The following is a 56,598-nucleotide window of genomic DNA, read 5'->3' on the forward strand; positions in this document are numbered from 1 at the left end:
TGAACAGGGTCAGCCCGGCCGCCAGGTTGCGCCGCCAGCCCAGGCGCGCCAACAGACGGCGTTGCAGCGGGGCGAAGACGATACCGAGGATCACCGCCCAGAACACGGCGCCATAGAACGGCAGGAGAATCCAGACAAAGGCGATGGTCACCAGCACCAGCAGCGCCAGTAACGCCTTGTGTTGCATGACGGTTTCGTTCATGTGCGCTCCTTGTGCGTTCTATTCGTTAGTGCGCCGGGCAGTGGTAAAAGTGCCATTGATGCAGATCAATAAAAAATCGCCACAAGCGGCGTAGCATCCGCGCCTTTTGCCGCGACCCGATCATGACCCTTCTCGCCAAACCCGAACTGCTCGCCCCCGCCGGCTCGCTGAAGAACATGCGCTACGCCTTCGCCTACGGTGCCGATGCCGTGTATGCCGGGCAGCCGCGCTACAGCCTGCGCGTGCGCAACAATGAATTCGATCACGCCAACCTCGCGCTGGGCATCAAGGAAGCCCAGGCGCAGGGCAAGCGCTTCTACGTGGTGGTCAACATTGCCCCGCACAACGCCAAGCTCAAGACCTTCTTGAAGGACCTGGCGCCGGTGATCGACATGGCCCCGGACGCGTTGATCATGTCCGACCCGGGCCTGATCATGCTGGTGCGCCAGCACTTCCCGCACATGCCGATCCACCTGTCGGTGCAGGCCAACACGGTGAACTGGGCCAGCGTCGAGTTCTGGCGCAGCCAGGGCCTGACCCGGGTGATCCTGTCGCGCGAGCTGTCGCTGGAAGAAATCGAGGAGATTCGCCAGCAAGTGCCGCAGATGGAGCTCGAGGTGTTCGTCCACGGCGCCCTGTGCATGGCCTACTCCGGCCGCTGCCTGTTATCGGGCTACCTCAACCGCCGCGATGCCAACCAGGGCAGCTGCACCAACGCCTGCCGCTGGCAGTACAAGGCCACTGCGGCCCGCGAGAATGTCACCGGCGAAATCGTTCGCGAAGTAGAACCGACCCTGGGGCTCGGCGCCCCCACCGAGCAGGTGTTCGTGCTGCAGGAAAGCAACCGCCCCGATGAAGACATGCCAGCCTTCGAAGACGAGCACGGCACCTACATCATGAACGCCAAGGACCTGCGGGCGGTGCAGCATGTCGAGCGGCTGACGCACATGGGCGTGCATTCGCTGAAGATCGAGGGCCGGACCAAGTCGCACTTCTACTGTGCACGCACCGCCCAGGTGTATCGCCAGGCCATCGACGATGCCGTGGCCGGGCGCGCGTTCGACCGCAACCTGATGCTCAACCTCGAATCACTGGCCCAGCGTGGTTATACCGAGGGTTTCTTGCGCCGGCATGTGCATGACGAGTATCAGAACTACCAGCGCGGCAACTCGGTGTCCGAGCGCCAGCAATTCGTTGGCGAGCTGAGTGGCGAGCGGGTCAACGGCCTGGCTGAAGTGCGGGTGAAGAACCGCTTTGCGGTCGGTGATCATCTGGAACTGATGACGCCGAAAGGTAACTACCACTTCGACCTGCATCAGTTGCGTGATCGCCAGGGCGGCGCGATCGAGGTGGCGCCGGGGGATGGGCATACGGTGTACCTGCCAATCCCTGAGCAGGTCGACTTGGCCTTCGGCTTGCTGCTCAGGGATTTGATTCATTGAATCAAGGCGCAGACTTCGCCAGCGCCGCCCCCTCAACCTCGTGAATCACCTGCAAGCGATACTGCGGATCGGCCTTGATCTGCGCCTCGGTGAACGGAATCACCTGCCACTGCTTGGCCGAAAACGCCCGGGTCTGGTCGCCGGCATGGGCCGAACCTGCTTCACTGGACTCCGAGAACGCCAATATCCCCTGGGCATGCGGGCCCTGGTCATCGAAGGTCACCAGTTGCAGGTAGCTGGTGCCGCTGACCACCAGGCGCTTGCCCGCCGCCACCGGCACGCTCTGGATGGCGTTGTATACACCAAGGCTGGCCGGCCCGCCATGAATCGGCGTGCCATCAGCCGCTTGCTGGATCTGCCCCCAGCGCACGTCCTCGGCGACACCGGCTTTGCTCACCTCGGCGATTGAAGCCAGGGCGGCCTCACGCAGGGCGTTGGCCACTTCAGGTTGATCGATGGCCAGGCCCCGCGGGGTGTGCTGCGGGTCGGCCGGATCGAAGCCGACCCGCCAGATGTCCTTGCGTCCCTGCAACGCCTGCATGATGCGTTGAAAGTGCACCAGGCCAAGACCACTGTCGAGGTTGGCGCGTTGGTCCCAGGCCTTGAGGCTGGCGCACAGCACACTGAGCTGGGCATCGGCCGCTTGACCGGCGCACCACTTGAGCAGGTCGGGCATGACCAGTTCGGCGAGATAAACCTGGTTATCCATGACCATCTGCTGCAGGTCCGCCTGGCTGATCTTGCCCTTCTCGCTCAGGCTCGCCAGGCGCTGCAAGGCAAAGCGGCTGCGCGGGCCCAGGGGCTGCCCCTCGCGGCTGATCAACGGCGAGTAGCCCTGCAACGGTTTGGCCGGGTTGACCATCCAGGCCGAGTCGTTGGAGTGCTGGACGAAGTCGCTACGGCTCAGGCTCGGCTGCAGTTGCGCAGGGAAGATACCCGCCTGCGCGGCACGCGGGTCGATCTTCCAGTTGCAGGCACTGCGCGAGCCGTCGAGCACGATCATTTCCTGGCCGGCAGCCGGGTCGCTGCACTGGGTCAGCAGAGCAGCGTCGACGTACGGTACCACCGACTGGTTCAGGTACAACGCCTGGCCCTTGGCGTCCACCGCCAGGGTGTTGACCCAAGGGATGCCCTGCAGGCGCTGCACCGAAGCCTGCAGGCCTTTCAGGCTGTCGGCGCGGTTCAGCGCATCCCACTGTTCCAGCACCCGGGTGTTGTCGAGGTTGGCGTCACGCAGGCTGAAGGCGTACTGCCTGTTCCAGTCCAGGCGCCCCGGCCACTGTACGATCGGGCCGAACACCGAGCTGTAAACGTCGCGGATCACCGGCGTGAGCTGGCCGTCCTCGCCCTTGACCGTCACGCTCAGGCGCTGGTGGGTCAAGGCGAGCGACTTGCCGTCGAGCAGGTAGCGGGTCGGGTCCTTGGGGTCCAGCTCCAGCCGGTACAGGGTGAAATGCTTGGAGGTGTCGACCGTGTGGGTCCAGGCCAGATGGCGGTTGAACCCGATATTGATCAGCGGCAACCCAGGCAAGGCTGCGCCCATGACATCGAGCGTGCCCGGCAGGGTCAGCTGCATCTGATAAAAACGCATGCCGCCAGCCCAGGGAAAGTGCGGGTTGGCCAGCAGCATGCCGCGGCCATTGAACGAGCGCTCGGCACCGATGGCCAGCGCGTTGCTGCCGCGCTCGACGGCAAATTGTTCCTGGCGTGCCTGGGCAACGCTGAGGTCGGGGCGCAGCTGGGCGACGACATTCGGCGGCGTTGCCCCGGCCAGGGCTTCGGCAAACTGGCCGACGCCGCCTTCGACCAGCAAGCGACGGGTCAGCTTGACCAGATCGAGGGTGGTGATCGGCCGCAGCCACTCAGCCTGCAGGCATTGCGCGCCCTGCCCCTGGGCCTTGAGCTCGGCCAGCGCGCGGTTGTAACCCTTGGCATAGCCTTCCAGCCGTGCGCGCATGGCCGCCGGTTGCGCCTGCCAGAAGCCGAACACGGCGGTTGGCGTGTTCAGCCAATTGAAGAACAGGTCGCTGGGCAGGTTTTCGCGCTGCTCGAAGGTGCGCTGCCTGGGGCCGAAGTAACGCGAACGCTCGCCGTTGACGGTGACCACTTCGTTCGCCAGCAGGCACAGGTTGTCCTGCGCATAGGCATAGCCAATGCCGTAGCCCAGGCCCTGTTCGTCCTTGGCCAGAATATGCGGCACACCAAAACTGGTCCGGCGGATCTGGGCAGACGCATCGCCCGCTGCTACGCGCGCCTGGGCGGGAAGGCTGAGGCCGGCGAGCAGCCCGACCACACAGAGGGTTGCAAAAGGACGAGGCTTGATCACGCGTACTCCGGCTCAATCAGGGGAAAGGTCACTCTGACTGAACGAATTTCTGCGGAAAAATTTACTGGATTGGCCCGGTCAAAACGTCATTTGAGGGTGAGCTTGCAGTTTTTTTTTGTCAGGTACTGCAGTTTTGCCGCGCTCATTCGTCTTATAGGTATAGGCAAACACTTTTGCTTATCTGGACAGACCATGAAATGGAGCATTCACATGTACAACCAGCAACATTCAGCGGCAATAGCTGAGCCTGGACGCACAAATAACCAACCTGTGACTGAAAATACCGAAGCCGGCGAAAATGAGCGCCCCGGCAATGAGCACATCCGCGAATTGCTCAAGGCCTTTGGCCTGCGCACCAGCCTGATTCGCCTGAAAGTCATCGATGCCTTGCACATGGCCGATCGCAACGGTCGCAGCATTGGTGTACGCGGCGTGCACAGCCAGCTCGAACAGTTGGATATCCCCCTGTCATTCCTCAGCGTTCGCGAAGTACTCAAGCGTTTGTGCGCCGAAGGCGTCATCAGCCTTGGCAGCGACAAGTGCTACAGCCTCAATCCCCAGGCCCGTGCCGTGCTGGAGCAAGCCAGCTCACGTTGAGCGACCGGCCGGCCCATAGCCGGCCGCGCTTAAGCCCTCAGGGTTTGACCTTGCGGCGCATGACGCCATTGATCACCACCACTGCCACCGCCACACCGATGGCGATGTACTGGAACACCTGCTCGCTGATCGTCCCCTGTTTTTGCAGGTAGGACAGTCCGAGCATGATCCCCAGCACCAGCAGGGAGATCAGGATGGAGTATTTCAGGCGTTGACCTTGCGTCATTGGTAGTTCCTTGCGACATCGGCAAAAAGCCCCGAAGCGGGCCGTGCGCATGATACAACGTCCCCCGCCGGTCAGCGGACAATTTCCCACTTCTGTCGACATCACTGCCTTGCCAACATGGTCTCCCGGGCTGACGCCCAGACAACCGGAAGACAACCATGCTCCTGCGCACCCTGATGGCCAGCGTGATACTGCTTGGCACCTTCAAGGCTCATGCCTTGTCGACCGAGTCGCAACCTCCCAGCGTATTGCTGGAACTGGGTACACAGCTGGCGAACAGTGCCGGCAGCAGCCAATGGCAACAGCTCTGGCAACGTACCCGACAGACCGGGTATCTGAATTCAGGTGCACAAGGTGTGCATTTCGATGTACCCCAGGCAGAGATCCCGGCACTGGTTGCCGCCACCCTGGCCGCAGCCGATGAGGCCCTCGCACTGAAGCAGACGCACGTACTGTATCGCCGCGACTTTCACCCCAGGGTCGTAGGCAAGGTTGCAGCAAAGGATGTGACCGCTTTGTGCCTGTGGGTTGATTGGCGCAGTTTCCCCGAGCACGGCATCCATCGTCCGGCCGACTATCTGGGCCAGGTCAGCCTGTTGCTGACACGCCCTTGCGAGTAATCATGGGTTTGCCAAGCAGACGGCGGAGATATTGCCCTAGCAACGGGCAATCAAGGCTTAGCGCCTGAGATGACGCTCCTTTCCCAACCCAAAGCGATGCCAGTCCTACAGAAAGCGTGCAAAAAGGCCACCCCTCCTGCCCCTCTTGCTGCCTAGCCTCCTTTCTGCCCGGTAACCGAGAATCCAGCTCAAGCCATGACAGACAGACGCGATGTACCGCGTTGACGCTGCCTGCAATGGCCACAGCCGCATGGCACGGATCATCTAGGTGCCGAACTATCGCCCACAAGGAAGTCACCATGGAACTGAGCGACCTGAACCGAATCGACGTAGAGCAACTGCCCCACTCGCTGCAGATGCTGATCGAATGCCTTGGCATTGAACATGCCTACAACCTGACGAACACCTATGGCGGACGCCCCAAGTACATTCCCAAACACCGCGAGCGCACGGCCCTGGCGGAAATTCTGCCAGCGCCCGCACTGGATGCGCTGATCAAGCGATTTGCCGGCATGGCACTGGAGATCCCCAAGGTTGACCATTTCCTGCGCCAACTGCGCAACCAGCAGATTCAACAGGAAAGCGCCGATGGCCTGTCGCGCAGCATGCTGGCCAACAAGTACGGCTTAAGCCTGCGTCAAATCGGCAATATTCGCCGCCAGGACGCCTGCCCGCGCTGATTACAGCAGGCAACTACCCTGAATCCCCAACCCGCGCACAAGGTGTGCACCCACGATAAGGAAATCACCCATGGCAACAGTCGACAACGATATGATCGGTTCGGTCATGAACGCCCTGCCCCTGGACCGGATGATCGCCGGACCGCTGCAGGCAATGGTCCAGGCCCAAGTCGCCGCAAGCCAGACCTACGCCGACTTTCTCATGGGCGTCTGTGTCGAGAATGGCAAAGCGGTCGCCATCGAATTCAACTACGACGAAACCATTACCGATGAACAGGGGGCAGCCAAGGGAATCGTCTCCAAAACCATGCGCATCCCGCTCATGGCGGCGATCGCTCACCCCAACATCGCCATCGAGGAAGGGAATGTCGAGTTCGAAGTGACCATTAGCCAACAGGCCGAATCCAGTAGCGAAACCGCGGGTGAAGTGAGCACTGCCGCGTCCTTTGGCTTCGGTAAGTTCAAGATGGAGCTCAAAGGCCAGGTCAGCCACAAGTCGACACAAACCCGCAAGACCGATACCCGTGCCCGCTACGCCTTCAACACCAAAGTACGTCGTCAGGAACCACCTGAAGCGCTGATGCGGGTCATCGATGCCCTCACTGAAGCCGCCAGCAAACCGGTTACAAGCTCCAGCTGACAGCCACCGCCCTTGCGTAGGGTACCTCAGCGTAACCCTTCGCCAATGGCCCTCTCCACTGGAGGGGGCCTCAGCTGTAGATTTCCAGGAGTGCACACAGCTTGGACCCTCGCTCGCCGAACAACGCGCCCATCATCGCCAGCGACCTGTGCGATATCACTCGCGGCCTGCAGGAAGCCGCCGCGGCCACCAACAACCTGATTGCCCAGCAGTACATCAAGCTGTTCGACCAGTTTTTCGACTATGACGCCGAGGCACTGGGCACGCCGATGAAAGCCAAGATGGTCGCAGTGGCGATGGACGATCAGCACACGATGCAGATCCCGCTGATCGCACTGGTGTCACCGCGGGGGCTGGCACTGGAGCGTATGCAGGTAGACCTCTCTGTGCGGATTCAGAACACCGAAACCACCGAAGCTGGCGAGAACCTGCAACGCGAGCGCTTCTATGTGACGGTCGGTGGCCAGAGCAAACGCAACGACGATGCAGCACGCGACCCCGAAGAAGTACAGATCCGCATGCAGTTCCAGGCCTGTGAACCACCGGAAGCGCTGAACCGGCTGATCGAGGAGTACACCAAACTGATTACCCCGCTTCGCTTGTCCACCCCCGTCCAGCCCACGGACGACAGCAACGAGTTCATCGAAGCGGCGACCGTGCGCTGACACTACCGGCCTCTAGAAGTCGCGCTTGTAGAAGATATCCAGGGAGCTGGCCAGACCACTGGCCGCCTCCAGGTAAACCTTCTTGCTGAGCTTGTAACGCAGGGCAATGGTGTTGGCCGGCTCGAACACCCCAACGCCGTAACGCAGGCTCAAACGCTCGGTCAGGTTACCGCTGGCGACTACCGCGGTGTTGTTGCCGCTGCCCTGGGTGTCGAGCTGGAAGTCGTCGATACCCAGGCTCGAGGCCAAGCTGCCGGTGATCCCGGCGCTGCCTGCCAGGCCCAGGCCGAGCGCGGCTTCAGCGAGCATGTTGTTGTCTTCCCCGGTAGTACCCAATGGCCGCCCGAGCACCAGGTAGGACAACGCCTGCTCCTGGCTCATGGCCGGCTCCGAGAACACCTGGGTGGTGGGCTGTTCGGCGCTGCCGCTCAAGCGGATACCGGCAATCACATCATCGGTCTTGCGAATCGCCTCGATGTCCAGGTACGGCTGGTCGATGGGGCCGGCAAACAGCAAGCGCGCGCGGCGGATGGTCAGGCGTTGGCCATAGGCGCGGTAGCGGCCGTCGGCCAGGCTCAGTTCGCCGCGGGTATCGAGGTTGTCACCGATGTGCACGTGCCCCAGCAGGTTGGCGGTCAGGCCAAAGCCGCTGAACGAGAGTTTTTCCTGACCGACCTGGACGTCGATATCCATGGCCATGGCCATCGGCGGTTTGCCCTCCTCGGTCTGATGACCAAGGATCACCGTATCGTCGGAAACCTTGACCGTGGACGGCGGTAACTCACGCACGGTGATTTTGCCCTTGGGCACCAGCACCTTGCCGGTCACCGCGAGCTTGTCGTCAATCAGGCTGATTTTCAGGTCCGGAGCGACTTCCAGTGCCGCATAGGGCTCAACGTTGACCGGCAGCTGCTGGCCCTGCAGCGCCAGGTTGACAGTCAGTGCCTGGCCCCAGCCAATCTGCCCGTTCAGGCTGCCCTGGCCAGCGTCACCGCTTTTCCAGCGGCCGTTGAGCTGGACCTGTTCACCAGCGATCAGCGCCTGCAATTGCAGATCCTCAAGGCTGATCGGCAGCTCCGAGCCGCTGATTTCGCCACGCGCAAGGTTCAGGCTGCCATTGACCTGGGGCGCCAGCAAGGTGCCGGACAGGCGCCCGCTGCCGTTGAGCTGGCCATTCAAACGTTCGACCATCGGCGCGAACGGGCGGCCAATGGCCAGATCCAGGCCACTGAGGCGGAAGTCACCGCTCAGGGGTTTGTTTTTGGCCAGCGGATCAAGCCGGGTGTTGACCGCCAGCTCGCCGAGCTTGTCGCCCAGGAAATCCAGGCGGGTGTCGATGCGTCGCGGGCCCAGGGTGCTTTGCAGGCGCAGGGTCTGGTAGGGGAAGTCCAGCCAGCGGTCCTTTTCGCGCACCCGCAGGGTACCGCCGCTGGCATCGATGAGGACAGTGCCCTTGGGCCCGCTGGCCGGAACATCGAGGTTGATGTCGGCATTGAGCAGGCCCTGCCAGGCAAAGTCCTTGGGCAGCCACTGCGCCAGGCTTTGCAACGGGAACTGCTTGAGGTGGTAGCGCAGGCGCGGCTCGGGCGCCAGACGCTGGTCTTCGCCACACAGGCTGGCCTGGCCGGAACGCCAGCAATGGGCGCTGAAATCCACTTGCCCACTGGCCAGGCGCTGCAGTTTCGCCGGGGCCTGCAGGCGCCAGTCCTGGCCGCCGGCCTGGATTTCACCACTGGCCAGGCGACCGCGCCAGTTGCCCTTGTCCAGTTGCCCGTCCAGGCCCAGGTCCAGCTTGAGCTGCGGCCCGTCCAGGGCCAGTTGCAGCTTTTGCTGGCGAATGTCACCTGCCCCCTTGGCGGTGAGCATGCCAAGGGGGGTATCACCCAGGCGAATGCCACCGGCCTGCAGGTCGATAAGCGCGCGTTGCGCGTTGTCCAGACGCGCATCCAGATTCAGGCGCTGTACACGGTTGTCGGCCTGGGCCAATTGCTGGCCCTGCAGAACGAAGCTGCCCTGGGGCGCCTGCAAGGTTCCGGCAACCTCCAGTCGCCCCTTGACCTGGCCTTGCAACTGCGGCCAGAGTTGGCCCAGGCGCGGCAGGTTGAGATCGATCTGCCCGGCCAGGCGCTGTTGCAGGCTGCCGCTGCCATTGATCTGGTTGTCGCCCAGGCGGATGTCCAGGGTGCCCAGGGTCCATTGCTGCCCTGCCCCTTGTGCCACCGCTTTGAGTACGGCGGGCTGGCCGCGCAGGCGGCCCTTGAGGTCAAGGTCGGCATCCAGGCGCAACTCGCCGTTTTTCATCTCGCCCTTGCTGCGTAACGGGCCCGCCAGGGTGCCGGGCAATTCGGCCAGCCAGTACGCCGGGTTCAGCGCCGACAGTTCCAGCGCCGCATCCCAGGCCAGGCCATCGGCAAACTGCACGCCGACACTGCCGGCGGCCTTGCCCTGGCCGGCACTGAGCAGCAATTGCGGCAAGCTGACCTGCTTGAGGTCGCCCTTGAACGGGCTGCTCAGGCTGAAGGCGCCGGCCGGACCGTCCAGGTCACCTTTGAACTCGCCCTGGTAGTTGCCATCACGGTACTGCACCTGGCCGTTGAAGCGGCGCAGAGTAACGTCGGGCGCTTGCTCCAGCGGATACAGGCGCAACCAGGGGAAATCCAGCCAGTCGATGCTGGCTTCAGCGCTCAGGCCTTGCTGCCAGTCGGCCTTGGCCTTGAGCTTGAGCGCCTGTTCGGCGCTGGCGCTGAGGTCCAGGGTGCTGAGCTCGGCACCTTTGGCATCGACCCGGCCTTGCAGATTGAGCGCCACCGGCCCCTGCTCGGCGGGCAGGCTGGCTGAACCCTGCAGCTGATAACCGCTTTGCAGGTTGCCCTTGGCGCTCAGTTGCAGCGTGTTCAGCTGCAGGGTGTCGGGCAGCTCGGCCGAGGGCTTGAAGGCCTCGCTGCTGATCTGCAGGTGCGCCGGCAGGTTGTCGGCCAGGGCTTGCAGCTCGCCGGTCAGGCGCGCGTGCAGGTAACCGCTGCTGTCAGCCTTGAGCCTGAGGGTTTTCTGCAGGTCGCCGTCCACCTGCAATGCCAGTTGCCAGGGCTGCCCGTCGACACTCGGCAACTGCAGTTGCCCCTTGGCCTGCAACGGCCAATCGGCTTCGGGCTTGAGCAACCCCTGCAGGTTCAGCTTGAGCTCATCGCGCTGCAGTTGCAGGCTGTCGATCTGCAGCCCGGCCGTGGTCCAGTGCGCGGCCAGTTGCAGTTGGCTGAGCTGTTCATTGCCGTCCAGGCGCAGATGACCGATACGCACCTGGCCCAACTCGATGGCCACGGGTAGCTTGAGTGCCGGCAGTTGCAACGGCCCGCTATCAGGCTTCGGCTCGCCGGGTGCGAAGGCCAGGTTGACCTGATCGGCTTGCAACTGATCGATGCACAGGGTCATGCGCAGCAAGCAGGCCGGCGACCAGGCCAGTACCGGCGCCACCAACTCGACCCGATCGCCGCCTTGTGCCCACAGCAAGCGCTCGGCTTGCCACTGCCCGGCCAGACGCCCCTGGAAGTTATCCAGCTGCAGCCCCGGCACCTGCTCCAGGGCCCAGCGGCTGCCGGCCTGGGTACCGAGCACCAGGCCCACACCCAGCACCACCAGCATGAGCAAGGCCAGCAGGCCAAGAACGATGAATTTGATAGCGCGACTCACAGTTCCGGCCCCATGGAGAAGTGCAGACGCAAACCGCCGTCGTCATCCAGCGCGCGGGCCAGATCCAGACGCAGCGGCCCGACCGGAGACACCCAGCGCACACCGATACCGACACCGGTCTTGAGGCTGGGCAGTTCCAGATTATTGAATGAATTGCCCTGGTCGATGAAGGTCGCCACCCGCCACTTTTCTGCAACCGAATACTGGTACTCGGCACTGCCGGCTACCAGGTAACGGCCGCCAATACGATCGCCGTCGGAGTTTTTCGGTGACAGGGTCTGGTAGTCGTAGCCTCGCACGCTCTGGTCGCCACCGGCAAAGAAGCGCAACGAGGGCGGAACCGAATTCTTGTAGCTGTTGGTGGCGCTGCCGCCGAACTGCACACGGCCGAGAAAGCGATGATTCTGGCCCAGGGTGGTCAGGCCCTTGAGCAGCACATTGGCATGCAGCAGGTTGGTGTCGGAGACCAGTCCCTGCTTGGCCGCCTGCACATCGAACTGCAGGCGATAGCCATTGTGCGGGTCGATGCGATTGTCGCTGCGCAGGTAGGAATAGCTGATGCCGGGCATCAGCAGGTTGCTCAGGCCCGAGTCGTCACCGAGCTTGTACTCTTCGCGCTGGTACTTGAGCGAAATGACCCGCTGCCAGCCGCTGGGCAGCTTGCTGTGCCATTCCGGGCCGACCGTGAGCAGCTTGCTCAAGGTATCGGTGCCGGCGATTTCTTCGTTCTGGTAACCACCGGCAAAACGCAGTTTGTCGGTCAGCGGCGGGTCGAGCGGGATGTCGTACCACAGGCCGACGTTCTGCCGTGGCGCCGACAGTTCGGTCTCCCAGCCGTAGCTGTGACCTTGCGGGTTGACCCAGTGGCGAGTCCAGTTGGCCTTGCCGCGCGGCCCGACGTCGGTCGAAAAACCCAGGCCCAGGCCCATGGTCCGCGGTTTGCGGGTGTCGAGCTGAACGGCCACCGGGATGCTCTGCTCGATAGCCGCGGTAGGCGCGGCATCGACCCGTACGCCTTCGAAGTAGCCGCTCGATTGCAGGGCATTGTTGAGTTCGGCGATCAGCTCGGAATCGTAGGGCGTGTCAGCCTTGAACGGCACCATGCGGTGCAGCAGGTCTTCATCGAGCGGCGTATCGCCAGCAAAGCTGACCTTGCCCAGGCGGTAGCGCGGACCACTGTCGTAGATCAGCTCGATATCGGCAACGCCAGCCTGGGGGTCGACCGCCAGGCGCTGGAGGACGAAGCGGCCACTGAAAAACCCGTAGCGCGAGGCCTGGTTCTGGATCAGGCGCTTGGCGTCTTCGTAGTGGCCATGGTTGAGCACCGCGCCTGAGCGCAACGCCTTGCTGTCGGGAATGCGAAAGGCCTTGAGTTCACTGGCCGGGCCATCGATACGGATGGTCACATCACGCAAGTGCACCGGCTCACCTGGGTCGATCGTCAATACCAGCTGCGGGCCCTTGTCGGCCTTGGCCGGCGGTTTGACCTCGCTGTCGATCTGCGCCTGGTAATAGCCCAGGGCCTGGGAGGCCTTGCGTGCCTGCTCGACTGCGCCGCGACTGAAGCGCAGCAGCGCCTCTTCATCGCGTTTACCAAGGCTGCCGATATAGCCTTCGACATTGGCCTTGAGTTCGTTATTGGCAGGTTTGACCCGGACTACCAGCTCGCTTTGCGCATACGCGCCGATGCTGGCAACCCATAGAATCAAACCGCAGGTAAATCGTCCTGAATACGTCATAGGCGCGGATGCTACCAGAGCTTGGCGGCAGCATGGAGCCCGAGGTTTTCCTCGCTGCTACGCAATTCAGGCCGATACCTGCTGTGACGACTGCGGATTGGGGTGAAAGAACACGTGTTCGCGGACCGGGCCTACAGCGATCTCGCCAATTTCCTGATAGCCCTGACGCTGGTAAAACGCCAGGTAGTGCTCGTTGCCGGTGTCCAGCACCACGCCTTGGGAATGCTCATCCACGGCACACCAGTCGTGCACAGCCTGTAACAACTGTTCGCCGTAGTGCTTGCCCTGAAACTGCGGGTGAACCCCCAGCAGCGGCAGTGCATGCACCGCGTCACTGGGCAGACAGGCCACCAGCGCAGCCTGGTAATCCAGGTAACGGCGGGTACAGCGAAACCCGGTGCTAAGCACCATGCGCATACGCCAGGCCCAGCTTTCGGTGATGCCCAGGCGCCGCTGCGGCGGGGCAATCAGGGCGATGCCGATCAAGCGGTCTTCAACCAGCAGGCCAATGGCGGGCAAATCCTGGAGAAAGTGCTGCTTGACCCGTTCGCGCATGGTGGCGCGAATACGCTGGTCGAACCCGGGGCGCTGGGCCTCGAACAGAAAGGCAAAGGTCGGTTCGTGGCGATAGGCGTGATACAACAGGGAGCGCGCCTCGCGGCTGTAGCCGCCATCGAGCAGACGGACTTCAGCCGGTGCGGCAGTCGATTCGGGCATGCTGGCAAACCTCCGGAAATGGGCATTCATTGCCTTTGAGGTGTGCGGGGTGCCAACGTTCACCTCGTGCCACAGGTTAGCAACCTCTCGAGTGGATCGCCACGCTGGCCGACGTCGCCGATGTCGGCTAGGATCCTGGGTTTTACCAGGATTGTGCTGCCCATGAAGATCGTCTCGTTCAACATCAATGGCCTGCGTGCCCGGCCCCACCAGTTGGCGGCGTTGATCGAAAAGCACCAACCCGACGTCATCGGCCTGCAGGAAACCAAAGTCAGCGACGAGCAGTTCCCGCTCGCTGAGGTCCAGGCCCTGGGCTACCACGTGCACTTTCATGGCCAGAAGGGCCACTACGGCGTCGCCCTGCTCTCGCGCCAGGCGCCACTGAGCCTGCACAAGGGCTTCAGCACCGATGAAGAAGAAGCCCAGCGACGCTTCATCTGGGGCACCTTCGCCGATGCCGATGGCACCCCGATCACCATCATGAACGGCTACTTCCCCCAGGGCGAGAGCCGCGACCACCCAACCAAGTTCCCGGCCAAGCAGCGCTTTTACAGCGACCTGCAGACACTGCTCGAGACCCAGTTCCAGAACGATCAGCCGTTGCTGGTAATGGGGGATGTGAACATTTCGCCGGAAGACTGCGACATCGGCATCGGCGCCGACAACGCCAAGCGCTGGCTGAAGACCGGCAAGTGCAGCTTCCTGCCGGAAGAGCGCGAGTGGATGGCGCGCCTGAAGAACTGGGGCCTGGTCGACAGCTTCCGCCACCTGCACCCGGAAGTGGCCGACCGTTTCAGCTGGTTCGACTACCGCAGCCGCGGCTTTGAAGACGAGCCCAAACGTGGCCTGCGCATCGACCTGATCATGGCCTCCCAGGGGCTGCTGCCACGGATCAAGGATGCCGGGGTCGACTATGACCTGCGCGGGATGGAAAAACCTTCGGACCACGCGCCGATCTGGCTTGAATTGAACTGATAAACGCTCCCACAGGCTTTGTAGGAGCGGGCTTGCCCCGCGATAGCATTCTGTCTGCCACATCGCATCGCGGGGCAAGCCCGCTCCTAGCACAGCCTGTCATCCCTCGGTCACATAGCTGTCTTAATCTCCCGGCACACCCTTTGCCCACGAGTGCCAGACGGCATGTTGCGCCACCTCTCCCTGCTTGTGCTTTGCCTGTTCCCGCTGATTGGCGCCGCTGACCCGCAGGCGCAATTACGTATCCAGGGTTCCAACACCATCGGTGCCGCACTGGCACCGGCGCTGGTCACAGGCTTGCTCGAGCAACAAGGCGCCAGCGCCATCAGCATCGTCAGTGGCGACGCCGCCAACGAACGCCAGGTCCGTGCACGAGACAGTAACGGCCAGGCCTTGCGCATCGATATCGCCGCCCACGGTTCCAGTACCGGTTTTACCGCACTCAAGTCCGGCCAGGCGGAACTGGCTGCCTCCTCCCGTCCGATCAAGCCGGTTGAGCTGAGCGAACTGCAAGCCCTGGGTGACCTCAACAGTGCCGCCGCCGAGCAGGTCATTGCCCTGGATGGTGTCGCGGTGATCGTCCACCCCGACAACCCCTTGCCGCAGCTGACCACTGTCCAGCTGGCGGAGGTTTTTTCCGGGCAGATCCGCAATTGGGAGCAACTGGGCATCGGCAGCGGCCCCATCAACCTGTACGCCCGCGATGACCGCTCCGGGACCTTCGAAACCTTCAAGGCCCTGGTGCTCGACCCGGCACAACACCCCCTGGCCGACACCGCCCGGCGCTTCGAATCGGCCGAGCAACTGGCCAGCCAGGTGCTCGGCGATCGCCAGGCCATCGGCTTCAGCAGCCTGGCCACGGTGCATGGCGCCAAGGTCGTGGCGATTGCCGACGGTGCGTCCCAGGCCATGCTGCCGACACCGGCCCTGGTGGCCAGCGAAGACTATCCGCTGTCGCGACGGCTGTTCTTTTATCTGCCGCCCGGTCAGGCCAATCCACTGGCCCGCGCCCTGGTCGAGTTCGCCCAAAGCGCCCAGGGCCAGGCCATCGTTACCCGTAACGGCTTCGTCGGCCAGCAGGTGCAGAGCATCAAGGTACAGCCGCGCAAGGAGATGCCCCGCCGCTACCTTGACCTGGCCAGCGATGCCCGGCGCCTGTCGGTGAATTTTCGCTTCCAGGAGGGCAACGCCAGCCTCGACAACAAGGCCCTGCGCGATGTGCAACGGGTGGTCCAGTACCTGCAAGCGCAGCACAAGCTGGCCAACAAGGTGGTGCTGGTGGGGTTTGGCGATGCCAAGGATGACCCGCAGCGCGCCGCCCTGCTCTCGCGGCTGCGGGCCATGGCGGTGCGTCGGGAACTGGCCCGCAGCGGCGTTGAACTGCGCGAGATCATCGGCCTGGGCGATGAACTGCCGGTGGCGGCCAACACCGCCGAACAAGGGCGGATCCGTAATCGCCGCGTCGAGGTATGGGTCTACTGAGCTGCCGACGGCTGGCCTGGGCAATCAATTGTTACAGGCTCGATTGGGCGCTCACCCTCCCCGGGGCTAGGCTTGTCCTTAGTGACGCCGGGCCCCTCTGACGGCTGCCAAGCCGCCATGTCGGAGTCACTGTTGCTCAGCAACGTCGACATCAAGGAGGGGCTCATGGCAGCTCTACAGGTATTTCTCGATAACGACTTCCTCGGCACCAGCCTGTGGTTCTGGCTGGCCTTTCTCGGCATCGTCCTGGCCCTGTTGGTGCTGGACCTGGGCGTACTGCACCGCAAGTTGCACGAAATCGAAATGCGCGAAAGCCTGCTGCTGTATGCCGGCTACTTCAGCGTTGGCGTGCTGTTCGGCGGATGGGTGTGGTTCGAGCTGGGCGCGCAGAAAGCCCTGGAGTTCTATACCGGCTTTCTCATCGAGCAGTCGTTGTCGATGGACAACGTGTTCGTCATGGCAATGATCTTCAGCTTCTTCGCCATCCCCCGCCGCTACCAGCACCGGGTGCTGTTCTGGGGGATTCTCGGGGTAGTGGTGCTGCGGGCGATCATGATTGGCCTGGGCAGTGCGCTGGTGCAGGAGTTCGACTGGATTCTCTATGTGTTCGGCGCCTTCCTGCTGTTCACGGGCGTGAAAATGCTGTTCTCCGGCGCAGAACCCCACCCGGACCTGGCTAACAATCCGGTGCTCAAATTCGTCCGCCGACACCTGCGGGTCACCGACGAGCTGCACGGCCCGCGTTTTTTCGTGCACATCACCCCGGCCGGGCAGAGCAAGGCGCTGCGCTATGCCACGCCGCTGTTCCTGGCCCTGGTGCTGATCGAGCTGGCCGACCTGGTGTTCGCCGTCGACAGCGTGCCGGCAATCTTTGCCATCACCCAGGACCCGTTCATTGTCTACACCTCGAACATCTTCGCCATTCTCGGGTTACGGGCGCTGTACTTTGCCCTGGCGGCGCTGATGCACCGCTTTATTTACCTCAAGTACGCCTTGGCGCTGGTGCTGGTGTTCATCGGTGGCAAGATTTTCTACCACGGCCTGATCGGTGCCGTGCCGCCGATGCTGTCGCTGGGCGTGACCGTTGCCCTGCTTAGCGCCGGGGTGTTGTGTTCACTGTACTCGACCCGTTCGCGGGGCAAGCCCGCCCCGGGAAAAGAGACGGGCTTGCGCGGCAAGCATCAGTGACCGCTACGGAGCATTTCCCTGGGCACGTACTTGCCGATCTCGTACTTGCCGATCGCCGCGCGGTGCACTTCGTCCGGGCCGTCGGCCAGGCGCAAGGTGCGCTGCATGGCGTACATGTAGGCCAGCGGGAAATCAGCCGAGACCCCGGCGCCGCCATGGATCTGGATTGCCCGGTCGATGACCTTGAGGGCCACGTTCGGTGCCACCACCTTGATCTGGGCGATTTCGCTGCGGGCGACCTTGTTGCCGACGGTATCCATCATGTACGCGGCCTTGAGGGTCAGCAGCCGGGCCATGTCGATTTCCATCCGCGAGTCGGCAATCTTGTCGACGTTGCCACCCAGGCGCGCCAACGGCCGGCCGAAGGCGGTACGCTCCACCGAGCGCTTGCACATCAGTTCCAGGGCACGTTCCGCCATGCCGATCGAGCGCATGCAGTGGTGGATGCGCCCCGGGCCAAGGCGCCCCTGGGCGATCTCGAAACCGCGGCCCTCGCCGAGCAGCACGTTCTCGTAAGGCACACGCACGTTCTCGAACAGCACTTCGGCATGGCCATGGGGCGCGTCGTCGTAGCCGAACACCGGCAGCGGGCGCACGATCTTCACCCCAGGGGTGTCGGTGGGCACCAGGATCATCGAATGCTGCTGGTGACGCGGGCCTTCCGGGTTGCTCAGGCCCATGAAGATCATGATCTTGCAGCGCGGATCGCAGGCCCCGGAAGTCCACCACTTACGACCATTGATCACCCACTCGTCACCGTCGCGCACGGCGCGGGCGGCCATGTTGGTAGCATCGGACGAAGCCACATCGGGTTCGGTCATGGCGAACGCCGAGCGGATATCACCCCGCAGCAGCGGCTCTAGCCATTGGCGCTTCTGTGCTTCATTGGCGTAACGCACCAGCACTTCCATGTTGCCGGTGTCCGGCGCCGAGCAGTTGAACGGCTCGGGGCCGAGCAGCGAGCGGCCCATGATTTCCGCCAAGGGGGCATACTCAAGGTTGGTCAGGCCCGCGCCCAGCGCCGACTCGGGCAGAAACAGGTTCCACAAGCCCTCGGCCTTGGCCTTGGCCTTGAGCTCTTCCATGATCGCCGTTGGCTGCCAGCGATCGCCTTCGGCAACCTGGCGCTCGAACACCGCTTCGGCGGGATAGACATAGGCCTCCATGAACGCCGTGACACGTTCACGCAGCGCCTGGACCTTGGGTGAATAGGCGAAATCCATGGGCAGTACCTTCAGTGGAAAAGGGATCTGATATCGATCCTAGATCAGCAGGCAAAATCCACCTAGTCTATTCTCAGCGTGTATAAACATTCATAACCGATATATGATCCACGGATAACACCAATAAGAGCAGCGCCCATGAACCTGAGCAAGGTCGACCTGAATCTGTTCATCGTCTTCGATGCCATCTACACCGAAGCCAACCTGACCCGGGCCGGGCAGATCGTCGGCATTACCCAGCCGGCGGTGTCCAACGCCCTGGCGCGCCTGCGCGAAACCTTCAATGACCCGCTGTTCGTGCGCACCGCCCAGGGCATGGTGCCCACGCCCATGGCGCAAAACATCATCGGCCCGGTGCGCAATGCCCTCTCGCTGCTGCGCGTGTCGGTGCAGGAGAGCCGCATCTTCAACCCGCTGCAGGCCAACAAGACCTTTCGCATCAGCATGACCGACCTCACCGAGGCGGTGATTTTGCCGCTGCTGTTCCAGCGCCTGCGCCGCCTGGCGCCGGCGGTGGCGGTGGCGATCGAAAGCTTCTTGTGCAAGCGCCGGGAAACCACCAAGGAACTGGCCGCCGGGCGCCTGGACTTTGCCGTCGATGCGCCGCTCAACACCGACCCGCAGGTACGCCACGTCAAACTGATGCAGGACCGTTACGTCTGCGCCATGCGCCAGGGCCATCCGCTGTTCAAGGACACGCTCAGCCTGGACGACTACCTGGGCATGACCCACATTCATATCTCCAGCCGGCGCAACGGCCTGGGTTATGTCGACCTGGCCCTGGGCAAAATGGGCGTGCAGCGCAAGATTGCCCTGCGCTCCCAGCATTACCTGATGGCTTCCCAGGTGCTGCAGCAGACCGACATGGTCATGACCGTACCGGAGCGTTTCGCCCGTCGCCACCAGCTCAACCATGTCAGCCTGCCGGTGGATGTGCCGCCACTGGAAACCCACCTGTATTGGCACGAGAGCACCGACCAGGACCCGGCCAACCGCTGGATGCGCGAACAGATCATCGAGCTGTGCCAGGGCGTGGTGGCGCAGGATGAGCGGGCGGCCAAGGCTGAGGTGCCGTTGCAGTGAACACAGAGCCATTGTGGGAGCCGGCGTTGCCGGCGATGCAGGGCATAGCCCTGCCAATCCTTTCTTGACGTAAACGTCAACCTGCAATTAGCTTAGCGCCATGCCCCACTTCCGAGCCAAGCAATGAGCAGTCAGACCTACAGCATCTCCGACCTGTCCCGCGAGCTGGACATTACCACCCGGGCGATCCGCTTCTATGAAGAACAGGGCCTGCTCAGCCCGGAGCGCCGCGGCCTGGAGCGGGTCTACTCGGCCCGCGACAAGGTCAGCCTGAAGCTGATTCTGCGCGGCAAGCGCATCGGCTTTTCCCTGGCCGAATGCCGCGAGCTGATCGAGCTCTACGACCCTTCCAGCGGCAACCTGAAGCAGTTGCACAGCATGCTGGCGAAGATCGCCGAACGCCGTGCCCAACTCGAACAGCAACTGCTCGACATCCAGCAGATGCAACTGGAGCTGGATACAGCCGAGGAACGCTGTGAGCAAGCCCTGGCCGCTACCCTGCACAACCAGAAAAACAGCCATTGAGCCCTGAGGAACCCTGCCCATGTCATTGCCTGAAAAAGTCCGCCTGGTCGAAGTCGGCCCGCGCGACGGCCTGCAGAACGAAGCCCAGCCCATCAGCGTGGCCGACAAGGTCCGGCTGGTCGATGACCTGAGCGCCGCCGGCCTGTCGTACATCGAGGTGGGTAGCTTCGTTTCGCCCAAGTGGGTACCGCAGATGGCCGGTTCCGCCGAGGTGTTCGCCAATATCCAGCAACACAGTGGCGTGACCTACGCGGCCCTGGCGCCGAACCTGCGCGGTTTCGAAGATGCGCTGGCAGCCGGGGTCAAGGAGGTGGCCGTGTTCGCGGCGGCGTCCGAGGCGTTTTCCCAGCGCAACATCAACTGCTCGATCAGCGACAGCCTGCAGCGCTTCGCGCCGATCATGGCAGCGGCGCGTCAACATGGGGTGCGGGTGCGCGGTTATGTGTCCTGCGTGCTGGGTTGCCCCTATGAAGGCACGATCAGCGCCGAGCAGGTCGCCCCGGTGGCCCGCGAGCTGCACGACATGGGCTGCTATGAAGTGTCGCTGGGCGACACCATCGGCACCGGCACCCCTGGGGCCACCCGGCGCCTGTTCGAAGTGGTCGGCGCCCAGGTGCCACGCGAACAACTGGCCGGGCACTTTCATGACACCTATGGCCAGGCCCTGGCTAACGTCTATGCCAGCCTGCTCGAAGGCATCAGCGTGTTCGACAGCTCTGTTGCGGGCCTCGGCGGCTGCCCCTATGCCAAAGGCGCCAGCGGTAACGTTGCCAGCGAAGACGTGCTGTACATGCTCCAGGGCCTGGGTATCGACACCGGTATCGACCTGGAGCGCTTGATTGCCGCGGGCTTGCGTATCAGTGCGGTACTCGGCCGTACCACCGGTTCGCGGGTGGCACGCGCGCGGAACGCACGCTGAACACCGGCGGTAACAGCCCAATCACCCCCTGGGTGTTACCGCGCCCGCACTTTTCAGGGAAATTCCGGGTAACACGGAAACAAATCGACAGAATTTCCCGGGACCTTTTTTTGATCAACCCATCAAGCCATTGATTTTATTGGGTTTTAAAAAGTTGGCACGGCACCTGCTATATCTCAGGTACAAGAACAATAAAAAGTGCGACATACCCAATAAAAATAAGACGAAACGACTCTGACATAACAAGAACAACACGACAGAGGCGCAGCTAACAGATTTTTTTGGAGAGGATGTGCTTTCCAGGGGCTCGCCCCGCAACCGGACACAAAACAATAAAACTACCCCAAGGTAGCGCAGGTCACGGTTGGATCAGCAATGATGAAGGTAGATCAGCGCTCAAAAAAATACGTTTGCTCTTGATCCCGGATGGGGATCGCCAGTGATGCAGAGGCAACGGTCACCAAAAACAACAACAGGCCGCCCTCCAATAACAAAAATGAGAGCACGCAACAATCTTTGAGGGGAGCTTAGGCTCCCCTCAGTGCTTCCCGCCCTCGCCGTTTTCGTCCTTCTCGAAGCGATTGACCACCAACGGCATCACCCCCAATACCAGCAAGGCCAGCACGGTGCTGATCACCGCCGTAGCTTCACGCCCCATGCCCGCCGCCACGCCGATCGCCGCTGTCATCCACAGGCCCGCCGCCGTGGTCAGGCCTTTGACATTGCTGACGTCCTGGTCGTGCCCCTTGAGAATGGTCCCGGCGCCAAGAAAACCGATCCCGGCGACTATCCCCTGCACCACCCGGCTCAATGCCGCATCGTCGGCCCCGGCCATGCGCGGCACCAGCACGAACAGCGCCGCGCCGAGGGCCACCAGCATATGGGTGCGTACCCCGGCGGCCTTGCCCTTGAGCTCGCGCTCAAAGCCGAGAATGGCCCCCAGCAGCGCGGCCATGACCAGGCGCACTGTCACCTGGGTAAGCTGCTTGGCATCGGTGATGTCGGCAAACTCCGCCACCAGGGTGATCCAGACTTGGTGCCACCAGGCGTCCATGGGCTTTGTCCGTGCAGGAGGGATTAATCGATGGACAACGGCCGCACCTGCAAGTGCGCCACTGACCGCTGATCGGTTGCCGCCAGCATCCCGTGCGATCGCGCGGTCCCAAACATAGGACCCCAGCAACGAGGAAGCGGCCATGCCTATTGAAATTGACCAGACCAACCAGCGCTGCACCCTGATCGGCGATCACAACGCACGCATCGAGGGCGAAGCCACGCAGGTGCGGATCGTCACCGACGAAGCCCTGCGCATGTCGGTTGCCGAGCTCAACGGCGAACGCGTACCGATCACTGAACAAGAAGCCGACGCCCTGACTGTAGCGGGTGCGGTGGATGGTCGCAGGCACCTCAAGACCACCGAGGAGGGCTCGATAATCTGAGGCCTGCAGGGTTTTTACGGAAAATCTGATACGGTTTTTATCGAAATAGCTGAGCCTGTTATGCAAACAGATGGGGCGCCATAGTGCTCTGGCCTGATCGAGGCCTGATGAGCGACGAACCATGAGCGATAGAATTCCCGTCCAGATCGTTGAAATTGCTGAGCCTTCCACTTTCAAGAAGAAGCCTGCCAGCAGCGACAGACAGATCCACACCCGTAGTTTCACCGGCTTGTTTCGTAACCTGCGCCTGGCGGGTGCGGGTTTTCTGTTTTTGCTGTTCTTTGGCACCGTCTGGTTGAACTGGGACGGTCGTCAGGCCGTGCTTTGGGACTTGGCCGACAGCAAGTTCCACATTTTCGGCGCCACTTTCTGGCCACAGGATTTCATCCTGCTCTCGGCCTTGCTGATCATCTGCGCCTTCGGCCTGTTTGCCATCACCGTGTTCGCCGGCCGGGTCTGGTGTGGCTATACCTGCCCACAGAGCTCCTGGACCTGGATCTTCATGTGGTGCGAAAAGGTGACCGAAGGTGAACGCAACCAGCGCATCAAGCTGGATGCCGCGCCGTGGAGCCTGAACAAACTGGCCCGGCGCTCGGCCAAGCACACTTTGTGGCTGGGCATCAGCCTGCTCACCGGGCTGACCTTCGTCGGCTATTTCACCCCGATCCGCCCGCTGGCCGAGGAACTGTTCACCCTGCAACTGGGCGGTGTCAGCCTGTTCTGGATTCTGTTCTTCACCGGCGCCACCTACATCAACGCCGGCTGGCTGCGTGAAGCGGTGTGCATGCACATGTGCCCGTACGCGCGTTTCCAGAGTGTGATGTTCGACAAGGACACCCTGACCGTCGCCTACGACCCGGCCCGTGGCGAGTCCCGCGGCCCGCGCAAAAAGGAAGTCGACCACAAGGCCAAAGGCCTGGGCGATTGCATCGATTGCCATATGTGCGTGCAGGTCTGCCCGACCGGTATCGACATCCGTGACGGCCTGCAGATGGAGTGCATCGGTTGCGCTGCCTGTATCGATGCCTGTGACTCGATCATGGACAAGATGGGCTACGCCCGCGGCCTGGTCGGCTACAAGTCCGAACACACCCTGCAAGGCGGCACCACCAACTGGCTGCGGCCGCGCCTGCTCGGTTACGTCACCGCCCTGGTGGTAATGATCGGCGCCCTGGTCATCGCCCTGCAGCAGCGGCCGATGGTGTCGATGGACGTGATCAAGGACCGTGGCCTGTTCCGCGAGAACAATGCCGGGCAAATCGAAAACATCTACACCCTCAAGGTCATCAACAAGACCCAGCAAGCCCAGCACTATCGCCTGCGCCTGCTCGATGCCGAAGGCTTCGAACTGCACGGCAAGACCGAGTTCAGCCTGGCAGCCGGGGAAATGAGCGACTTGCCGGTGTCGGTGGCGATGTTGGCCGACCGTCCGCAAAGCAGCTCCCAGGACATCAGCTTCGAACTGGTCGACACCGACGAGCCGGGCATCCGCAGCGTCGCCCACAGCCGTTTTGTCGCGCCTTTGAACCACTGATCCCATACACTGCCCGAGCATCCGAAACCTTTCGAGCCATGATGAAACGCTACGAGAAATTCGCCGACGACATTGCCGAACTGATTCGCTCCGGGGTCCTGGGCCCCGGCCAGCGCGTGCCGTCGGTGCGATACGCCAGCCAGACCCACGGCGTCAGCCCGTCCACGGTGTTCCAGGCCTATTACCTGCTGGAGCGCCGCGGGCTGATCCGCGCGCGGCCGCGCTCGGGCTACTTCGTCAACGCCCACGCGCCGCGTCAGTTCAGCGAGCCGCAGATCATCGAGCAAGCCAGCGAGTCCACCGAGGTGGATGTCAGCGAGCTGGTGTTCTCGATTCTCGACTCGATCAAGGACCCGCAAACCGTGGCCTTCGGCTCGGCGTTCCCCAGCCCCAACCTGTTCCCACTGCCGCGCCTGGCCCGCTCCATGGCCAGCGCCAGCCGCGAGATGGACCCGCGCATGGTGGTCACCGACCTGTCGCCGGGCAACCCGCAGCTGCGCCGGCAGATTGCCCTGCGCTACATGGTCGGCGGCCTGATGCTGCCCATGGAAGAACTGCTGATCACCAACGGCGCACTGGAGGCCCTGAACCTGTGCCTGCAGGCGGTGACCGAGCCGGGCGACCTGGTGGCCATCGAGGCACCGGCTTTTTATGCCTGCCTGCAAATCCTCGAGCGGCTCAAGCTCAAGGCGGTGGAAATCCCCGTGCACCCGCGCGAAGGCATCGACCTCGGGGTGCTGGCCCAGACCCTGGCCAAGCACCCGGTCAAGGCCGTGTGGTGCATGACCAACTTCCAGAACCCGGTAGGCGCAAGCATGCCGGAGGAGAAGAAACAGCAGCTTGTTGAGCTCTTGCGCGAGCATCAGGTGCCGTTGATCGAAGACGATGTCTACGCCGAGCTGTACTACGCCCAGCAGGCACCGAAACCAGCCAAGGCCTTCGACACCGACGGCCTGGTGATGCACTGCGGCTCGTTCGCCAAGAGCCTGGCCCCCGGCTACCGGATCGGCTGGGTGGCCGCCGGGCGTTATGCGCAGAAGATCGAACGACTGAAGCTGATGACCTCGCTGTGCGCCTCGATGCCGGCCCAGGCGGCGATTGCCGACTACCTGCAGCACGGCGGCTACGACCGCCACCTGCGCAGGCTGCGCTACGCCCTGGAGGAACAACAGGCGGCGATGCTCGCGGCCATTGCCCGGTATTTCCCGCCACAGACCCGGGTCAGCCATCCCGCTGGCGGTTACTTCCTGTGGCTGGAGCTGCCCGAGCAAATGGACTCGCTCAAGCTGTTCCAGATGGCCCTGGCCCAGGGCATCAGCATCGCTCCGGGGCCGATCTTTTCGCCGACCCGGCGCTTTCGCAACTGCATCCGTCTCAACTATGGCAGCCCCTGGACCGAGCAATCGGAAAAGGCCATGGAGACCCTGGGCAAAATCGTCCGTTCGTTCTGAGCGGCGGTTGAACTTCGAGCGCGCTTGCTGCACCCTGCGCGCTCGAATGCCCAGGGATGGATGACATGTACAAGCGACAGCATTTTCTTACGCCGCAGCGTTACCAACGCTTCCTGGAAAACTACCAGGAGTCCCGGGCATTCTTGCAGGACAATCGCCTGCAGGCCAACTCCGCTGAACAGGAAGCAGTGTTCCGCGCCCGGCATACGAAAGGCTGGGCCCTTGACCACGTGTTGATCAGCTACACCGCTGGCGTCTCTATCGACACCCTGCCCGCCTTGCTTGCGGTGCTGATCGATGAGTACCAACAGCTGCAACACAAGATGGCCGTCTACACCGAGGCGCCAGACGTCGCCCCGCTGGACCTGGACGATGTCGAAGAACACCACGAATGCATGCAAGTGATCAGCCTGTGCATCCTGCTGGGCCGCCACGACCTGCTCGAACGCTTCGTCGCCCTGATGGACAACGGCGGCTACGCCGAACAAGACACCCTCTATGAAGACCTGCTGAGCCGGGTACTGCCCGACCGTTACGATGTCGATGAGTGGTACCAGGATTACGCCACGCCGTTGGTGCAAACCATCTATGCCACCAGCCCCGAGCAAGCGGCCAGCCGCCTACAGGGCTACTGCGAGCAATGGTACGAGCACTTCCTGCACGCCAGCTGGTACGACACCCATGGCGACGATGAAAGCGGCTACGTCGGCTACTGGTCGTTCGAGGCCGCAGCCGTGGCCCTGCTTTACGGCATCGATACCCGCGCTCTGCTGCACGTAATCTTCCCCCATGACATGCTCGCGCATGCCCGCAGCCTGCCCGCGTACCCAGGCATACGCTGGCAATGCCTGGGCAGCGATGAAGACGAGCAGGACGATGACGAAGAGATTGTCGAGGACGAGGACGACAGCAACGAAGACTTCGCCTACGACATCAAGGCCGCCGGCGTCACCCTGTCCGACGCCATCGACGCCGGGAGCGTCCCGCACCTGGCCCAGGCGCTGAGCGCCTACGACACCGTCGAAGCGATCCTGGCGCTGAACCTGGCCGCCGATCAGCAGGAACAAGACGACGCCTTCTTCGACCTCGCCCTGGCCCTGCTCGGTTGGGTCCCAGGTCCTGGGCACGGGCTCAAGCGGGCACTGCGCCTGGTCAATCGTGACCCGCAAAAGCACGCTGAACAGCTCTATGACCTGCTGCGCCAGGTACTGCTCAACTGCAAGCTGAAGACCAGCCCGGATGCTCTGTTCGAAGAAAGCCTGAACGCCGAGGTGCTGCGTGCAGAGCTGGCGCAGATCATCACGGCGGTGCAAAGCAGTGCGCCCTTCCTGGCCCTCGACGAGCAACACCAGGCCCTGGTGCTGAGCGACCTGGAACAGGCAGGCGAGCACCTCGATGACCTGATCGAGCGCATCGACGAACGCCTGATGCCCTGGTTGGCGGTGCAACGCAACAGTTCCGCCGAGGCCTCGGGCAGCAGCAAGCGCATCCCGGCGCAAACCGGCAAACCGCAGTCACGGCGCATCGACGGCCTGCGCAATCACGGCACCGTCAGTAGCCATCCGGCGGCCACAGACGGCGGCAAACTGAGCCAGGAGCAGCACCACCCGGCGGCCACCCGCAACTGGCTGGAGCTGAGCCTGGACGATGGCAAGCTGGGCGGGGTTCCCGGCGCGGCCTACAAGGTGATCTTCGCCGACGGCAGCATTGCTGAAGGCCATTTGAACAACCTCGGCCATATCCGCCTTGAGGGCGTACCTTTCGGCCCGGCCAAGGTGTATTACGGTGAAGACCCGCGCCCTTACCAACGCCAGCCGATCAAGGCACTGGACAGCAGCCCGGCACTGATCGACCGAGACCTGCGCAGCCTGGGTTTCATTCCGTCGAAGCTCGACCGCGACGACCTGTATGCCGAAACCAGCGGGCGGATCGCCCCGTACTGCGAACTGAACGCCCTCTGGTGGGAATGGGCCAGCGCGCGCTACCACGGCACTGATGCACGGGACCCTGGGCCGCTCAGTTGTTGAGTGCTGCGCAGCACGCTACATTTTCCACAGTCCCCAGGTCGGAACACGCGCATGTCGTCGAGCGAACTGCAGTCCCTTCGCCAGCAGCTTGAGCAGTTGCAGCAGCAAAACAATCTGCTCAAAGCACAGCTGGCCGAGCGCAACGGTGCAGGCCATGAAACAGACAATCAGGCCCTGGCCGACACCCAGCAGCGCTACCGCTTTCTGTTCGAGACCATGGACGAAGGCTTTTGCATCATCGAGTTCTTCGACGGCCCCCACGGCCCGCTCAGCGACTATATCCACATCGAAGCCAACGCCGCCCAGGCCAGGCATGCCGGGATCGACAACGTGGTAGGCCAAACCCTGCGGCAGTTGGTCCCCGATGAGGCCGAAGGCTGGCTTGCCCGCTTCGGTCCGGTGCTGCACAGCGGCAACCCGATCCGCTTTGACCAGGAGCTGGTGGCCACCGGCCGCCATCTGGACATCTGCGCCTTTCGCCTGGAGCCGGCCAGCCGCAAGCAGGTCGCGGTGCTGTTCCAGGATGTGACTGCACGCAAGCGCGCCGAATCCGCCCTCAGGCGTCTCAACCAGGAGCTGGAACAACGGGTTGCCCAGGCGGTGGCAGAACGCAGGATCCTCACCGATGTGGTCGAAGCCACCCTGGCGCAGATCCAGGTGGTGGATCTGGACATGCGCTGGCTGGCTATCAACCGCGCTGCCCGCGATGAGTTCCAGCGGCTTTTCGGCCTGACGCCGAGCGTCGGCGACAGCTTGCCTGATCAGATGGCCAAGCATCCCGAGGACTGCGCCCGCGGCCTGCTGCTCTGGACACGGGCGCTCAAAGGTGAAGCGTTCGTCGAGATTGCCGAGTTTGGCACGGGCGACCAGCACCGCCACTACGAACTGCGTTTCAGCCCGCTGCATGGCCCGCACGGGCAGTTGATCGGCGCTTACCTGTTCGCCTACGACATCAGCGAGCGGATCCGTGAGCAAAAACGCCTGCGCAAGACCGAAGAGGCCTTGCGCCAGGCGCAGAAAATGGAAGCGGTAGGCCAGCTCACCGGTGGCATCGCCCATGACTTCAACAACCTGCTGACCGGCATCAGCGGTTCCCTGGAGCTGTCGCGCAACCTGATCGGGCGCGGCCGTCACCTGCATATCGATCCCTACCTGCGCACCGCCCAGGACGTGTGCAACCGCGCAGCGTCCCTGGTCCACCGGTTGCTGGCCTTCTCCCGGCGCCAGACCCTGGAACCGCGCACCATCGATGTCAACCGCCTGGTCAGCGGCATGACCGAACTGATCCGCCGTAGCGTCGGCCCGCATATCGAGATCGAGTTGTTTACCGCCAGCGCTACCTGCCGGGCCAGCATCGATTCATCGCAGCTGGAAAACGCCCTGCTCAACCTCTGTATCAATGCCCGCGACGCCATGCCGGGCGGTGGCCGGATCACTATCGAAACCCGCCATCTGCAGGCCGATGACCAGATCGCCGCGCACCTGGACCTGACCCCCGGTGACTACCTGGCCCTGAGCGTCAGCGATAACGGCAGAGGCATGTCGCCGCAAGTACTGGCACGCGCCTTCGACCCGTTCTTCACCACCAAGCCGGTGGGCCAAGGTACGGGCCTGGGGCTGTCGATGGTCTATGGTTTCGTGCGTCAGTCCGGTGGCCAGGTGCGGGTCTATTCGGAGCCTGGCCAGGGCACCAGCGTGCACCTGTACCTGCCGCGCCTGGACAGCGCCAGTTTGCCCACCAACGAGCCGCTGCCGGCTGCCCGCACGCCGCGTGAACTGCGCGACATGACGGTGATGCTGGTCGATGATGAAGCAACCATTCGCATGCTGGTGGGCGAGGTACTCAGCGACCTGGGTTACGCCAAAATCGAATTCGGCGACGGCCACAGCGCCTTGGCTGCGCTGCAAAACGGTGCGGCCATTGACCTGTTGATCAGCGATGTCGGCATGCCCGGCGGCATGAACGGCCAACAACTGGTGGCCGCCGCCCGCCAGTTGCGGCCCGGGTTGAAAGTGCTGTTCATCACCGGCTACGCCGAACAGGCGGTGCTGGGCGGCGGTGTGTTCGAGCCGACTACCCGGGTGCTGAGCAAGCCGTTCAGCCTCGATACCCTGGCCCAGCGTATCGAGGAGATGATCGGCTGATCAGCGCCCACCCCCCAGGTCCAGGAAACTGCCAGTGGAGTAAGAGGCTTTGTCTGACAGCAGCCAAAGAATCGCCTCGGCCACTTCTTCTGCCTGCCCGCCCCGGCCCATGGGAATGCCCGGCGCCAGCTTGCTGACCCGATCCGGGTCGCCGCTAAGCGCATGGAAGTCGGTGAAGATGTAACCCGGGCGCACGGCATTGACCCGCACACCTTCACCCGCGACTTCCTTGGCCAGGCCCAGCGTGAAGGTGTCCAGCGCCCCCTTGGAGGCGGCATAGTCGACGTACTCGTTGGGCGAACCCAGCCGTGCCGCTACCGATGAAACATTGACGATGCTGCCGCCCTGCCCGCCATGGCGGGTCGACATGCGCTGCAGCGCATGCTTGGCGCACAGCATCGGCCCGACCACGTTGGTTTTCATCAGCTTGAGCAGGCGAAACTCCGACACTTCCTCGACCCGGCTCTTCTGGCCGATGGTGCCGGCATTGTTGACCAGCGCGGTGACCGGCCCGAGCTCGGCATCCACGCGCAGGAACAGCTGGATGATCTCATCCTCGACACTGACATCGGCCTTGACCGCGATGGCTTCGGCGCCCAGCTCGCGGACCTCGGCCAGCACCCGCTGGGCGGCCTCGTCATCGGTCAGGTAGTTGATGCAGATACGGTAACCGGCGCGTGCGGCCAGGCGCGCGGTGGCGGCGCCAATGCCGCGGCTGGCGCCAGTGATCACGATAACCTTGTCCATGGATACTCCTTGCGTTGACCCCTCAAGGCTAACGCAGTCAGGGGCAGGGCACAAAGCCGCTTCAGGCAGCCGGTGGCGGTGGCGGCGCCTTGGGCTCGGCCTTGCGTAGTGGGTACAGGTGCTGGCTAACGATGCCGTCTGGCAGGTCCTTGCCGAACACACCATAACGCGCCGGCCATTCCTTGGGTGGCAGCTTGAAGGTGCCGAACAGCATGTCCACCAGCGGCGTGTGGATCGCGTAGTTCTTGTAAATGTAATCCTTGTGCCGAGCGTGGTGCCAGTGGTGATAACGCGGCAACACCAGCAGGTAGTTGAGCCAGCCGCCATCGATACGCACGTTGGCGTGGGCCAGTACCGCCTGCACGCCGACCAGGATCACATAGGCGTTCATCGCCTGGGGCGAGAAGCCCAGCAGGATCAAGGGCGCCAGCACCCCGGTGCGGGTCAGGAGAATCTCGCAGAAGTGGATACGCGAACCGGCCAGCCAGTCCATGTGCGTGCTCGAGTGGTGCACCGCATGAAAGCGCCACATCCACGGCACCACGTGATACAGGCGGTGCAGCCAGTACTGGCCGAGGTCGGCGACAAACACCGCGAGCAGAAACTGCACCACGATCGGCAGGCTTTGCACCTTGGCCTGCAGGGTATCGGACACTACCCAGGCGGCCAGCCAGCTGGATGAGGCGGTGACAAAAATAAGGATGAACTGCACCAGCATGTGGCTGACGAAAAAGTAACTGAGGTCGGTGCGCCAGTGCGGGCGCAGGATGTTCTGCTGCGGGTTCTTGGCGTAGAGCTTTTCCAGCGGGATGAAGATCACCGCCGACACCAGCAGCGCCAGCACGAACCAGTCCAGGCCCAGCGAGTACGGGGTCTGGCCAATGACTTCGGTCTGGATGTTGGTGCCGCCCAGAAACATCGCCAGCCCCGCCGCGCTGATGCCGGTGAAGCCCAGGCGCTTGCGCTTGTTGAGGAGGATGTTCAGGGTGCCCAGGGCAAAGGCCAGGATCAGCCCGATCAGCAGTACGGTGCGGGCGAAGTGCACGCTGTAGACCTTGCGGAACTCGGCAAAGGTCAGCCACTGCGGAAACAGGAAACACAGCACCGCCAGCAGGCTGAGCAGCCCCAGGGCAGCCGAGATGTAACCGCTGATGCGCCCTTCGCCAAGCTTGAAGGGGTCGTGGCCGTGGCGTTTGAAATAGGCCTTGATTGCCTGCATGAATCGCTGTTCCTTGATGGTGATGGGCTCCGTGCGGCGCGGAGTATACCGACCTGCGGCCGCCAGTGAACCGCCAGCTGCACTGGCAGCTGACAAATCTGTAATCCACTGCTCAGTTTACTGACAGTCAGCGCTGGCTAAGGTCGTGTCATCCCCGCCCCTGGAATGGCACCCTATGCTTCGACACCCGACCCGCCGAACCTTCGTCAAGGGCTTTGCCGCCGGCAGCGCCCTGGCCGGTCTCGGCCTCTGGCGCCTGCCGGCGTTTGCCGCACCTGCGGTGTTCAGCAATGAACTGAGCGGCCAGCACTTCGAGCTGTTCATCGGTCAGACGCCGGTGAACATCACTGGCCGTTCGCGCACGGCCCTGACCATCAACAACAGCCTGCCCGGCCCGACCCTGCGTTGGCGGCAAGGCGACACGGTGACCCTGCGAGTGCGCAACCGCCTGAGCGAGCCGACCTCGCTGCACTGGCACGGGATCATCCTCCCGGCCAACATGGACGGCGTGCCGGGCCTGAGCTTTGCCGGCATCGAACCCGGTGGCGAGTACCTGTACCGCTTTACCCTGGAGCAGAGCGGCACCTACTGGTACCACAGCCATTCCGGCTTGCAGGAGCAGGCCGGAGTCTATGGCGCCATTGTCATCGAGCCCAAGGTGCCCGAACCCCATCGCTATCAGCGCGACTACGTGCTGTTGCTCAGCGACTGGAGCGACCAGGCCCCCGGTGAGCTGATGGCTACCCTGAAAAAGCAGTCGGATGCCTTCAATTACCACAAGCGCACCGTTGGCGACTTCATCGACGATGTCGCCAGCAACGGCTGGCAGCAAACCGTCGCCGAGCGCAAGGCCTGGGCGGCCATGCGCATGAGCCCTACCGACCTTGCCGACATCAGCGCCGCCACCTACACCTACCTGCTCAACGGCCAGCCGCCAGACGGCAACTTCACCTGCCTGTTCGAGCCCGGCGACACCGTGCGCCTGCGCCTGATCAACGGTTCGGCCATGAGCTACTTCGACTTTCGCATTCCGGGCCTGAAACTCACCGTGATTGCCGCCGACGGCCAACCGGTGCAACCGGTCGAGGTCGACGAGTTGCGCATCGCCGTGGCCGAGACCTATGACATGCTGGTGCGGGTCGGTGACCTGCCCGCCTACACCCTCTATGCCCAGAGCATGGACCGCAGCGGCTATGCCCGTGGCACCCTGGCCCGCCGCAACGGCCTCAGCGCCGAAGTACCGGAGCCGGACCCGCGGCCGATCCTGTCGATGGCCGATATGGGTCACGGCGCCATGGCGGACATGGGCGCCATGGACCACAGCCAGATGGCCGGCATGGACCACTCGATGATGGCCGGCATGCAACAGCACCCGGCCAGCGAAAGCGGCAACCCGCTGGTCGACATGCAGACCATGAGCCCCAAGCCCAATCTCGCCGACCCGGGCATCGGCTTGCGCAACAACGGCCGTCGGGTGCTGACCTACGCCGACCTGAAAAGCACCTTCGCCGACCCCGATGGCCGCGAGCCGTCACGGGAGATCGAACTGCACCTGACCGGGCACATGGAGCGCTTTGCCTGGTCGTTCAATGGCATCAAGTTCTCCGACGCCGAGCCGCTGCGCCTGACCTATGGCGAGCGCCTGCGCATCACCCTGGTCAACGACACGATGATGGCCCACCCGATCCACCTGCATGGCCTGTGGAGCGACCTGGAGGACGAACACGGGCGCTTCCAGGTGCGCAAGCACACCCTCGACATCCCCCCGGGGAGCCGGCGCAGCTACCGGGTCAGCGCCGACGCCCTGGGGCGCTGGGCCTATCACTGCCACCTGCTCTATCACATGGAGATGGGCATGTTCCGCGAGGTACGCGTCGATGAATGAGCCGATCTTGCGACCGCTGCTCGGCGGCTTCGCCCTGCTGGCCTTGCTGGCCAGTGAAGAGGCGCGCGCCGAGGCCATGGATCACGCCGCCATGGGCCACGGTGCCATGAACCATCAAGGCATGCCCGCGCAGAACATGAACCACCAGGGCATGAACCACGGCATGATGCCGCAGACGCCACGTACACCACTAAGGCCGATTACCGACGCCGACCGCCAGGCCGCCTTCCCGCCCCTGCCCGGCCATCAGGTCCACGACCGGCAGACCAACTGGGCGGTGATCGTCGAACAACTGGAATACCAGAACTTTGACAGCAGCAGTGCCCTGAACTGGAACGCCAACGCCTGGATCGGCGGCGATATCGACCGCCTGTGGCTGCGCACTGAAGGCGAACGCGAACAGGGCGTGACCCACAAGGCCGAGCTGCAGGCGCTCTGGGGCCATGCCATCAGCCCTTGGTGGGAACTGGTCGGCGGCCTGCGCCAGGACTTCAAACCGGCCAGTGGCCAGACCTGGGCCGCCTTCGGCATCCAGGGCACGCCACTGTACGGCCTGGAGCTGGAAGCCACCCTGTACGCCGGCGAGCGCCAGCAAACCGCGCTGCGCCTGGAGAGCAGTTACGCTATCCTGCTGAGCAATCGCTGGATCCTCGAACCGTCACTTGAGGCCAACTTCTATGGCCGCAACGACGCGACACGGGACCAGGGCAGCGGCCTTGCCGACAGCGAGATAGGCCTGCGCCTGCGCTACGAAATCACCCGCGGCTTTGCCCCGTACCTGGGCATCAGCTTCAACCGGGCCTACGGTAACAACGCCGAACAGATCCGTGATGAGCACGGCGATATCGGCCAGACCCGCCTGGTCGCCGGGGTTCGCCTGCGTTTCTAGAAGTGGAGAAGTACATGCTGAGTAAAAAAATTGTCGCCTTCGGCCTGCTGGCCTTGAGCACCCTGGCCCAGGCCGGGCAAACCATCGACGTGTACCGCGACCCCAACTGCGGCTGCTGCAAGCAATGGATCAAGCACCTGCAGGACAACGGCTACACGGTCAACGACCATGTCGAGCCAAACATGAGCGCGGTCAAGCAGCGCCTGGGCGTCGCACCGCGCCTGGCTTCCTGCCACACCGGGGTGATCGACGGCAAATTCGTCGAAGGCCATGTACCGGCCGAACAGATCAAGCTGTTGGCCAAGCGTCCCGACCTCAAGGGCCTGGCCGTACCGGGCATGCCCATGGGCTCGCCGGGCATGGAAATGGGAGACCACAAGGACGCCTACCAGGTCATCGGCCTGACCCTTGAGGGCAAGGACGAAGTGGTCGCCAACTACTGATCCGGCCCTGATGCTCAGTTACTGGGCGCTGTTTCTCAGCGCCTTCGGCGCAGCGACCTTGCTGCCGCTGCAATCGGAAGCCGTGCTGGTCGGCCTGCTGCTGCGCGAGCCCGAGGTACTGGTCAGCCTGCTGCTGATCGCCACCGCCGGTAATGTCCTCGGCTCGATCGTCAACTGGCTGCTGGGCCGTGGCATCGAACACCTGCGTGACAAGCGCTGGTTTCCGTTCAAGCCCGAGCAGCTGGAAAAGGCCCAGCAACGCTACCAGCGCTACGGCCAGTGGTCACTGCTGCTGAGCTGGATGCCGGTGATCGGCGACCCCCTGACGCTGATTGCCGGGATCATGCGCGAGCCGTTCTGGCGCTTTGTCATCCTCGTCACTGTCGCCAAAGCCGGCCGTTACCTGGTCCTGGCGCTGCTGACCCTGGGCTGGATGCAGCACTAGCGTCCCCAGATCTGCGCCTCGGTCCAGCCCAGCTCGGCGAAGTCCTGGGCGCGCAGGTGCGCTTCATCCTCACAAAAAAACTCGTCCAGCTGTGGCGGTCGCACCGAGGTGTCGTACAGCATCGCGTGCACCTGACCACGGTGGTGGATCTGGTGCTCGAACAGGTGCGACAGCAGGCGCAGGCGTTGCTCGCGCTGCACCCAGTCGGGGCGCACGATGTTCACGTAGCGGTGTAACTGGTCGTCACGCAACTGGCGGCAGTAGGCGATCAGCCGGTGGTCGGCCTGTACCTGCTCGGCGTGCAGCTCCAGGCAAGTGGCATAGGGCTCCTCGGGCTCGAAGAAGCGCTGGCTGTCCGGGTCGGGCGCTTCGCCGCGCTGCTCGCACTCCAGGGCCTGCAGGTAAAACCAGTCGACGGTGAGGATGTGGTTGAGGGTGGCCTTGATCGACGGGAAGAAACTCGCCCGCGGAGCGACGAACTCATCCTGGCTCAGTTGCCTGCAGGCCTTGTACACCCTGTGGTTGGCCCAGCCATTCTGGTAGGCCATGGTCAGCAGGTGATGCGAAAGAGGCTCGGTCATGATCGATTCCTCAGCAGAAGCGTTGCAGTTGCATCTCCCGCAAGCGGCTGAGCGTACGCCGGAACGGGAACTCCAGATACCCTTGAGTGTAGAGCGCTTCAAGCGCTACTTCGGCTTCCAGGTACAAGGCGATGCGCCGGTCATAGCATTCATCGACCAGGGCGATGAAGCGCCGTACGCTGTCGTCATGCACCGACAGTTGCGGCAGTTCGCGGTCCCCGGCCACCACCCGCTGGGCGCCGTCTTCGGTGCCGCGGGCAATCTTCGCCGGGCGCTGACGGGCGCCGAGGGCCGGCACCTCACCGAGCACAATGGCGTGAAAACGGTCGCACAGGGCCATGAAATCCATGGCGGCAAAGGGTTGCTCGCAGAGGTCGGCGTAGCGGCACCAGAGCACGCGGTCGCAGCGTTGCACCACGTTCAAGCTGCGCGAGCCGATCTGCAGCGGCTGATCGCTGCTCGCTTGCTCACCGCGTAACCGGGCGAAGACCTGCGCAAGCGCGCCGGGCCGGCCGCTCTCGCGTACCCAGTAACGTTGCTGCGCCGCGCCGGGGTGCAGGCGATGGTCCTGCTCGCCGGCGACGGCGACCACCTGCATATGCTGCCCGATGGCGGCAATCGCCGGCAGGAAACGCTCGCGGTTGAAACCGTCGCTGTAGAGCTGCTCGGGCGGCTGGTTGGACGTGGCCACGATCACCACCCCGGCCTCGAACAGCACTTGGAACAGGCCACCGAGAATGATCGCATCGCCGATGTCATTGACGAACAGCTCGTCAAAACACAGCACGCGGATGTCTTCGGCCAGGGACAAGGCCAGGGCCCGCAACGGCTCGGCCGTGCCGTTGAGCTGAAACAGGCGTTGATGCACCCAGCGCATGAAATGGTGAAAGTGCTGGCGCCGGGCCGGTACCTGCAGGCAGGCGTGGAACTGATCCATGAGCCAGGTCTTGCCGCGCCCGACCGGCCCCCAGAGGTAGACACCCTGCGGGGTCTCGCCACGCTGCAGGGCCTCGAAGCAGGTTTGCAGGGCGCTGGCGGCCTGCAACTGGGCCGGGTCGCTGACAAAGCCCTGGCTGGCTATGGCCTGCCGGTAGAGGGTCAGTGGGGACTGTTCGGTGAAGCAGGACATGCGCGGCGTCCGTCGCAAAAGGGGGCATTCTGCGGCGAGAGGCATCGCGGGGCAAGTGGGAGCGGGCTTGCCCCGCGATCTGGCATTGCCTGGATTACGACCGCTGCGCGCTCGATCGCAGGCAAGCCAGCTCCCACAGGGTTCGGGGCAAACCGCTCTACAAATCCAGCCCGACCTTGAGCAACGCCCCATCACGCTCATCGGTCAGCAGATACAGGTATCCATCCGGCCCCACCCGCACATCACGAATGCGCGCCTTGAGCTCACCCAGCAGGCGCTCCTCATGCACCACCTTGTCACCCTTGAGCTCCAGGCGGATCAGCTCCTGGGCCGCCAACGCGCCGATGAACAGGCTGTGATCCCAAGGCTTGAAACGCGGGTTGTCGTAAAACGCCATGCCGCTGATGGCCGGGGACTTTTCCCAGACATGGTGCGGGTCGACCATGCCATCGACGTGCTCGCCCTTGGCCTCCGGAATTGGCATCAGCGAATAGTTGATGCCGTGGGTGGCGATCGGCCAGCCATAGTTCTTGCCGGGCTTGGGGATGTTGATTTCATCGCCGCCACGGGGCCCGTGCTCGTGGGTCCACAGCTCGCCGGTCCAGGGGTTGAGCGCTGCGCCCTGCTGGTTGCGGTGGCCGAACGACCAGATTTCCGGGCGCACGTTGTCGCGGCCGACAAACGGGTTGTCCTTGGGCACCGTGCCGTCCGGGAGGATGCGCACCAGCTTGCCCTGCAGCTTGTCCAGGTCCTGCGAAGTCGGCCGCTGGTTGTTCTCGCCCAGGGCAATGAACAGGTAGCCGTCGCGGTCGAACACCAGGCGCGAGCCAAAATGGTTGCCGCTGGAGAGCTTGGGTTGCTGGCGGAAAATCACGTTGAAGTCCTCAAGCTTGGCGTTGTCGCGGGACAAGCGCCCGCGGCCCACCGCTGTGCCGGCCGTGCCGCCTTCCCCGCCGCCTTCGGCATAGGACAAGTAGACCATGCGGTCCTGCTTGAAAGTCGGCGACAGCACCACATCGAGCAGGCCGCCCTGGCCCTGGGCCCACACCTCGGGGACGCCGCCCAGTGGTGCACCGACCTTGCCTTCGGGGCTGACGATGCGCAGGTTGCCAGCCCGCTCGCTCACCAGGATGCCCTGGCCGTCCGGCAAAAATGCCAGGGCCCAGGGGTTGCGCAAGCCCTCGGCGAGGGTGCTGACCTTGACGCTGCCCTCCTCGCTGTTGAAATCGCGCTCGGGCGCGGCATGGGCCAGCAGCGGCAGCAACGCCGCGGTCATCAGGGTGGGTAGCCAGGTGCGTGGGGACATCAGCGATTCCTTCCAGGGAGGGCCTGTTACTCAGGGCGTACGCGCAGGTTCGCGCGGCGGCCGGCTGGGCTCCAGGCGCGGGGTGGTCTGTTCGCGGCGGATGTTTTCGCCATTGCCGATACCGCGGTTCTCCAGGGTCGGCGGGCGTGGATTGGGCTGGGTCGAAGGGCCGCGCACGGGCGGCGTGGCTGGCACGCTGCCCTGGCGACTGTTGGGGTTGGCGCGCATGATCGGGCTGTTGTAGGGGTTGTTATTGCTGGCCGCCAGCAGCAACGGCCCGACAACGGGCGCAGCCTGCAGCGGCGAGCTCAGTAGCAGGGCCATTGCCAGGCCCGACAGGCATCGGTTCACGCTATTCACCTCCGGCACCACGCGGCGCCGAAAACCAGCGCGCCCAAGCGTTGGATAGCCTAAGGCGCGACAGGTTCGCCGGGAAACCTCGATTTGCCCCGCAGGTGATTCATTTTGTTACCGGATCAGCCATCGACCTTATGCCGGGCGGCATACAGGCAGAGCATCTCCATGGCCAGGGTCGCGCCGGCCAGGGCGGTGATATCGGCATGATCGTAGGCCGGCGCGACTTCCACCAGGTCCATGCCCACCAGATTGATACCGCGCAGCCCGCCGAGGATTTCCAGGGCCTGCACCGTGGTCAGACCGCCACACACCGGGGTGCCGGTACCTGGGGCGTACGCAGGGTCCAGGCAGTCAATGTCAAAGGTCAGGTACACCGGCTGATCGCCGACCCGCTGGCGGATCGCCTCGATGATCGCCTGGGTACCGCGTTGATGCACCTGGCGGGCGTCGAGCACGGCAAAGCCCTGGGTCTCGTCATTGGTGGTGCGCAGGCCGATCTGCACCGAGCGCGCCGGGTCCACCAGGCCTTCGCGGGCGGCATGCCAGAACATCGTGCCGTGATCGACGCGCTGGCCCTCCTCGTCCGGCCAGGTGTCGCTGTGGGCATCGAAGTGGATCAGCGCCAGCGGCCCGTGCTTGCGAGCATGAGCCTTGAGCAACGGGTAGCTGATGAAGTGATCACCGCCCAGGGTGAGCATGGCACAGCCGGCTTCGAGCATCTGCTCGGCGTGGGCCTGGATGCTGTGCGGCACGGTATGCGGGCTGCCGTAATCGAAGTTGCAGTCGCCGTAGTCGATCACGGCCAGGTGATCGAAGGGGTCGAACTCCCACGGCCAGTGCCGGGCCCAGGCCTGCTGCACCGATGCGGCACGAATCGCCCGTGGCCCGAAGCGCGCGCCCGGGCGGTTGCTGGTGGCGGTGTCGAACGGCACGCCGCTGACCACCACATCGACACCGCGCAGGTCGCGGCTGTAGCGACGGCGGGAGAAACTGGTGATACCGGCAAAGGTGTTTTCGGCGATGGTGCCGTACAGGCTGTCGCGGGTGATGGCCTGGTCGTTGTCGGGGGCAAGGTCCATGGTCGGGCTCCTGGTCTGTTGTTATTGGCGGCTACGGAAGGTGGTCCACAGGCGGGTGCGCTGGCGCATGTCGGCCAGGCTCATGCTGCGGTCGGCAAACAGCCGCGCGCGCACTTCGGCCGAGGGGTAGATGTCCGGGTCGCTGCGCACCGCCTCGTCCACCAGGGGCGTGGCCGCCTGGTTGGCATTGGCGAAGAACAACGTGTTGGTCAACGGCGCCACCGAGTCGGGGCGCAACATGAAGGCAATGAAGGCGCGGGCGGCGTCCGGGTGCGGGGCGTCCTTGGGCATGACCAGGTTGTCCTGCCAGATCAGCGTGCCTTCGCGGGGAATGCGATAGATCACCTGGTACGGCTTGCCGGCCTTTTGCGCCTGATCGGCAGCCATGGCCGCGTCACCGTTGTAGGTCAGGGCCAGGCACACGCTGCCGTTGGCCAGGTCGTTGATCTGCCGGCCGTTGGCGACATAGCTGATGAAGGGTTGCAGTTGCTTGAGCAGCGCCTGGGCGGCCGCCAGGTCGTTTTTGTCGCGGCTGTAGGGATCCTTGCCCAGGTAATTCAAGGCTACGCCGATCACCTCCTGGGGCGAGTCGGACATGGCAATCCCGCAATCCTTGAGCTTGCTGGCGTATTCGGGTTTGAACAGCAGGTCGAGGCTGTCCAGCGGTGCATCGCCCAGCCGCTGGCGCACCGACTCAAGGTTCATGCCCAGGCCCAGGGTGCCCCAGGTGTAAGGCACGGCGTACTGATTGCCGGGGTCGACCTCGGCCAGCTTGGCCAGCAGGTCTTTGTCGAGATTGCCGTAGCCGGGCATGGCCTGGGCTTGTAGCGGCTGCAGCGCGCCTGCGGCCAGGGCGCGGGCCAGCAGGCTGGCGGACGGCACGACAACGTCATAACCACTGCCTCCGGTGAGCAACCTGGTTTCCAGCACTTCGGTGGTGTCGAAGGTGTCGTAGCGCACCTTGTAGCCGGTTTCCTGCTCGAAACGCTGCAAGGTCTCGGGGGCGACGTAATCGGCCCAGCTGTACAGGTTGAGGACTTTTTCCTCGGCCTGCACCGGCAAGGCCAAAACCAGGGACAACAACCACAGGGATGTACGCATGTCGGGCACCTTTGTCAGTGGATGCCGCCAGCATGCCTGCCGGGTTACATTACTAAAATGGCAAGTCAATTAACCTGACATTCATCAGGAGCAATGTTTGATGTTGGGACAACTGCACGACCTCGACCTGCACCTGCTGCGGCTGTTCGTCACTGTAGTCGAGGCCGGTGGCTTCAGCGCCGCCCAGGGCGTGCTGGGCCTGAGCCAGCCGAGTATCAGCCAGCAGATGGCGCGCCTGGAAACCCGCCTGGGGTATCGCTTGTGCAGTCGCGGCAAGGGCGGCTTTGGCCTGACCGCCAAGGGTGAAGTGCTGCTCAAGGCCACCCGTGAACTGCTGGTGCAGATCGACGCGTTTCGCCATCAGGCCAATGGCGTGGCTGGGCGTTTGCTCGGCGAGGTGCGCATCGGCATTTCCGAAGCCCAGGAGAGCACCGTGACCTTGCGCCTGGCGCGGGCCATCGAGCGTTTTCGCCAGCGTGACGAGTCGGTGCGCCTGGAGCTGGTCAGTGCCATGCCGGCAGACCTTGAGCGCCAGCTGTTGCAGCAGCGCCTGGACCTGGCCATCGGCTATTTTTCCGGCAAGCAGGCAGCGTTCGATTACACCCCGTTATTCGAGGAAAACCAGCGCCTGTATTGCGCCAGCCATCATCCGCTGGCCGGCCAGCGTGAAGTGAGCCTGGAGGCGCTGCAACAGGCCGACCAGGTCGAACACCCCTACCGTTTCCAGAGCCGCCAGGAGCCCTTTGACGGCACCAGTGGCACCGCTCGTTCCGAACAGGTCGAGGGCGCGCTGACCTTCATCCTCTCCGGCCGGCACATCGGTTACCTGCCCTGCCACTATGCCGAACCCTGGGTCGCGCGTGGCCTGTTGCAGGGCCTGGACCCGGCGCTGGATTTCGCCGTGCCGTTCGTGCTGGTGCGCCACCGCGCCCAGGTGCCCAGCGATGCCCAGCAGGCCTTTGCAGCCGACCTGTTGGCCGCCTTCGCCTGACTCAGTAGGCCAGCGACCAGGTCAGGGTGTTGGTGCGGACAACGCACACTACTTTCAACGCCGCTGTGCATTTGCCACACTCGGGGCTGTTCTCCTGTTCTGGAGCTGTGCCCGTGACCCGATTCCTACGCTTGTGCCTGGCCCTGTTGTTGATTAGCGGCCTGAATGCCTGCGCCCTGTTCCAGCCCCGCGACCCGGTGAACATCAGCGTGATTGGTATCGATCCCCTGCCCGGCCAGGACCTGGAACTGCGCATGGCGGTGAAGATCCGCGTGCAGAACCCCAATGAGACCGCGATCGACTACAACGGCATCGCCCTTAACCTTGAGGTCAATGGCCAGCCGTTGGCGGCGGGCGTCAGCGACCAAAGCGGTCGCATCGGCCGCTTCAGCGAAGGCGTGCTGGTGGTGCCAGTGAGCATCACCGCGTTCTCGGTGCTGCGCCAGGCCGTGGGCCTGAGCCAGGTGCGCAGCCTCGATGGCCTGCCGTACACCGTGCGCGGCAAGTTGGCCGGCGGCGCGTTCGGTACCCGGCGCTTCAGCGACAGTGGCCGGCTCAACCTGCCGCAACCGGCCAGTGCGCCCTGGTAACCCTCAATCCTGATTGATGAAGCGCACGCCGGGTTTGCTGCGCTCATCCACGCTCAATTCGAAGATATCCGGCCGTGCATAGTGACCGACGACGTCGAAGTCATAACGGGCGCGCACCAGTTCCTCGGTATCGATTTCGGCGCACAGCAGCCCGCGCTCAGCTATCAGCGGCCCGGCCAGCACCTCGCCCAGCGGCCCGACGATCACGCTGCCACCGGCGATCAGTTGGCGCTCGCCCGGCCAACCGGCAACCTCGATACCCAACGCGTTGGGCGAGTCCTGCACCTGGCAGGCGCTGATCACGAAGCAACGGCCTTCGGCAGCAATATGGCGCATGCTCATCTGCCACAGCTCGCGCTCGTCCACCGTCGGTGCACACCATAGCTCCACGCCCTTGGCGTACATCGCCGTACGCAGCAACGGCATGTAGTTTTCCCAGCACACCGCGGCACCGATGCGCCCGGCACGACCTTCGATCACCGGCAAGGTCGAGCCGTCGCCACGGCCCCAGATCAGCCGCTCGGTGCCGGTGGGCATCAGCTTGCGGTGCACCGCCACCAGGCCCTGCTCGGGCTCGAAGAACAGCACGCTGCAATACAGGGTATGGCCGCTGCGCTCGATCACCCCGAGCACCAGGCTGGCGCCGGTGCGCGCCGACAAGCCAGCGAGGGCGTCGGTCTCGCTGCCGGGCACCTCGATGGCATTGGCAAAGTAGCGGGCGAAGGCTTCGCGGCCTTCGGGCAGGCGGTAGCCCAGGCGCGTGCCGAAGATCTCACCTTTGGGGTACCCCCCCAGCAGCGCTTCGGGCATCACCACCAGGCTGGCGCCCGCCTCACTGATAGCCTGCTCGTAGGCAAGGATCTGTTCCAGGGTATGGGCCTTGCCTTCAGGCGATGAACCGATCTGCAAGGCGGCGACGACGGACGTGGTCATTAGCGGGTGCTCCGGATGGGCGATGGGTGTTGCAGATTGTCGGCGCCGGGCTAATCATGAATAAAGCCCACTTCGTTTCTGAATGATATGAATCCTGCGAATATCACCGATATCGACCTCAACCTGCTCAAGGTCTTCGAAGCCCTGCATGACGAAGTCAGCGCCAGCCGCGCCGCCGTGCGCCTGGGCTTGACCCAGTCGGCCGTCAGCGCCGCGTTACGACGTTTGCGCGAGGTGTATGGCGACCCGCTGTTCATGCGCACCGGGCGCGGCCTGGCGCCGACCCTGCGCGCCAACCAGCTCAAGCCGCTGATCAGCGAAGCGCTGAACAAATGCCGGCAAAGCCTGGCCCTGCTCGACCCGCAGGCCGAACAGTTCGAAGGCCGGGCGGTGACCCTGGGCTTGTCCGATGATTTCGAGATCGCCTACGGCCGGGCCCTGATCGAGCAGGTGCAACGGCTGGCACCGGGCCTGCGCCTGATCTTTCGCCAGACCCACAGCCAGATTGTCGCCCGCGCGTTACTGGATCGCAGCCTTGATCTGGCGCTGACCTCGGGCGGGTTTTCCGCCCGCCTGCTCAGCCGCCGGGTGCTCGACGAAGGGGATTACCTGTGCCTGGTCGATCCGCATAGCCTGATGCCCGGGCAACGCGGCTTAAGCCTGGAGGCGTTCGTGGCGCGCGAGCAGATCCTGGTGTCGTCGGGAGGCTTCATCGGTATCGTCGACGAGGCGTTGGCCGAGCTGGGCTTGAGTCGCCGGGTGGCGGCCTCGACCAGCCATTTTGCCGCCCTGGCCTATCTGCTCAAAGGCAGCGAGCGCCTGGCCACCCTGCCCGGCCATGCCGCCCGGGCCATTGCCGAAACCGCTGGCCTGGTGGTGCTGCCTTGCCCGCTGGCCTTGCCGCAGTATCCGGTGGAACTGGGCTGGCGCACCGGCGGGCAACCGGACCCGGCGCTGGAGAAGGTGCGTGAAGCGGTACTGGCGGTGTTTGCCTGAAGCTTACTTGGCGGCTGCCATCAGCTTGTTGACTTCACTGCGGACCATATTGGCGTATTCGGGCGGCGACATACCGTCCAGTTCTGCCCGTACCCATTCAGCCCATTTGCCCTTGCGCCGCGGCTTCTCGGCGATCAGCCGGGCGGCATCGGCCTTGGCCTTGCCCAGGTTGGTCTGCCAGAGCTCGAACAGTCGTGCTTTCTCGTCCTCGATCTGCGCCCGTTCGGCGAAGCTCTTGTTGGCCAGATTGAAACTCATGAGGGGTGTCCTGCCGCTGGAAAATAGGCGCTATCTTACACTGTAGCCGCCAGCGCTCGGCAAACCGCTGCAACTTTCAATACCCGCTGGCATCCACTGTTCAATGCCATCAACTGACGAGGAAGCGCCCATGGCCAGGAAAACCACCGTGCAAAACGATGCCGAGCAAATCAAGGATCAGGCGTTCAGCGAACTGCAGGCGTTGATCGAAGAATCGGAAAAATTGCTCAGCGACAGCGCTGCGCTAGTTGGCGAAGAAGCCGAAACCCTGCGCGCCCAGGTCGGGCTGAAATTGAAGCAGGCCCGCAATGCGGTCAATGGCGCACGCAGCAAGGCGCAGCCGATGGTCGATGCCACCCAGGACTACATCGGCGGCCATCCGTGGCAGACGGTGGCGATTTCGGCGGGGTTTGGCCTGGTGGTCGGTTTGCTGCTGGGGCGCAGACCTTAAAAGCATCGCAGGTCCGGCTCGCTCCTGTGGGGGCGGGCTTGCCCCGCGATCCAGTCAACGCAAACTCAACGGCTGCACCAACCCACAGGCAATCGCCATCCCCACCAGCGCCGGCAGGTGCTCGGCTTGCATGCGTTTCATCACCCGCGAGCGATACAGGTCGACCGTCTTGACGCTGACCTCGAGCTGCTCGGCAATTTCCCGATTGGTATAGCCCTGCACCAGCGGCAGGAGCACGTCCCGCTCACGGGGCGTGAGGCTATCGATGCGCGCCTGCACGGCCTCCAGCGGCCCGGCATGGCGCGCTCGCCCGAGGGCATCCTGAACGCTGTCGAGCAGCAACTGATCGTTGTAGGGCTTTTCGATGAAATCGCAGGCCCCGGCCTTGAATGCCCGCACCACGATCGGCACATCGGCATGGCCGCTGACGAAGATCACCGGCAAATCGATACCGCGGGCGCGTAACGCGTCCTGCACGCTCAGGCCGCCCATGCCCGGCATGCGCACATCCAGCAGCACACAGGCCGGCAAGTCACCGTCGCAGGCGTCGAGAAACGCCTGGCCGCTGGTGAACGGCAGCGCCTGCAAGCCCACCGATTCGAGCAGCCACACGGTCGAATCGAGCATGCCCTGATCGTCATCGACTACATACACCCGCGGTTCCTGCATATCACTCCCCACTGTTGGCCACCGGCGCCAGCCGACAGCACAAGATCAATCCGCCCGCCTCGCCAGGCTGTGCGTGCAAAGTGCCACCAAAGCCTTCGACGATACTGCGGCTCATGCTCAGGCCCAAACCCAGGCCATCCGCCTTGCTGGTGGTGAACGGGGTGAAGATGCCGTCCAGGCGCTCGGCCGCCACCCCCGGCCCTTGATCGCTGACCCGGATCATTAGCCAGCCCGCCTCAAGCGCTGCGCTGAGCAGGATACGCGAGGCCTGGCCTTTATGTTGCTCGCGGTTGGCGTCGATGGCATTGCGCAACAGGTTGAGCAGCACCTGCTCAAGCAGCACCCGGTCGGCATAGACCGACGGCAGCCCCTCAGCCACCCGCTGCTCGATCCTGACCTGGTCACGGCTGGCTTCCCAATCGCACAGGCGCACCGCTTCACCGACGACATCGACAATCGCCAAGGCCTGCAAGCGCCGCGGCTCCTTGCGCAAAAAGGCGCGCAAGCGTTTGATCACTTCGGCGGCATGGGTGGCTTGTTCGTTGATGCGTTGCAAGCCATGAGCAATGCGCTGCGCAGCCTGCGGATCGCGATCCAGCGCCTGCAGGTAGCGTTGACTGGCACTGGCGTAGTTGACCACCGCCGCCAGTGGTTGGTTGATTTCATGGGCAATCCCCGAGGCCAGCTCACCGAGGGTGATCAGCCGGGCACTGTGGGCCAGTTCGTCCTGATGGCGACGTTGCTGGCTTTCGCGCAACTCACGCTCGGTCATGTCGCGGGCCACCAGCGAGTAGTAGCGCTCACCGCCAGTCGCGCGATGGGCCAGCAGCACCAGCGACACGGGGAACGCCGTGCCGCCCTGATGCGCGATCAGCCGCGCCTCGGCTTGCCAAACCCCGTGTTGCTCGGCACGCTGCCAACCTTCATTGTGCAGGCGCTGCTGCAGTGCCGGGTCGAGCAACGCTTGCAGCCTGGGCAGCGGTTCTACGCCCAGCAAGCCCAGCGCCTGGCGCGCCGACTGGTTGAGGTAGCTGAGCTGGCCGTCGCGGTCGCTGAACAACACCAGGTCGGTATTGGCTTCCACCACCTCGGCCAGGCGCCGGCGGTTTTCCTGAGCCTCGATGCGCACGCTGATGTCCCGCGAGACACTGACAATCTCGACCACGGCGCCGGTGTAGGTCTCGCGGATCGCGCGGCTGGCGATCTCGAACCAGCGGTAGCGCCCATCGCGGTGCCGCACCCGGCAGGTCATGGTCTGGTAGCCGTCCTGCTCCAGCGCCTGGGACGCTTGCAGCAGCGATTGCTGGCGATCCTGGGGGTGAAACAGCGTCTGCACCGGCACCCCGCGCAACGCTTCCGGCCAGTAGCCGAGCAGGCGGTATGCAGCGGGCGAGGCATCGATAAAGCTGCCGTCAGGCGTATGCCGGGAAATCAGGTCGGTGGTGTTCTCGGTGATCAGCCGGTACAGGCGCCGGGCCCGGCTGGCCTCACGTTCACCCTGGCGCTCCAGGGTGGCATCCCGACAACGCGCCAGGACCTGTTGGCCGGCGTCATCGGGGATGAAGGTCCAGAGCAGGATCTGCCCAGCCACCTGCGCCTCGACCTCACTGATCGCCCGCGCTTGCGCCAGACAGGCCTGCACCAGTGCCGGATAGTTGCTCGGCAAGCAGAAGTCGGCGTCACGCTGTGGCCAGGGCCCGAACATGGCCTGCAAGGCCGGGTTGCTGGCCAGCACGCTGGCCGCAGCATCCAGCAACAGGCTGGGCTGTGGATCCTTGGCCAGCAGCAGGGAGAAAGGAGTATCCAAAGCAGTGCCTCAGGGCTTTTATAGTATTTATACCATATTGCTATAGTCTATCTTCCAGCTACCATAGCAATTCACGTAAAACTGCGACACCGGAAGGGCCTGCTCCTTCCCGAAACCTGATCAGAGCTAACAATCAGCCATCGGAGGTTTCAGTTCGCCACAGGCGGCTGCCTCCTGCACAGGACGACCTCATGTCGATTTTCTCCCAGGGCCTGGCGCCCGCCCCTGTCAATCATGTTGCCTTGAGCCCCTTGAGTTTCATCGAGCGCACCGCCGCCGTCTACGGTCAGTACCCGGCGGTGATCCACGGCGCCATCCGGCGCAACTGGCAGCAAACCTACGAACGTTGCCGGCGCCTGGCCAGCGCCCTGGCCGGGCGCGGTATCGGCCAGGGCGATACGGTGGCGGTGATGCTGCCGAACATTCCGGCGATGCTCGAAGCGCACTTTGGCGTGCCGATGATCGGCGCGGTGCTCAATGCCCTCAACGTGCGCCTGGACGCCGAAGCCATCGCCTTCATGCTCGAGCACGGCGAAGCCAAGGTGCTGATCACCGACCGCGAGTTCCACAAGGTCGTTGAAGCGGCCCTGGCGCTGATGAAATACCCGCCGCTGGTGATTGATGTCGATGACCCGGAGTACGGCGAAGGCCAGGCGGTCAGCGACCTGGACTACGAAGCGTTTCTCGCCGAAGGCGACCCCGCGTTCGCCTGGCACTGGCCCGAAGACGAATGGCAGGCCATCTCGCTGAACTACACTTCCGGCACCACCGGCAACCCCAAGGGCGTGGTCTATCACCACCGTGGCGCCTACCTCAACGCCCTGGGCAACCAGATGACCTGGGCCATGGGCAACCACCCGGTGTACCTGTGGACCTTGCCGATGTTCCACTGCAACGGCTGGTGCTACCCCTGGACGGTCACCGCCCTGGCCGGCACCCATGTGTTCTTGCGCCGGGTCGATCCGCAGAAGATTCTCACCCTGATCCGCGAACATCAGGTCAGCCACCTGTGCGGCGCGCCGATCGTGCTCAATGCGCTGATCAACATGCCCGACTCGGCCAAGGCCGCCATCGATCACCCGGTCAATGCCATGGTCGCTGGTGCGGCGCCACCGGCCAAGGTCATCGGCGCGGTGGAAGAGATGGGCATCAAGGTCACTCACGTCTATGGCCTGACCGAAGTCTATGGCCCGGTGACCGTCTGCGCCTGGCACGCCGAGTGGGATGAACAACCGCTGGCCGAACGTGCCCGGATCAAGTCCCGCCAGGGCGTGCGCTACCCGACCCTCGAAGGCCTGATGGTCGCCGACCCGCAGACCCTGGAGCCAGTGCAACGCGACGGCAACACCCTGGGCGAGATCTTTATGCGCGGCAACACGGTGATGAAGGGCTACCTGAAAAACCCCGAAGCCACCGCCGAAGCCTTCCGTGGCGGCTGGTTCCACACCGGCGACCTGGCGGTCTGGCATGCCGACGGCTACGTGGAGATCAAGGACCGGCTCAAGGACATCATCATTTCCGGTGGCGAGAACATCTCCACCATCGAAGTCGAGGACACCCTCTACAAACACCCGGCAGTACTCGAGGCCGCCGTGGTCGCCCGCCCCGACGAGAAATGGGGTGAAACCCCCTGCGCCTATATCACCCTCAAGGCCGGCTGCGAGGGCACCCGCGAAGCCGAGATCATCGCCTTCTGCCGCGAGCACCTGGCCGGCTTCAAACTGCCGAAAACCGTGGTATTCAGCGAACTGCCGAAGACGTCCACCGGCAAGATCCAGAAGTACCTGTTGCGCGACTGGGCCAAGGCGCTCTGATCCCTTTTGACTGCGAGAACGGCCATGCCTGAATTCAATGCTCCCCTGCGCGACATGCGCTTTGTCCTTCATGAAGTGTTCCATGGCCCGGCCTTGTGGGCACGCCTGCCAGCCCTGGCCGAACGGGTCGACGCCGACACCGCCGACGCCATCCTTGAAGAGGCGGCGAAAATCACCGGCCAGTTGATCGCCCCGCTCAACCGCAGCGGCGATGAACAGGGCGTGGCCTTCGAGGCGGGCGCCGTGTGCACCCCGGACGGCTTTCGCCAGGCCTGGCAGACCTACCGCGACGGCGGCTGGGTGGGCCTGGCCGGTAACCCGGCGTTTGGCGGCCTGGGCATGCCGAAGATGCTCGCGGTGCAATTCGAAGAGATGCTCTACGCCGCCAACTGCAGCTTCAGCCTGTACTCGGCGCTGAGCGCCGGTTGCTGCCTGGCTATCGACGCCCACGCCAGCGCAGCGCTCAAGGCCACTTACCTGCCGGCGCTGTACAGCGGCCAATGGGCCGGCACCATGTGCCTGACCGAACCCCACGCCGGTACTGACCTTGGCATCATCCGCAGCAAGGCCGAGCCCCAGGCCGATGGCAGTTACAAGGTCAGCGGCACCAAGATCTTCATCACTGGCGGCGACCAGGACCTGACCGAGAACATCATCCACCTGGTGCTGGCCAAACTGCCGGATGCGCCGGCCGGGCCCAAGGGCATTTCGCTGTTTCTGGTGCCCAAGTACCTGGTCAATGCCGACGGCAGCCTTGGCCAAGGCAACGCGGTCAGCTGTGGCTCGCTCGAACACAAGATGGGTATCAAGGCCTCGGCCACCTGCGTAATGAACTTCGATAGCGCCACCGGCTACCTGATCGGTGAACAGAACCGTGGCCTGGCGGCGATGTTCACGATGATGAACTACGAGCGCCTGTCGATCGGCATCCAGGGCATTGGTTGCGCCGAGGCCTCCTACCAGAATGCCGCGCGCTATGCCTGCGAACGCCTGCAGAGCCGGGCGGCCACCGGCGCCCAGGACCCGCAGCGGATTGCCGACCCGATCATCGTCCACCCGGATGTACGGCGCATGTTGCTGACTATGCGCGCCCTGACCGAAGGCGGACGCGCCTTCGCCACCTACGTCGGCCAGCAACTGGATATTGCCAAGTACGCTGATGACGCCCAGGAGCGCGACGCGGCGCAACGCCAGGTGGCGCTACTGACACCCGTGGCCAAGGCCTTCTTCACCGACAATGGCCTGGAGAGCTGCGTACTTGGCCAGCAGGTGTTTGGCGGCCACGGCTATATTCGCGAATGGGGTCAGGAGCAATTGGTGCGCGATGTGCGCATTGCGCAGATCTACGAGGGCACCAACGGCATCCAGGCGCTGGACTTGCTCGGGCGCAAAGTGGTGGCCGATGGCGGCCAGGCGCTGGCTGCCTTTGCCGCGCAGATTCGCGAGTTTGCCCAGGCACAACCACCTTTTTGCCAGCCGCTGCTTAACGCCCTGAACGAGCTGGAAGACCTGAGCCAGTGGCTATGCACGCAAGCGAGCCGCGACCCGAACGCCATTGGCGCAGCCTCAGTGGAGTACCTGCAGCTGTTCGGCTATGTCGCCTACGCCTACATGTGGTCACGCATGGCCGCCGTCGCCCGCGACGCCCTGGTGCACGACCCGGCGTTCTACGGCGCCAAGCTGGCCAGCGCCGGGTTCTTCTTCGAACGCCTGCTGCCACGCACGCTGTCGCTGCAAGCCAGTATCCGCGCCGGCAGTGCCCCGTTGTTCGCGTTGGATGCCGCGCAGTTCTGAAACCTGGCCTGCGACGCTGAACAGGCGTCGCAGGCTTACCTTTCGTCCGTGATTTTGTAAGCAATCATTGTCAGATCCACGGTTTTACGTGGGTTTGGCGGTAAAAAAGCCTACAACTGATAGTCATTCGCCATTATCTCGGTTCTCGCCCACCTGCCCTGCAAGGTAGAATGGACAAAACCGGGAGTTTCAATGAATCACACCAGTCTCAGCGCCGCCGAATACGATGCCATCACCGATGCCGCCGCGCAGTGGTGCCTGCGCTTGCAAGCTGAAGACTGCACAGCCGCCGAGCGGCGCGCGTTCGAGCAATGGCTGAGTGCCAACCCGCTGCACCTGCAGGAATATCAGGCGATGCTGGAAATCTGGCAGACCGCCGACCATCTGCCCCGCAGCTTCCCGGACAACGTGGTGCCCCTGCCACAGCGCCAGCGCAGCCACTGGCAGCGTTTCGCCACGGCGGTAGCCATCGCCCTGGTGGCGCTGCCAGCCGGCGCCTGGATCGGTTGGGAGCAAGGCTGGTTACCCAATAGCTATCAGCACCTGGAAAGCAACGGCCAGCTCAGCCGCGTTGTGCTCGGCGACGGCAGCGAGGTCGAACTGAACCTCAATACCGAGCTGCGCTTTAGCAACTACAAGGATGAACGCCGGGTCACCCTGATCAAGGGTGAAGCCTTCTTCAAGGTCAGCCACGACAGCCAGCATCCCTTCGTGGTGCATGCGGCCAATGGCTGGACGCGGGTCACCGGTACCCAGTTCAACGTGTGGAAGTACGATGATCAGGTCAAGGTAACCCTGGTCGAAGGTTCAGTGCTGGTCAGCAGCGATGGCCAGACCAGCGACAGCAGCTATCGTCTGGGCCCGGGCATGCAGGCCAGCTACAAGGCCGGTGACTACGAGCCACGCCTGAGCCAGACCTACAACCAGGACAACAGCCTGGCCTGGCGTAGCGGCAAGCTGATCCTCGACAACCAGAGCCTGGCCCAGGCCTTGCCAATGATCAACCGCTACCTGGACAAACCGCTGCTGCTGGCCGATGCCAGCACTGGCAGCATCCGCATCAGCGGCATCTACAACACCAGCGAAATCAAGCGCCTGGTCAGCGCCCTGCCCAAGGTGTTGCCGGTCTACCTGACCCGGAACAAAAGCGGCAACATGGTGCTCAACCGCATCTCGCCACCTGCCAAAGGCTGAGCCTTGCGCTCAGCCCGTCGCCTGCGTCAGAGCATCATCGCCGCCAGCCAACCGAATGCCAGCAGTGGCAGGTTGTAATGGATGAAGGTCGGTACCACGGTGTCCCAGATATGGTGATGCTGACCATCGACGTTCAGGCCCGAGGTCGGCCCCAGGGTCGAATCCGACGCCGGTGAACCGGCATCCCCCAAGGCTCCAGCGGTACCGACGATGCACACCGTCGCCACAGGATCGAAGCCCAGTTGTACGCACAACGGCACGAAGATCGCCGCCAGGATCGGCACGGTGGAGAACGAGGAGCCGATGCCCATGGTCACCAGCAGGCCGACCAGCAGCATCAACAGCGCACCAATGCCCTTGCTGTGATTGATCCAGGCCGCCGAGGCCTCGACCAGGGACTTGACCTCGCCGGTGGCCTTCATCACGTCGGCGAAGCCTGATGCGGCGATCATGATGAAGCCGATCATGGCCATCATCTTCATGCCTTCGGTGAACAGGTCATCGGTGTCTTTCCAGCGCACGATGCCCGAGACCGAGAAAATCAGAAAACCGGCCATGGCGCCGATGATCATCGAGTCCAGCCACAGCTGGATGATGAAGGCCGCCGCAATGGCAACACCGGCCACCAGCAGGGTCAGGGGGTTGTAGCGCACCGTCACCTGCTCGACCTGCTCGATTTTCTCCAGGTCATACTCACGCTTCTTGCGATAGCTGATGAACACCGCCACCAGCAGGCCAAAGAGCATGCCCGCGGCCGGGATGGCCATGGCGTGGGTAACGTTGACGCCGCTGACATCCACGCCGCTGCGGCTGACACTGCCCAGCAGGATCTGGTTAAGGAAGATGTTGCCAAAGCCCACCGGCAGGAAGATATACGGGGTGATCAGGCCGAAGGTCATCACGCAGGCCACCAGGCGCCGGTCGATCTGCAGCTTGGTCAATACATACAGCAGCGGCGGCACCAGCAACGGAATGAAGGCGATATGGATCGGCAGAATGTTCTGCGACGAAATCGCCACCACCAGCAGCAGACCGATCAACAGCCATTTGACCTTGCCGCCGTTGCTATGCCCCTGCCGGTCGATCATGGCCAGGGCGCGATCCGCCAAGGCATGGGCCATGCCCGACTTGGCAATGGCTACGGCGAAAGCGCCAAGCAACGCGTACGACAACGCCACCGTGGCACCGCCACCCAGCCCGCCATTGAAGGCCTTGAGCGTACCTTCGATGCCCAGGCCACCGACGAGGCCACCCACCAGGGCGCCGACGATCAGGGCGATCACCACATGCACGCGGGACAGGCTCAATATCAGCATGATGCCGACCGCGGCAATTACTGCATTCATTCTGTGACCTCTAGAAACCAGACAAAAAGCGACCGATCCGGCGACAGACTGCTCGCAAGCAGTGGCCGAACGACAGGTATTTTTATGGAGGGCGCACACTCTGAAGCAGACCCCCGCGCTTGTCAAAAAAACGGAGTGTTGTGCCTGCGACAATAAGTCGCCTCAGCGACCGAAAACGACGCATTTCAATTGAACGTTTGAATAAAGAAAACGGCCTCGCGGCCGATACAGTCGGCAGCCTCAATCGTTCAGGATCCAAGGACTTCGCCATGTCGTTCAGACAACTTTCCATACAGTGGAAGATCACCCTGCTGGCCGGCCTGTGCCTGGCGGGCATCGTTACCCTGCTGGTGGGCCTCTCGCTGTATCGCATGGAGCACAGTACGCAACTGGTCAAGGCCAGCAGCATGCAGATGCTCACCGAAGCAGCCCAGGGGCGCATCGAATCCCAGGGCGAAGTCCAGGCCTTGAACATCCGTCGCCAGTTCATGGATGCCTACCAGTACGGTGCCGGTTTCGCCCGCCAGGTGTTGTTCCTGCGCGAACAGGCCGAGAAGCGCTTTCTCGATGCCTTCGACCTGCGCGAGGACATGACCCGCCAGGTACGCGCGGCGCTGCAGGCCAACCCCGACCTGCTCGGCCTGTCACTGGTGTTCGAACCCAACGCGCTGGACAACAAGGACGCGCTGTTCGTCGACCAGAAAGAACTGGGCAGCAACGAGAAAGGCCGCTTTGCCCTGTACTGGTCGCAACCGACCCCGGGCCAACTGACCTCCATGGCGCTGCCTGAGCGCGACATGAACGACACCAGCATCGGCCCCAGCGGCGAGCCGGCCAACACCTGGTCGGTGTGCCCGCGCACGACCCGCAAGGTCTGCGTGATCGAGCCCTACTTCTATGAGATCAACGGCCAGCAGGTGCTGATGACCAGCATCGTGTTCCCGCTGATGGCCGCCGACAAGGTGATCGCCACCCTGTCCATCGACATCAACCTCAACAGCCTGCAGGCTTTGAGCCAACAGGCCAGCCGCAATCTTTACCAGGGCCAGACCCAGGTCGGTATCCTCAGCCCGGTAGGCCTGCTGGCCGGCTACAGCCCGGATGCCGGCAAGCTGGCCCAACGTTTCGACCAGGTCGACGCGGAAAAAGGCGCCGAGCTGATCCGCCTGCTGGGCGACAGCACGCCGCTGCACAGCCTCCACCACAACCAGCGCCTGAAGGTGCTGGCCTCGTTCGCGCCGATCCCTGGCGGCAAGCCTTGGGGCGTGTTGCTCGACGTACCGGAAAGCGCCCTGACCGGCCCGGCCGAAGCCCTCAAGCAAGAGCTCGACCAGCGCAACACCAGCGGCACCCTGATGGAACTGGGCCTGGGTCTGCTGGCGGCCATCGTCGGCCTGCTGCTGATCTGGCTGATGGCGCGCACCGTGACCCGGCCGATCCTCGGCGTGGCGGCCATGCTCAAGGACATCGCCAGCGGTGAAGGTGACCTGACCCGCCGCCTGCACTACGACAAACGCGACGAACTGGGTGAGCTGGCCGGCTGGTTCAACCGCTTCCTCGACAAGCTGCAGCCGACCATTGCCGAGGTCAAGCGCTCGGTCCAGGCCGCCCGCGATACCGCCGACCAGTCCTCGGCGATCGCCAGCCAGACCAGCGCCGGTATGGAACAGCAGTATCGCCAGGTCGATCAGGTGGCCACCGCTTCCCACGAGATGAGTGCCACCGCCCAGGACGTCGCCCGTAGCGCCGCGCAAGCCGCCCAGGCTGCCCGCGACGCCGACCAGGCCACCCGCCAGGGCCTGGCCGTGATCGACCGCACTACCAGCAGCATCGACACCCTCGCCGCCGACATGAGCACCGCCATGGGCCAGGTCGAAGGCCTGGCCGAGAACAGCGAAAAGATCGGCTCGGTGCTGGAAGTGATCCGCTCGATCGCCGAGCAGACCAACCTGTTGGCGCTGAACGCCGCCATCGAGGCCGCCCGCGCCGGTGAAGCCGGTCGAGGGTTTGCCGTGGTCGCCGACGAGGTCCGCAACCTGGCCCGGCGCACCCAGGAATCGGTGGAAGAAACCCGCCAGGTGATCGAAGAGCTGCAGGCCGGCACCCGCGAAGTGGTCGGCGCCATGGACAGCAGCCATCGCCAGGCCCAGGGCAGCGTCGAGCAGGTCGGCCAGGCGGTCACCGCCCTGCAGCAGATCGGCAATGCGGTCACGGTGATCAGCGACATGAACCTGCAGATCGCCAGCGCCGCCGAAGAGCAAAGTGCGGTGGCTGAAGAGATCAACAGCAACGTGGCGACCATTCGTGACGTCACCGAATCGCTGTCGGAACAGGCCAACGAATCGGCGCGGGTCAGCCAGTCGCTCAACAGCCTGGCCAACCAGCAGCAGGGGCTGATGGATCAGTTCCGGGTGTAACAGTATCGCGGGGCAAGCCCGCTCCTACAGTCTGTAGGAGCGGGCTTGCCCCGCGAACGGTCTACTACACTTGCCAGACTCCCTACCTTGCGAGCGAGGCACAATGAAGCCGATCACCACCCTGCTGACCAGCGCACTTCTTGCGCTGGGGCTGATTACCTGCAGCCACGCCGCCGACAAATCCATGCCCATCCACTTCGGTGACATCACCTGGGAAAGCGGCAGCCTCACCACCGAGATCCTGCGGCTGATCGTCGAGAAAGGCTACGGTTACCCCACCGACACCCTGCCCGGCAGCACCGTGAGCATGGAAGTCGCGCTGGCACGCAACGACATCCAGGTCATCGGCGAAGAATGGGCCGGCCGCAGCCCGGCCTGGGTAAAGGCCGAGCAGGCCGGCCAGGTATTCAGTATCGGCGATACGGTGAAGAATGCCGATGAAGGCTGGTATGTACCGGCGTACGTGATCAAGGATCTGGCGCCGAACCTGCGTTCGGTGGCCGACCTCAAGCAGTACAAGGCCGTGTTCAAGGACCCGGAGTCCCCCGACAAGGGCCGCTTCCTCAACAGCCCCAGCGGTTGGACCTCCGAGACCGTCAATAGCCAGAAGCTCAAGGCCTATGGT

General features: G+C 63.6%; 51 protein-coding genes (2 of these 51 running past the window's edge). 30 read left to right on the forward strand and 21 right to left on the reverse strand.

What is annotated here, in order from left to right; all coding sequences use genetic code 11:
* On the reverse strand, nt 1-202 hold the start of the coding sequence (locus tag NLX68_RS24010; protein WP_254286108.1) for an AI-2E family transporter. The gene continues 863 nt to the left of window position 1, outside the view; 202 of the gene's 1,065 nt are visible here — the first part of the coding sequence; its start codon is at nt 200-202; its stop codon lies off the left edge, out of view.
* Between the two features lie 122 nt (nt 203-324).
* Between NLX68_RS24010 and yegQ the strand changes: the two genes are divergently transcribed.
* The gene (yegQ, locus tag NLX68_RS24015; protein ID WP_254286109.1) at nt 325-1,644 is read left to right on the forward strand and encodes a tRNA 5-hydroxyuridine modification protein YegQ; all 1,320 of its coding nucleotides are present in this window, start codon (nt 325-327) and stop codon (nt 1,642-1,644) included.
* Between the two features lies 1 nt (nt 1,645).
* Here the strand turns inward: yegQ and NLX68_RS24020 are convergent, their stop codons facing one another.
* Nucleotides 1,646-3,970 carry an acylase gene (locus tag NLX68_RS24020; RefSeq protein ID WP_367949544.1) on the reverse strand — a complete coding sequence of 775 codons (2,325 nt, stop codon included), beginning with the start codon at nt 3,968-3,970 and terminating at the stop codon, nt 1,646-1,648.
* Nucleotides 3,971-4,240: 270 nt separating this feature from the next.
* Here NLX68_RS24020 and NLX68_RS24025 point away from each other — a divergent pair, with 270 nt between their 5' ends.
* Nucleotides 4,241-4,567: a fe2+ zn2+ uptake regulation protein gene (locus tag NLX68_RS24025; RefSeq protein WP_254286110.1), complete on the forward strand. Its 327-nt coding sequence runs from the start codon at nt 4,241-4,243 to the stop codon at nt 4,565-4,567.
* Between the two features lie 37 nt (nt 4,568-4,604).
* On the opposite strand, the gene NLX68_RS24030 is transcribed toward NLX68_RS24025, so the two are convergent.
* Nucleotides 4,605-4,793, reverse strand: a complete 189-nt coding sequence (locus NLX68_RS24030; RefSeq protein WP_010220419.1) for a hypothetical protein — start codon at nt 4,791-4,793, stop codon at nt 4,605-4,607.
* A gap of 158 nt (nt 4,794-4,951) precedes the next feature.
* Here NLX68_RS24030 and NLX68_RS24035 point away from each other — a divergent pair, with 158 nt between their 5' ends.
* The 4 genes from NLX68_RS24035 to NLX68_RS24050 all read left to right on the forward strand — a co-directional run bounded on the left by NLX68_RS24035 (nt 4,952) and on the right by NLX68_RS24050 (nt 7,398).
* Nucleotides 4,952-5,413, forward strand: coding sequence for a hypothetical protein (locus NLX68_RS24035; RefSeq protein ID WP_254286111.1), 462 nt, complete (start codon nt 4,952-4,954; stop codon nt 5,411-5,413).
* 299 nt (nt 5,414-5,712) lie between these two features.
* Nucleotides 5,713-6,093 carry a Mor transcription activator family protein gene (locus tag NLX68_RS24040; protein ID WP_254286112.1) on the forward strand — a complete coding sequence of 127 codons (381 nt, stop codon included), beginning with the start codon at nt 5,713-5,715 and terminating at the stop codon, nt 6,091-6,093.
* A gap of 70 nt (nt 6,094-6,163) precedes the next feature.
* Entirely contained in the window at nt 6,164-6,733 is a 570-nt protein-coding gene (locus NLX68_RS24045) for a DUF2589 domain-containing protein (RefSeq protein WP_254286113.1), read from the forward strand.
* 101 nt (nt 6,734-6,834) lie between these two features.
* Nucleotides 6,835-7,398 carry a DUF2589 domain-containing protein gene (locus NLX68_RS24050; RefSeq protein WP_254286114.1) on the forward strand — a complete coding sequence of 188 codons (564 nt, stop codon included), beginning with the start codon at nt 6,835-6,837 and terminating at the stop codon, nt 7,396-7,398.
* A 12-nt stretch (nt 7,399-7,410) separates the two neighbouring features.
* Here the strand turns inward: NLX68_RS24050 and NLX68_RS24055 are convergent, their stop codons facing one another.
* The 3 genes from NLX68_RS24055 to NLX68_RS24065 form a co-directional block, all read right to left on the reverse strand.
* Nucleotides 7,411-11,085: a translocation/assembly module TamB domain-containing protein gene (locus NLX68_RS24055; protein ID WP_254286115.1), complete on the reverse strand. Its 3,675-nt coding sequence runs from the start codon at nt 11,083-11,085 to the stop codon at nt 7,411-7,413.
* Nucleotides 11,082-12,824, reverse strand: coding sequence for an autotransporter assembly complex family protein (locus NLX68_RS24060; protein WP_254286116.1), 1,743 nt, complete (start codon nt 12,822-12,824; stop codon nt 11,082-11,084). Before NLX68_RS24060 ends, NLX68_RS24055 begins: the two co-directional genes overlap by 4 nt.
* Nucleotides 12,825-12,890: 66 nt before the next feature.
* Nucleotides 12,891-13,541 (reverse strand): N-acetyltransferase, encoded by a 651-nt coding sequence (locus tag NLX68_RS24065; protein ID WP_254286117.1) that lies wholly within the window; start codon nt 13,539-13,541, stop codon nt 12,891-12,893.
* A 162-nt stretch (nt 13,542-13,703) separates the two neighbouring features.
* Between NLX68_RS24065 and xthA the strand changes: the two genes are divergently transcribed.
* From xthA to NLX68_RS24080, 3 genes are all read left to right on the forward strand, one after another.
* Nucleotides 13,704-14,516, forward strand: a complete 813-nt coding sequence (gene xthA / locus NLX68_RS24070; RefSeq protein ID WP_254286118.1) for an exodeoxyribonuclease III — start codon at nt 13,704-13,706, stop codon at nt 14,514-14,516.
* 165 nt (nt 14,517-14,681) lie between these two features.
* On the forward strand, nt 14,682-15,998 hold the full coding sequence (locus tag NLX68_RS24075) for a substrate-binding domain-containing protein (protein ID WP_254286119.1): 1,317 nt from the start codon (nt 14,682-14,684) through the stop codon (nt 15,996-15,998).
* A gap of 165 nt (nt 15,999-16,163) precedes the next feature.
* On the forward strand, nt 16,164-17,186 hold the full coding sequence (locus NLX68_RS24080) for a TerC family protein (RefSeq protein WP_254286120.1): 1,023 nt from the start codon (nt 16,164-16,166) through the stop codon (nt 17,184-17,186).
* On the opposite strand, the gene NLX68_RS24085 is transcribed toward NLX68_RS24080, so the two are convergent.
* Nucleotides 17,180-18,409 (reverse strand): acyl-CoA dehydrogenase, encoded by a 1,230-nt coding sequence (locus tag NLX68_RS24085; protein ID WP_254286121.1) that lies wholly within the window; start codon nt 18,407-18,409, stop codon nt 17,180-17,182. The genes NLX68_RS24080 and NLX68_RS24085 overlap by 7 nt on opposite strands.
* A gap of 138 nt (nt 18,410-18,547) precedes the next feature.
* Between NLX68_RS24085 and NLX68_RS24090 the strand changes: the two genes are divergently transcribed.
* From NLX68_RS24090 to NLX68_RS24100, 3 genes are all read left to right on the forward strand, one after another.
* A complete protein-coding gene (locus NLX68_RS24090) occupies nt 18,548-19,492 on the forward strand; it encodes a LysR family transcriptional regulator (protein WP_254286122.1) in 945 nt (314 codons plus the stop codon).
* Nucleotides 19,493-19,615: 123 nt separating this feature from the next.
* Nucleotides 19,616-20,017 (forward strand): MerR family DNA-binding transcriptional regulator, encoded by a 402-nt coding sequence (locus NLX68_RS24095; RefSeq protein ID WP_254286123.1) that lies wholly within the window; start codon nt 19,616-19,618, stop codon nt 20,015-20,017.
* Between the two features lie 19 nt (nt 20,018-20,036).
* Entirely contained in the window at nt 20,037-20,936 is a 900-nt protein-coding gene (locus tag NLX68_RS24100) for a hydroxymethylglutaryl-CoA lyase (protein ID WP_010226536.1), read from the forward strand.
* A 538-nt stretch (nt 20,937-21,474) separates the two neighbouring features.
* Here NLX68_RS24100 and NLX68_RS24105 read toward each other — a convergent pair.
* Nucleotides 21,475-21,990: an MgtC/SapB family protein gene (locus tag NLX68_RS24105; protein WP_254286124.1), complete on the reverse strand. Its 516-nt coding sequence runs from the start codon at nt 21,988-21,990 to the stop codon at nt 21,475-21,477.
* A gap of 142 nt (nt 21,991-22,132) precedes the next feature.
* Here NLX68_RS24105 and NLX68_RS24110 point away from each other — a divergent pair, with 142 nt between their 5' ends.
* The 5 genes from NLX68_RS24110 (at nt 22,133) to NLX68_RS24130 (ending at nt 29,532) form a co-directional block, all read left to right on the forward strand.
* Nucleotides 22,133-22,375 (forward strand): DUF3203 family protein, encoded by a 243-nt coding sequence (locus tag NLX68_RS24110; RefSeq protein ID WP_254286125.1) that lies wholly within the window; start codon nt 22,133-22,135, stop codon nt 22,373-22,375.
* 121 nt (nt 22,376-22,496) lie between these two features.
* The gene (gene ccoG, locus NLX68_RS24115; protein ID WP_254286126.1) at nt 22,497-23,909 is read left to right on the forward strand and encodes a cytochrome c oxidase accessory protein CcoG; all 1,413 of its coding nucleotides are present in this window, start codon (nt 22,497-22,499) and stop codon (nt 23,907-23,909) included.
* Nucleotides 23,910-23,950: 41 nt separating this feature from the next.
* Complete coding sequence (gene mapR / locus NLX68_RS24120) at nt 23,951-25,360, forward strand: GntR family transcriptional regulator MpaR (protein ID WP_010226541.1); 1,410 nt, start codon at nt 23,951-23,953, stop codon at nt 25,358-25,360.
* Between the two features lie 65 nt (nt 25,361-25,425).
* A complete protein-coding gene (locus NLX68_RS24125) occupies nt 25,426-27,387 on the forward strand; it encodes a PoNe immunity protein domain-containing protein (protein WP_254286127.1) in 1,962 nt (653 codons plus the stop codon).
* A 51-nt stretch (nt 27,388-27,438) separates the two neighbouring features.
* On the forward strand, nt 27,439-29,532 hold the full coding sequence (locus tag NLX68_RS24130; protein WP_254286128.1) for a PAS domain-containing sensor histidine kinase: 2,094 nt from the start codon (nt 27,439-27,441) through the stop codon (nt 29,530-29,532).
* Here the strand turns inward: NLX68_RS24130 and NLX68_RS24135 are convergent, their stop codons facing one another.
* Together NLX68_RS24135 and NLX68_RS24140 are read right to left on the reverse strand one after the other, a co-directional pair.
* Nucleotides 29,533-30,279, reverse strand: a complete 747-nt coding sequence (locus NLX68_RS24135; protein ID WP_036994508.1) for an SDR family oxidoreductase — start codon at nt 30,277-30,279, stop codon at nt 29,533-29,535.
* Nucleotides 30,280-30,340: 61 nt separating this feature from the next.
* Complete coding sequence (locus NLX68_RS24140) at nt 30,341-31,498, reverse strand: sterol desaturase family protein (RefSeq protein WP_254286129.1); 1,158 nt, start codon at nt 31,496-31,498, stop codon at nt 30,341-30,343.
* 175 nt (nt 31,499-31,673) lie between these two features.
* Here NLX68_RS24140 and NLX68_RS24145 point away from each other — a divergent pair, with 175 nt between their 5' ends.
* From NLX68_RS24145 to NLX68_RS24160, 4 genes are read left to right on the forward strand one after another with little or no spacing between them, the layout of a single operon-like run.
* Nucleotides 31,674-33,383 (forward strand): copper resistance system multicopper oxidase, encoded by a 1,710-nt coding sequence (locus NLX68_RS24145; protein WP_254286130.1) that lies wholly within the window; start codon nt 31,674-31,676, stop codon nt 33,381-33,383.
* On the forward strand, nt 33,376-34,272 hold the full coding sequence (locus tag NLX68_RS24150) for a copper resistance protein B (protein WP_254286131.1): 897 nt from the start codon (nt 33,376-33,378) through the stop codon (nt 34,270-34,272). Before NLX68_RS24145 ends, NLX68_RS24150 begins: the two co-directional genes overlap by 8 nt.
* Nucleotides 34,273-34,286: 14 nt before the next feature.
* Nucleotides 34,287-34,715, forward strand: coding sequence for a DUF411 domain-containing protein (locus NLX68_RS24155; protein ID WP_254286132.1), 429 nt, complete (start codon nt 34,287-34,289; stop codon nt 34,713-34,715).
* Nucleotides 34,716-34,725: 10 nt separating this feature from the next.
* The gene (locus NLX68_RS24160) at nt 34,726-35,160 is read left to right on the forward strand and encodes a YqaA family protein (protein WP_254286133.1); all 435 of its coding nucleotides are present in this window, start codon (nt 34,726-34,728) and stop codon (nt 35,158-35,160) included.
* Here the strand turns inward: NLX68_RS24160 and NLX68_RS24165 are convergent.
* The 6 genes from NLX68_RS24165 to NLX68_RS24190 all read right to left on the reverse strand — a co-directional run bounded on the left by NLX68_RS24165 (nt 35,157) and on the right by NLX68_RS24190 (nt 40,713).
* Nucleotides 35,157-35,741, reverse strand: coding sequence for a DinB family protein (locus NLX68_RS24165; protein ID WP_254286134.1), 585 nt, complete (start codon nt 35,739-35,741; stop codon nt 35,157-35,159). The two genes, NLX68_RS24160 and NLX68_RS24165, sit on opposite strands and share 4 nt — an antisense overlap.
* A gap of 10 nt (nt 35,742-35,751) precedes the next feature.
* Nucleotides 35,752-36,870, reverse strand: coding sequence for a cell division protein ZapE (gene zapE / locus NLX68_RS24170; RefSeq protein ID WP_254286135.1), 1,119 nt, complete (start codon nt 36,868-36,870; stop codon nt 35,752-35,754).
* 157 nt (nt 36,871-37,027) lie between these two features.
* Nucleotides 37,028-38,176, reverse strand: coding sequence for a PQQ-dependent sugar dehydrogenase (locus tag NLX68_RS24175; RefSeq protein ID WP_254286136.1), 1,149 nt, complete (start codon nt 38,174-38,176; stop codon nt 37,028-37,030).
* Between the two features lie 30 nt (nt 38,177-38,206).
* Nucleotides 38,207-38,500, reverse strand: a complete 294-nt coding sequence (locus NLX68_RS24180; RefSeq protein ID WP_254286155.1) for a hypothetical protein — start codon at nt 38,498-38,500, stop codon at nt 38,207-38,209.
* A gap of 152 nt (nt 38,501-38,652) precedes the next feature.
* A complete protein-coding gene (gene speB / locus NLX68_RS24185; protein ID WP_100782864.1) occupies nt 38,653-39,612 on the reverse strand; it encodes an agmatinase in 960 nt (319 codons plus the stop codon).
* Nucleotides 39,613-39,633: 21 nt separating this feature from the next.
* Complete coding sequence (locus NLX68_RS24190; protein ID WP_254286137.1) at nt 39,634-40,713, reverse strand: extracellular solute-binding protein; 1,080 nt, start codon at nt 40,711-40,713, stop codon at nt 39,634-39,636.
* Between the two features lie 100 nt (nt 40,714-40,813).
* On the opposite strand from NLX68_RS24190, the gene NLX68_RS24195 reads away from it, so the two are divergent.
* Together NLX68_RS24195 and NLX68_RS24200 are read left to right on the forward strand one after the other, a co-directional pair.
* Nucleotides 40,814-41,704 (forward strand): LysR family transcriptional regulator, encoded by an 891-nt coding sequence (locus NLX68_RS24195; RefSeq protein ID WP_254286138.1) that lies wholly within the window; start codon nt 40,814-40,816, stop codon nt 41,702-41,704.
* A 113-nt stretch (nt 41,705-41,817) separates the two neighbouring features.
* Complete coding sequence (locus tag NLX68_RS24200; protein WP_254286139.1) at nt 41,818-42,294, forward strand: LEA type 2 family protein; 477 nt, start codon at nt 41,818-41,820, stop codon at nt 42,292-42,294.
* Nucleotides 42,295-42,297: 3 nt separating this feature from the next.
* On the opposite strand, the gene NLX68_RS24205 is transcribed toward NLX68_RS24200, so the two are convergent.
* Complete coding sequence (locus NLX68_RS24205) at nt 42,298-43,227, reverse strand: carbon-nitrogen hydrolase family protein (protein ID WP_254286140.1); 930 nt, start codon at nt 43,225-43,227, stop codon at nt 42,298-42,300.
* Nucleotides 43,228-43,314: 87 nt separating this feature from the next.
* On the opposite strand from NLX68_RS24205, the gene NLX68_RS24210 reads away from it, so the two are divergent.
* Nucleotides 43,315-44,223 (forward strand): LysR family transcriptional regulator, encoded by a 909-nt coding sequence (locus NLX68_RS24210; protein WP_254286141.1) that lies wholly within the window; start codon nt 43,315-43,317, stop codon nt 44,221-44,223.
* A gap of 3 nt (nt 44,224-44,226) precedes the next feature.
* On the opposite strand, the gene NLX68_RS24215 is transcribed toward NLX68_RS24210, so the two are convergent.
* Nucleotides 44,227-44,481, reverse strand: coding sequence for a hypothetical protein (locus tag NLX68_RS24215; protein ID WP_010226580.1), 255 nt, complete (start codon nt 44,479-44,481; stop codon nt 44,227-44,229).
* Nucleotides 44,482-44,611: 130 nt separating this feature from the next.
* Here NLX68_RS24215 and NLX68_RS24220 point away from each other — a divergent pair, with 130 nt between their 5' ends.
* On the forward strand, nt 44,612-44,932 hold the full coding sequence (locus NLX68_RS24220) for a YqjD family protein (RefSeq protein ID WP_254286142.1): 321 nt from the start codon (nt 44,612-44,614) through the stop codon (nt 44,930-44,932).
* 54 nt (nt 44,933-44,986) lie between these two features.
* On the opposite strand, the gene NLX68_RS24225 is transcribed toward NLX68_RS24220, so the two are convergent.
* Nucleotides 44,987-45,601, reverse strand: a complete 615-nt coding sequence (locus tag NLX68_RS24225) for a response regulator transcription factor (RefSeq protein ID WP_254286143.1) — start codon at nt 45,599-45,601, stop codon at nt 44,987-44,989.
* A gap of 1 nt (nt 45,602) precedes the next feature.
* Nucleotides 45,603-47,408, reverse strand: a complete 1,806-nt coding sequence (locus NLX68_RS24230; protein WP_302056334.1) for a PAS domain S-box protein — start codon at nt 47,406-47,408, stop codon at nt 45,603-45,605.
* A gap of 191 nt (nt 47,409-47,599) precedes the next feature.
* On the opposite strand from NLX68_RS24230, the gene NLX68_RS24235 reads away from it, so the two are divergent.
* The 3 genes from NLX68_RS24235 to NLX68_RS24245 all read left to right on the forward strand — a co-directional run bounded on the left by NLX68_RS24235 (nt 47,600) and on the right by NLX68_RS24245 (nt 52,210).
* Nucleotides 47,600-49,222 (forward strand): acyl-CoA synthetase, encoded by a 1,623-nt coding sequence (locus NLX68_RS24235; RefSeq protein ID WP_010226591.1) that lies wholly within the window; start codon nt 47,600-47,602, stop codon nt 49,220-49,222.
* Nucleotides 49,223-49,246: 24 nt separating this feature from the next.
* The gene (locus tag NLX68_RS24240) at nt 49,247-51,016 is read left to right on the forward strand and encodes an acyl-CoA dehydrogenase C-terminal domain-containing protein (protein WP_254286144.1); all 1,770 of its coding nucleotides are present in this window, start codon (nt 49,247-49,249) and stop codon (nt 51,014-51,016) included.
* Nucleotides 51,017-51,208: 192 nt separating this feature from the next.
* Entirely contained in the window at nt 51,209-52,210 is a 1,002-nt protein-coding gene (locus tag NLX68_RS24245; protein WP_254286145.1) for a FecR family protein, read from the forward strand.
* 26 nt (nt 52,211-52,236) lie between these two features.
* Here the strand turns inward: NLX68_RS24245 and NLX68_RS24250 are convergent, their stop codons facing one another.
* The gene (locus tag NLX68_RS24250) at nt 52,237-53,556 is read right to left on the reverse strand and encodes a Na+/H+ antiporter family protein (RefSeq protein WP_254286146.1); all 1,320 of its coding nucleotides are present in this window, start codon (nt 53,554-53,556) and stop codon (nt 52,237-52,239) included.
* A 269-nt stretch (nt 53,557-53,825) separates the two neighbouring features.
* On the opposite strand from NLX68_RS24250, the gene NLX68_RS24255 reads away from it, so the two are divergent.
* Both NLX68_RS24255 and NLX68_RS24260 read left to right on the forward strand, forming a co-directional pair.
* Entirely contained in the window at nt 53,826-55,973 is a 2,148-nt protein-coding gene (locus NLX68_RS24255) for a methyl-accepting chemotaxis protein (protein ID WP_254286147.1), read from the forward strand.
* 103 nt (nt 55,974-56,076) lie between these two features.
* A protein-coding gene (locus NLX68_RS24260) for an ABC transporter substrate-binding protein (RefSeq protein ID WP_254286148.1) crosses the window boundary here: on the forward strand, nt 56,077-56,598 show its 5' portion. It continues 465 nt past the right edge of the window; the window shows 522 of its 987 coding nt (coding positions 1-522); the start codon lies at nt 56,077-56,079; the stop codon falls past the right edge of the window.

The organism is Pseudomonas sp. SBB6 (assembly GCF_024213215.1).
Lineage (GTDB): Bacteria > Pseudomonadota > Gammaproteobacteria > Pseudomonadales > Pseudomonadaceae > Aquipseudomonas > Aquipseudomonas donghuensis.

What these genes read in the sequence shown, in the direction of transcription:
- yegQ (WP_254286109.1), top strand. Translation starts at nt 325, where the DNA reads ATGACCCTTCTCGCCAAACCCGAACTGCTCGCCCCCGCCGGCTCGCTG.
- NLX68_RS24030 (WP_010220419.1), bottom strand. Translation starts at nt 4,793, where the DNA reads ATGACGCAAGGTCAACGCCTGAAATACTCCATCCTGATCTCCCTGCTG.
- NLX68_RS24035 (WP_254286111.1), top strand. Translation starts at nt 4,952, where the DNA reads ATGCTCCTGCGCACCCTGATGGCCAGCGTGATACTGCTTGGCACCTTC.
- NLX68_RS24040 (WP_254286112.1), top strand. Translation starts at nt 5,713, where the DNA reads ATGGAACTGAGCGACCTGAACCGAATCGACGTAGAGCAACTGCCCCAC.
- NLX68_RS24045 (WP_254286113.1), top strand. Translation starts at nt 6,164, where the DNA reads ATGGCAACAGTCGACAACGATATGATCGGTTCGGTCATGAACGCCCTG.
- NLX68_RS24060 (WP_254286116.1), bottom strand. Translation starts at nt 12,824, where the DNA reads ATGACGTATTCAGGACGATTTACCTGCGGTTTGATTCTATGGGTTGCC.
- NLX68_RS24065 (WP_254286117.1), bottom strand. Translation starts at nt 13,541, where the DNA reads ATGCCCGAATCGACTGCCGCACCGGCTGAAGTCCGTCTGCTCGATGGC.
- xthA (WP_254286118.1), top strand. Translation starts at nt 13,704, where the DNA reads ATGAAGATCGTCTCGTTCAACATCAATGGCCTGCGTGCCCGGCCCCAC.
- NLX68_RS24075 (WP_254286119.1), top strand. Translation starts at nt 14,682, where the DNA reads ATGTTGCGCCACCTCTCCCTGCTTGTGCTTTGCCTGTTCCCGCTGATT.
- NLX68_RS24080 (WP_254286120.1), top strand. Translation starts at nt 16,164, where the DNA reads ATGGCAGCTCTACAGGTATTTCTCGATAACGACTTCCTCGGCACCAGC.
- NLX68_RS24085 (WP_254286121.1), bottom strand. Translation starts at nt 18,409, where the DNA reads ATGGATTTCGCCTATTCACCCAAGGTCCAGGCGCTGCGTGAACGTGTC.
- NLX68_RS24090 (WP_254286122.1), top strand. Translation starts at nt 18,548, where the DNA reads ATGAACCTGAGCAAGGTCGACCTGAATCTGTTCATCGTCTTCGATGCC.
- NLX68_RS24095 (WP_254286123.1), top strand. Translation starts at nt 19,616, where the DNA reads ATGAGCAGTCAGACCTACAGCATCTCCGACCTGTCCCGCGAGCTGGAC.
- NLX68_RS24100 (WP_010226536.1), top strand. Translation starts at nt 20,037, where the DNA reads ATGTCATTGCCTGAAAAAGTCCGCCTGGTCGAAGTCGGCCCGCGCGAC.
- NLX68_RS24105 (WP_254286124.1), bottom strand. Translation starts at nt 21,990, where the DNA reads ATGGACGCCTGGTGGCACCAAGTCTGGATCACCCTGGTGGCGGAGTTT.
- NLX68_RS24110 (WP_254286125.1), top strand. Translation starts at nt 22,133, where the DNA reads ATGCCTATTGAAATTGACCAGACCAACCAGCGCTGCACCCTGATCGGC.
- ccoG (WP_254286126.1), top strand. Translation starts at nt 22,497, where the DNA reads ATGAGCGATAGAATTCCCGTCCAGATCGTTGAAATTGCTGAGCCTTCC.
- mapR (WP_010226541.1), top strand. Translation starts at nt 23,951, where the DNA reads ATGAAACGCTACGAGAAATTCGCCGACGACATTGCCGAACTGATTCGC.
- NLX68_RS24125 (WP_254286127.1), top strand. Translation starts at nt 25,426, where the DNA reads ATGTACAAGCGACAGCATTTTCTTACGCCGCAGCGTTACCAACGCTTC.
- NLX68_RS24130 (WP_254286128.1), top strand. Translation starts at nt 27,439, where the DNA reads ATGTCGTCGAGCGAACTGCAGTCCCTTCGCCAGCAGCTTGAGCAGTTG.
- NLX68_RS24135 (WP_036994508.1), bottom strand. Translation starts at nt 30,279, where the DNA reads ATGGACAAGGTTATCGTGATCACTGGCGCCAGCCGCGGCATTGGCGCC.
- NLX68_RS24140 (WP_254286129.1), bottom strand. Translation starts at nt 31,498, where the DNA reads ATGCAGGCAATCAAGGCCTATTTCAAACGCCACGGCCACGACCCCTTC.
- NLX68_RS24145 (WP_254286130.1), top strand. Translation starts at nt 31,674, where the DNA reads ATGCTTCGACACCCGACCCGCCGAACCTTCGTCAAGGGCTTTGCCGCC.
- NLX68_RS24150 (WP_254286131.1), top strand. Translation starts at nt 33,376, where the DNA reads ATGAATGAGCCGATCTTGCGACCGCTGCTCGGCGGCTTCGCCCTGCTG.
- NLX68_RS24155 (WP_254286132.1), top strand. Translation starts at nt 34,287, where the DNA reads ATGCTGAGTAAAAAAATTGTCGCCTTCGGCCTGCTGGCCTTGAGCACC.
- NLX68_RS24160 (WP_254286133.1), top strand. Translation starts at nt 34,726, where the DNA reads ATGCTCAGTTACTGGGCGCTGTTTCTCAGCGCCTTCGGCGCAGCGACC.
- NLX68_RS24165 (WP_254286134.1), bottom strand. Translation starts at nt 35,741, where the DNA reads ATGACCGAGCCTCTTTCGCATCACCTGCTGACCATGGCCTACCAGAAT.
- zapE (WP_254286135.1), bottom strand. Translation starts at nt 36,870, where the DNA reads ATGTCCTGCTTCACCGAACAGTCCCCACTGACCCTCTACCGGCAGGCC.
- NLX68_RS24175 (WP_254286136.1), bottom strand. Translation starts at nt 38,176, where the DNA reads ATGTCCCCACGCACCTGGCTACCCACCCTGATGACCGCGGCGTTGCTG.
- NLX68_RS24180 (WP_254286155.1), bottom strand. Translation starts at nt 38,500, where the DNA reads ATGGCCCTGCTACTGAGCTCGCCGCTGCAGGCTGCGCCCGTTGTCGGG.
- speB (WP_100782864.1), bottom strand. Translation starts at nt 39,612, where the DNA reads ATGGACCTTGCCCCCGACAACGACCAGGCCATCACCCGCGACAGCCTG.
- NLX68_RS24190 (WP_254286137.1), bottom strand. Translation starts at nt 40,713, where the DNA reads ATGCGTACATCCCTGTGGTTGTTGTCCCTGGTTTTGGCCTTGCCGGTG.
- NLX68_RS24195 (WP_254286138.1), top strand. Translation starts at nt 40,814, where the DNA reads ATGTTGGGACAACTGCACGACCTCGACCTGCACCTGCTGCGGCTGTTC.
- NLX68_RS24205 (WP_254286140.1), bottom strand. Translation starts at nt 43,227, where the DNA reads ATGACCACGTCCGTCGTCGCCGCCTTGCAGATCGGTTCATCGCCTGAA.
- NLX68_RS24210 (WP_254286141.1), top strand. Translation starts at nt 43,315, where the DNA reads ATGAATCCTGCGAATATCACCGATATCGACCTCAACCTGCTCAAGGTC.
- NLX68_RS24215 (WP_010226580.1), bottom strand. Translation starts at nt 44,481, where the DNA reads ATGAGTTTCAATCTGGCCAACAAGAGCTTCGCCGAACGGGCGCAGATC.
- NLX68_RS24220 (WP_254286142.1), top strand. Translation starts at nt 44,612, where the DNA reads ATGGCCAGGAAAACCACCGTGCAAAACGATGCCGAGCAAATCAAGGAT.
- NLX68_RS24225 (WP_254286143.1), bottom strand. Translation starts at nt 45,601, where the DNA reads ATGCAGGAACCGCGGGTGTATGTAGTCGATGACGATCAGGGCATGCTC.
- NLX68_RS24235 (WP_010226591.1), top strand. Translation starts at nt 47,600, where the DNA reads ATGTCGATTTTCTCCCAGGGCCTGGCGCCCGCCCCTGTCAATCATGTT.
- NLX68_RS24240 (WP_254286144.1), top strand. Translation starts at nt 49,247, where the DNA reads ATGCCTGAATTCAATGCTCCCCTGCGCGACATGCGCTTTGTCCTTCAT.
- NLX68_RS24245 (WP_254286145.1), top strand. Translation starts at nt 51,209, where the DNA reads ATGAATCACACCAGTCTCAGCGCCGCCGAATACGATGCCATCACCGAT.
- NLX68_RS24250 (WP_254286146.1), bottom strand. Translation starts at nt 53,556, where the DNA reads ATGAATGCAGTAATTGCCGCGGTCGGCATCATGCTGATATTGAGCCTG.
- NLX68_RS24255 (WP_254286147.1), top strand. Translation starts at nt 53,826, where the DNA reads ATGTCGTTCAGACAACTTTCCATACAGTGGAAGATCACCCTGCTGGCC.